The 57377-nt window shown below is 70.9% G+C and carries 50 protein-coding genes and 1 pseudogene (2 of these 51 cut by a window edge); 30 read left to right on the forward strand and 21 right to left on the reverse strand.

Annotation, left to right across the window (positions count from 1 at the left end; genetic code table 11):
• From LJ657_RS22995 to LJ657_RS23020, 6 genes are all read left to right on the forward strand, one after another.
• On the forward strand, positions 1-486 hold the end of the coding sequence (locus tag LJ657_RS22995; RefSeq protein WP_232650616.1) for a thiolase family protein. 717 nt of this gene lie to the left of the window's left edge; only the last 486 of its 1203 coding nucleotides appear in the window; its start codon lies off the left edge, out of view; its stop codon occupies positions 484-486.
• Between the two features lie 77 nt (positions 487-563).
• A complete protein-coding gene (gene pcaH / locus LJ657_RS23000) occupies positions 564-1337 on the forward strand; it encodes a protocatechuate 3,4-dioxygenase subunit beta (RefSeq protein WP_232650617.1) in 774 nt (257 codons plus the stop codon).
• Between the two features lie 6 nt (positions 1338-1343).
• Positions 1344-1949: a protocatechuate 3,4-dioxygenase subunit alpha gene (gene pcaG / locus LJ657_RS23005; RefSeq protein WP_232650618.1), complete on the forward strand. Its 606-nt coding sequence runs from the start codon at positions 1344-1346 to the stop codon at positions 1947-1949.
• Complete coding sequence (gene pcaB, locus LJ657_RS23010; protein ID WP_232650619.1) at positions 1946-3280, forward strand: 3-carboxy-cis,cis-muconate cycloisomerase; 1335 nt, start codon at positions 1946-1948, stop codon at positions 3278-3280. Before pcaG ends, pcaB begins: the two co-directional genes overlap by 4 nt.
• Positions 3277-4398: a bifunctional 3-oxoadipate enol-lactonase/4-carboxymuconolactone decarboxylase PcaDC gene (gene pcaDC, locus LJ657_RS23015; RefSeq protein WP_232650620.1), complete on the forward strand. Its 1122-nt coding sequence runs from the start codon at positions 3277-3279 to the stop codon at positions 4396-4398. Before pcaB ends, pcaDC begins: the two co-directional genes overlap by 4 nt.
• Positions 4399-4468: 70 nt before the next feature.
• Positions 4469-5260: an SDR family NAD(P)-dependent oxidoreductase gene (locus LJ657_RS23020; RefSeq protein ID WP_232650621.1), complete on the forward strand. Its 792-nt coding sequence runs from the start codon at positions 4469-4471 to the stop codon at positions 5258-5260.
• 129 nt (positions 5261-5389) lie between these two features.
• Here the strand turns inward: LJ657_RS23020 and LJ657_RS23025 are convergent, their stop codons facing one another.
• A complete protein-coding gene (locus LJ657_RS23025; RefSeq protein ID WP_232650622.1) occupies positions 5390-8074 on the reverse strand; it encodes an ATP-binding protein in 2685 nt (894 codons plus the stop codon).
• 181 nt (positions 8075-8255) lie between these two features.
• Here LJ657_RS23025 and LJ657_RS23030 point away from each other — a divergent pair.
• The 3 genes and pseudogenes from LJ657_RS23030 (at position 8256) to LJ657_RS23040 (ending at position 11783) form a co-directional block, all read left to right on the forward strand.
• Positions 8256-9550 (forward strand): annotated as a pseudogene (locus LJ657_RS23030) (MFS transporter).
• A complete protein-coding gene (locus tag LJ657_RS23035) occupies positions 9541-10695 on the forward strand; it encodes an anhydro-N-acetylmuramic acid kinase (protein ID WP_232650623.1) in 1155 nt (384 codons plus the stop codon). Before LJ657_RS23030 ends, LJ657_RS23035 begins: the two are co-directional and overlap by 10 nt.
• 50 nt (positions 10696-10745) lie before the next feature.
• Entirely contained in the window at positions 10746-11783 is a 1038-nt protein-coding gene (locus LJ657_RS23040; RefSeq protein ID WP_232650624.1) for a DUF2510 domain-containing protein, read from the forward strand.
• Positions 11784-11928: 145 nt separating this feature from the next.
• Here LJ657_RS23040 and LJ657_RS23045 read toward each other — a convergent pair whose 3' ends face one another.
• Entirely contained in the window at positions 11929-12543 is a 615-nt protein-coding gene (locus LJ657_RS23045; RefSeq protein ID WP_232650625.1) for a TetR/AcrR family transcriptional regulator, read from the reverse strand.
• Positions 12544-12774: 231 nt separating this feature from the next.
• On the opposite strand from LJ657_RS23045, the gene LJ657_RS23050 reads away from it, so the two are divergent.
• Both LJ657_RS23050 and LJ657_RS23055 read left to right on the forward strand, forming a co-directional pair.
• Positions 12775-13587 (forward strand): phosphatase PAP2 family protein, encoded by an 813-nt coding sequence (locus LJ657_RS23050; RefSeq protein ID WP_232650626.1) that lies wholly within the window; start codon positions 12775-12777, stop codon positions 13585-13587.
• Positions 13584-14531 (forward strand): DMT family protein, encoded by a 948-nt coding sequence (locus LJ657_RS23055; RefSeq protein WP_232650627.1) that lies wholly within the window; start codon positions 13584-13586, stop codon positions 14529-14531. Before LJ657_RS23050 ends, LJ657_RS23055 begins: the two co-directional genes overlap by 4 nt.
• Positions 14532-14651: 120 nt before the next feature.
• On the opposite strand, the gene LJ657_RS23060 is transcribed toward LJ657_RS23055, so the two are convergent.
• The 3 genes from LJ657_RS23060 to LJ657_RS23075 all read right to left on the reverse strand — a co-directional run bounded on the left by LJ657_RS23060 (position 14652) and on the right by LJ657_RS23075 (position 18654).
• On the reverse strand, positions 14652-15482 hold the full coding sequence (locus LJ657_RS23060) for an LURP-one-related family protein (RefSeq protein ID WP_232650628.1): 831 nt from the start codon (positions 15480-15482) through the stop codon (positions 14652-14654).
• 77 nt (positions 15483-15559) lie between these two features.
• Positions 15560-17614, reverse strand: coding sequence for a phosphocholine-specific phospholipase C (locus tag LJ657_RS23065; protein WP_232650629.1), 2055 nt, complete (start codon positions 17612-17614; stop codon positions 15560-15562).
• Between the two features lie 443 nt (positions 17615-18057).
• Complete coding sequence (locus LJ657_RS23075; RefSeq protein WP_232650630.1) at positions 18058-18654, reverse strand: P-loop nucleotide/nucleoside kinase family protein; 597 nt, start codon at positions 18652-18654, stop codon at positions 18058-18060.
• 244 nt (positions 18655-18898) lie between these two features.
• Between LJ657_RS23075 and LJ657_RS23080 the strand changes: the two genes are divergently transcribed.
• From LJ657_RS23080 to LJ657_RS23095, 4 genes are all read left to right on the forward strand, one after another.
• Positions 18899-19087: a hypothetical protein gene (locus LJ657_RS23080; protein ID WP_232650631.1), complete on the forward strand. Its 189-nt coding sequence runs from the start codon at positions 18899-18901 to the stop codon at positions 19085-19087.
• Positions 19088-19492: 405 nt separating this feature from the next.
• Positions 19493-20566: a Rieske 2Fe-2S domain-containing protein gene (locus tag LJ657_RS23085; RefSeq protein ID WP_232650632.1), complete on the forward strand. Its 1074-nt coding sequence runs from the start codon at positions 19493-19495 to the stop codon at positions 20564-20566.
• Entirely contained in the window at positions 20563-20736 is a 174-nt protein-coding gene (locus tag LJ657_RS23090) for a hypothetical protein (protein WP_232650633.1), read from the forward strand. The genes LJ657_RS23085 and LJ657_RS23090 overlap by 4 nt, the downstream gene beginning before the upstream one ends.
• Positions 20733-21668: a PDR/VanB family oxidoreductase gene (locus LJ657_RS23095; RefSeq protein ID WP_232650634.1), complete on the forward strand. Its 936-nt coding sequence runs from the start codon at positions 20733-20735 to the stop codon at positions 21666-21668. The genes LJ657_RS23090 and LJ657_RS23095 overlap by 4 nt, the downstream gene beginning before the upstream one ends.
• A gap of 46 nt (positions 21669-21714) precedes the next feature.
• Here LJ657_RS23095 and LJ657_RS23100 read toward each other — a convergent pair whose 3' ends face one another.
• The 7 genes from LJ657_RS23100 to LJ657_RS23130 form a co-directional block, all read right to left on the reverse strand.
• The gene (locus LJ657_RS23100) at positions 21715-22386 is read right to left on the reverse strand and encodes a GntR family transcriptional regulator (protein ID WP_232650635.1); all 672 of its coding nucleotides are present in this window, start codon (positions 22384-22386) and stop codon (positions 21715-21717) included.
• A gap of 41 nt (positions 22387-22427) precedes the next feature.
• Positions 22428-23429, reverse strand: a complete 1002-nt coding sequence (locus LJ657_RS23105) for a proline racemase family protein (RefSeq protein WP_232650636.1) — start codon at positions 23427-23429, stop codon at positions 22428-22430.
• Positions 23430-23447: 18 nt separating this feature from the next.
• The gene (locus tag LJ657_RS23110; protein WP_232650637.1) at positions 23448-24338 is read right to left on the reverse strand and encodes a dihydrodipicolinate synthase family protein; all 891 of its coding nucleotides are present in this window, start codon (positions 24336-24338) and stop codon (positions 23448-23450) included.
• On the reverse strand, positions 24335-25744 hold the full coding sequence (locus LJ657_RS23115; RefSeq protein ID WP_232650638.1) for an NAD(P)/FAD-dependent oxidoreductase: 1410 nt from the start codon (positions 25742-25744) through the stop codon (positions 24335-24337). The genes LJ657_RS23110 and LJ657_RS23115 overlap by 4 nt, the downstream gene beginning before the upstream one ends.
• On the reverse strand, positions 25737-26039 hold the full coding sequence (locus tag LJ657_RS23120; RefSeq protein ID WP_232650639.1) for a (2Fe-2S)-binding protein: 303 nt from the start codon (positions 26037-26039) through the stop codon (positions 25737-25739). The genes LJ657_RS23115 and LJ657_RS23120 overlap by 8 nt, the downstream gene beginning before the upstream one ends.
• A complete protein-coding gene (locus tag LJ657_RS23125) occupies positions 26036-27187 on the reverse strand; it encodes an NAD(P)/FAD-dependent oxidoreductase (RefSeq protein WP_232650640.1) in 1152 nt (383 codons plus the stop codon). The genes LJ657_RS23120 and LJ657_RS23125 overlap by 4 nt, the downstream gene beginning before the upstream one ends.
• A 98-nt stretch (positions 27188-27285) precedes the next feature.
• Positions 27286-27714, reverse strand: a complete 429-nt coding sequence (locus LJ657_RS23130) for a DUF3592 domain-containing protein (protein ID WP_232650641.1) — start codon at positions 27712-27714, stop codon at positions 27286-27288.
• A gap of 227 nt (positions 27715-27941) precedes the next feature.
• Here LJ657_RS23130 and LJ657_RS23135 point away from each other — a divergent pair, with 227 nt between their 5' ends.
• Complete coding sequence (locus LJ657_RS23135; protein WP_232650642.1) at positions 27942-28826, forward strand: alpha/beta hydrolase; 885 nt, start codon at positions 27942-27944, stop codon at positions 28824-28826.
• 448 nt (positions 28827-29274) lie between these two features.
• Here LJ657_RS23135 and LJ657_RS23140 read toward each other — a convergent pair whose 3' ends face one another.
• The gene (locus LJ657_RS23140) at positions 29275-29937 is read right to left on the reverse strand and encodes an MmyB family transcriptional regulator (RefSeq protein WP_232650643.1); all 663 of its coding nucleotides are present in this window, start codon (positions 29935-29937) and stop codon (positions 29275-29277) included.
• A 223-nt stretch (positions 29938-30160) separates the two neighbouring features.
• Here LJ657_RS23140 and LJ657_RS23145 point away from each other — a divergent pair, with 223 nt between their 5' ends.
• The 3 genes from LJ657_RS23145 (at position 30161) to LJ657_RS23155 (ending at position 31925) form a co-directional block, all read left to right on the forward strand.
• Positions 30161-30814 carry a helix-turn-helix domain-containing protein gene (locus LJ657_RS23145; RefSeq protein ID WP_232650644.1) on the forward strand — a complete coding sequence of 218 codons (654 nt, stop codon included), beginning with the start codon at positions 30161-30163 and terminating at the stop codon, positions 30812-30814.
• 32 nt (positions 30815-30846) lie between these two features.
• Positions 30847-31377 (forward strand): toxin-antitoxin system, toxin component, encoded by a 531-nt coding sequence (locus tag LJ657_RS23150; protein WP_232650645.1) that lies wholly within the window; start codon positions 30847-30849, stop codon positions 31375-31377.
• Positions 31378-31697: 320 nt separating this feature from the next.
• Positions 31698-31925, forward strand: coding sequence for a hypothetical protein (locus LJ657_RS23155; RefSeq protein ID WP_232650646.1), 228 nt, complete (start codon positions 31698-31700; stop codon positions 31923-31925).
• A gap of 33 nt (positions 31926-31958) precedes the next feature.
• On the opposite strand, the gene LJ657_RS23160 is transcribed toward LJ657_RS23155, so the two are convergent.
• Together LJ657_RS23160 and LJ657_RS23165 are read right to left on the reverse strand one after the other, a co-directional pair.
• On the reverse strand, positions 31959-32642 hold the full coding sequence (locus LJ657_RS23160) for a 4'-phosphopantetheinyl transferase family protein (protein WP_232650647.1): 684 nt from the start codon (positions 32640-32642) through the stop codon (positions 31959-31961).
• On the reverse strand, positions 32639-33499 hold the full coding sequence (locus LJ657_RS23165) for a metallophosphoesterase family protein (protein ID WP_232650648.1): 861 nt from the start codon (positions 33497-33499) through the stop codon (positions 32639-32641). The genes LJ657_RS23160 and LJ657_RS23165 overlap by 4 nt, the downstream gene beginning before the upstream one ends.
• Positions 33500-33765: 266 nt before the next feature.
• Between LJ657_RS23165 and LJ657_RS23170 the strand changes: the two genes are divergently transcribed.
• Both LJ657_RS23170 and LJ657_RS23175 read left to right on the forward strand, forming a co-directional pair.
• Positions 33766-34881, forward strand: coding sequence for an ATP-grasp domain-containing protein (locus LJ657_RS23170; RefSeq protein WP_232650649.1), 1116 nt, complete (start codon positions 33766-33768; stop codon positions 34879-34881).
• A 193-nt stretch (positions 34882-35074) separates the two neighbouring features.
• Positions 35075-36763: a carbohydrate binding domain-containing protein gene (locus LJ657_RS23175; RefSeq protein WP_232650650.1), complete on the forward strand. Its 1689-nt coding sequence runs from the start codon at positions 35075-35077 to the stop codon at positions 36761-36763.
• 50 nt (positions 36764-36813) lie between these two features.
• Here the strand turns inward: LJ657_RS23175 and LJ657_RS23180 are convergent, their stop codons facing one another.
• The 4 genes from LJ657_RS23180 to LJ657_RS23195 all read right to left on the reverse strand — a co-directional run bounded on the left by LJ657_RS23180 (position 36814) and on the right by LJ657_RS23195 (position 43273).
• On the reverse strand, positions 36814-38064 hold the full coding sequence (locus LJ657_RS23180; RefSeq protein ID WP_232650651.1) for an alpha-L-fucosidase: 1251 nt from the start codon (positions 38062-38064) through the stop codon (positions 36814-36816).
• Positions 38065-38067: 3 nt separating this feature from the next.
• Entirely contained in the window at positions 38068-41109 is a 3042-nt protein-coding gene (locus LJ657_RS23185; RefSeq protein ID WP_232650652.1) for an alpha-mannosidase, read from the reverse strand.
• Positions 41110-41174: 65 nt separating this feature from the next.
• Positions 41175-42512: a 6-phospho-beta-glucosidase gene (locus tag LJ657_RS23190; RefSeq protein ID WP_232650653.1), complete on the reverse strand. Its 1338-nt coding sequence runs from the start codon at positions 42510-42512 to the stop codon at positions 41175-41177.
• Entirely contained in the window at positions 42509-43273 is a 765-nt protein-coding gene (locus LJ657_RS23195; protein ID WP_232650654.1) for a DeoR/GlpR family DNA-binding transcription regulator, read from the reverse strand. The genes LJ657_RS23190 and LJ657_RS23195 overlap by 4 nt, the downstream gene beginning before the upstream one ends.
• A gap of 129 nt (positions 43274-43402) precedes the next feature.
• Here LJ657_RS23195 and LJ657_RS23200 point away from each other — a divergent pair, with 129 nt between their 5' ends.
• From LJ657_RS23200 to LJ657_RS23240, 9 genes are all read left to right on the forward strand, one after another.
• Positions 43403-44437 carry a carbohydrate kinase family protein gene (locus LJ657_RS23200; protein WP_232650655.1) on the forward strand — a complete coding sequence of 345 codons (1035 nt, stop codon included), beginning with the start codon at positions 43403-43405 and terminating at the stop codon, positions 44435-44437.
• Positions 44438-44500: 63 nt separating this feature from the next.
• Positions 44501-45778, forward strand: a complete 1278-nt coding sequence (locus tag LJ657_RS23205; protein ID WP_232650656.1) for an ABC transporter substrate-binding protein — start codon at positions 44501-44503, stop codon at positions 45776-45778.
• Position 45779: 1 nt separating this feature from the next.
• A complete protein-coding gene (locus LJ657_RS23210) occupies positions 45780-46784 on the forward strand; it encodes a carbohydrate ABC transporter permease (RefSeq protein WP_232650657.1) in 1005 nt (334 codons plus the stop codon).
• On the forward strand, positions 46781-47650 hold the full coding sequence (locus tag LJ657_RS23215; protein WP_232650658.1) for a carbohydrate ABC transporter permease: 870 nt from the start codon (positions 46781-46783) through the stop codon (positions 47648-47650). The genes LJ657_RS23210 and LJ657_RS23215 overlap by 4 nt, the downstream gene beginning before the upstream one ends.
• Before the next feature lie 246 nt (positions 47651-47896).
• The gene (locus LJ657_RS23220) at positions 47897-48778 is read left to right on the forward strand and encodes an alkaline phosphatase family protein (protein ID WP_232650737.1); all 882 of its coding nucleotides are present in this window, start codon (positions 47897-47899) and stop codon (positions 48776-48778) included.
• A complete protein-coding gene (locus tag LJ657_RS23225) occupies positions 48775-51714 on the forward strand; it encodes a glycoside hydrolase family 2 TIM barrel-domain containing protein (RefSeq protein ID WP_232650659.1) in 2940 nt (979 codons plus the stop codon). The genes LJ657_RS23220 and LJ657_RS23225 overlap by 4 nt, the downstream gene beginning before the upstream one ends.
• Before the next feature lie 121 nt (positions 51715-51835).
• On the forward strand, positions 51836-53692 hold the full coding sequence (locus LJ657_RS23230; RefSeq protein WP_232650660.1) for a LamG-like jellyroll fold domain-containing protein: 1857 nt from the start codon (positions 51836-51838) through the stop codon (positions 53690-53692).
• Positions 53693-53711: 19 nt separating this feature from the next.
• On the forward strand, positions 53712-55382 hold the full coding sequence (locus LJ657_RS23235; RefSeq protein WP_232650661.1) for a PHP domain-containing protein: 1671 nt from the start codon (positions 53712-53714) through the stop codon (positions 55380-55382).
• A 140-nt stretch (positions 55383-55522) separates the two neighbouring features.
• On the forward strand, positions 55523-56353 hold the full coding sequence (locus tag LJ657_RS23240; RefSeq protein ID WP_232650662.1) for a PaaX family transcriptional regulator: 831 nt from the start codon (positions 55523-55525) through the stop codon (positions 56351-56353).
• Here LJ657_RS23240 and LJ657_RS23245 read toward each other — a convergent pair.
• Both LJ657_RS23245 and LJ657_RS23250 read right to left on the reverse strand, forming a co-directional pair.
• A complete protein-coding gene (locus LJ657_RS23245; protein WP_030936488.1) occupies positions 56344-56799 on the reverse strand; it encodes a MaoC family dehydratase in 456 nt (151 codons plus the stop codon). The genes LJ657_RS23240 and LJ657_RS23245 overlap by 10 nt on opposite strands.
• Positions 56800-56831: 32 nt before the next feature.
• Positions 56832-57377, reverse strand: the 3' portion of a protein-coding gene (locus tag LJ657_RS23250; RefSeq protein WP_232650663.1) for an acyl-CoA synthetase. The gene runs 957 nt beyond the window's last position; 546 of the gene's 1503 nt are visible here — the last part of the coding sequence; its start codon lies off the right edge, out of view; the stop codon is at positions 56832-56834.

A 57377-nucleotide genomic window follows, 5' to 3' on the forward strand; every position in this document is an offset into this window, starting at 1 on the left:
CCGTCCTTCCGCACGGACGACGGCACGGTCACCGCGGGCAACGCCTCGCCGCTCAACGACGGCGCCGCCGCGCTGCTGCTGGTGGACGAGGAGGGCCTCAAAGCGGTCGGCCGCGAACCCCTGGCCCGCATCTCCGCGACCGGCGTGAACGCCCTCGACCCGCACTACTTCGGCCTCGCCCCGGTCGAGGCCGTCAACCGGGCCCTGACCAAGGCGGGCAGGACCTTCGCCGACCTGTCCGTGCTGGAGCTGAACGAGGCCTTCGCCGCCCAGGTGCTGGGCTGCGTCGCCGAGTGGCCCGAGTTCGACCCCGCGATCCTCAACCCGCGGGGCGGCGCCATCGCCCTGGGCCACCCCCTCGGCGCCTCCGGTGCCCGCCTCGCCGGCACCGTCGCCCACCAACTCGCGGCCCGCGGGTCCGGCACGGGCGTCGCCACCCTCTGCATCGGCGTCGGCCAGGGCCTCGCCCTCGTCCTCGAACGCTGAACGCGCAGCCCCGCGCCCCTCACGGGGCGCGGCAAGCGCCCGACTTCGACGAGACCGCCAGAAACCCCGGGAACGCCATGACTCTCACCCAGCAAGACATCGACCAGGAGATCGCTGCCGAGCACGCCGCGTACGAGAAGCGGATCGCCGACGGAGCGCCCGTCGAGCACCAGCCGCGCCGCGACTACGCACCGTACCGCTCCTCCGTCCTGCGTCACCCCAAGCAGCCGCCGATCACCATCGACGTGACGAAGGACCCGGAGCTGGTGGAGCTGCACTCCCCCGCCTTCGGCGAGCGCGACATCACCGAGATCGACAACGACCTCACCAAGCAGCACACCGGCGAGCCGATCGGTGAGCGCATCACCGTCTCCGGCCGGCTGCTGGACCGGGACGGACGCCCGATCCGCGGTCAGCTGGTCGAGGTCTGGCAGGCCAACTCGGCGGGCCGCTACGCCCACCAGCGCGAACAGCACGACGCCCCGCTGGACCCGAACTTCACCGGCGTCGGCCGCACACTGACCGACGACGACGGGCATTACCACTTCACCACCGTGCAGCCGGGCCCGTACCCGTGGCGTCAGCATCTCAACGCCTGGCGGCCGGCGCACATCCACTTCTCGCTCTTCGGCACGGCGTTCACGCAGCGGCTCGTGACGCAGATGTACTTCCCGAGCGACCCGCTGTTCCCGTACGACCCGATCATCCAGTCGGTGACGGACGACGCGGCCCGGCAGCGGCTGGTCGCCACGTACGACCACAACCTGTCCGTGCCGGAGTTCTCGATGGGCTACCACTGGGACATCGTGCTCGACGGGCCGCACGCCACCTGGATCGAAGAAGGGCGCTGAGCTGCCATGACGAAGATCGACACAAGCCGCCCGGAGACCGTGCTCCCGACCCCGTCGCACACGGTCGGCCCCTTCTACGGCCACGCCCTGCCCTTCCCCGGCGGCGGCGACATCGCGCCGGTCGGCCACCCGGACACGATCACCGTCCAGGGATATGTGTACGACGGCGAGGGCAACCCGCTGCCGGACGCCTTCGTGGAGCTGTGGGGCGCCGACCCCGACGGCAACATCCCGCAGGTGGACGGTTCGATCCGGCGCGACCCGTCGAGCGGCGGCTATCTGGGCCGCAACGGTGTGGAGTTCACCGGCTGGGGGCGCATCCAGACGGACGCCAACGGCCACTGGTACGCGCGGACGCTGCGGCCCGGCGCGCGCGGGCGGAGTGCGCCGTACCTCAGCGTGTGCGTGTTCGCGCGCGGGCTGCTGGTGCACCTGTTCACCCGGATCTATCTGCCGGGTGACGAGGCGGCGCTCGCCGCGGATCCGGTGCTGTCCCAGGTGCCGGAGGCGCGACGCGGCACGCTGATCGCGAAGGACGACGGCAAGGGCACATACCGTTTCGACATCCGCCTTCAGGGCGAAGGCGAGACGGTCTTCCTGGAGTTCCAGTGACTTCTGTCGGTGCCGACGACACCGGCCTGCTCGCCCCCGGGTGGGCAGACTCCCCCGCCGCCTCAGCGACCGGCGACGCGGCCTTTCTGCAGGCTCTGCTCGACGCGGAGGCCGCCCTCACCCGGGCCCAGGCCGCCCTCGGCCTCGCTCCGGCCGAAGCGGCGGCCGCGGTGACCGAGGCGGCCGACGCCACCCGTTTCGACGTACGTTCCCTCGCCGGGCGCGCCCGCGGCGGCGGCAACCCGGTCATCCCCCTGGTCGCCGACCTGACGAAGGCGGTCGGCGAGGAGTACGGGCCCTACGTCCACCGGGGCGCGACCAGCCAGGACATCATGGACACGGCGACGATGCTGGTCGCCGTGCGCACCCTGGACCTCGTCCTCGCCGACCTGGGCCGCACCGAACGGGCGCTCGCCAGGCTGGCATCGGACCATCGTGACACCGCGATGCCCGGACGGACGCTCACGCAGCACGCCGTACCGACTACCTTCGGGCTGAAGGCGGCCGGCTGGCGCTCGCTCGTCCTCGACGCACGGGACCGGATCAGCGCCGTACGCGACTCGCTGCCCGCCCAACTCGGCGGCGCGGCAGGGACGTTGGCGGCCTTCACCGTGTACGGCGCCCAGGACACGCAGGCCCTGACGGCGGCCTACGCCCGCGAAATCGCGCTCCGCGAACCGCTCCTGCCCTGGCACACCCTGCGCACGCCGATCGCCGATCTCGCCGGATGCCTGGCCTTCGCGGCCGGGGCGCTGGGCAAGGCGGCCGCGGACGTGCTGGTCCTCGGCCGTACGGAGATCGCCGAGGTCACGGAGGGCAGTGGCGGCGGCTCTTCGGCCATGCCGCACAAGGCGAACCCCATGCGGTCCACGCTGATCGCGGCCGCGGCCCGGCGGGCTCCGCAGCTCGCGGCCACGCTGTACGGATCACTGGCCGCCGAGGACGAGCGCCCGGCCGGGGCCTGGCACGCCGAGTGGGAGCCGCTCCGGGATCTGCTGCGGGTGGTCGGCGGTGCCGCCCGCGACGCCGCCGAACTGGCCGAAGGACTGCGGGTCGACGCGGACACCATGCGGGAACACCTGGGCCTCACCCACGGGTTGATCGTCTCCGAGCGGCTGTCCGCGGAGCTGGCCCCCGTGCTCGGCCGCGCCCGCGCCAAGGCCCTGCTCACGGATCTCGCCCGGCGCACCCACACCGAGGGCCGCCCGCTGGCCGAACTACTCGCCGACGAGCCCGAGTTGAAGGACGTCAACGTCCACGAACTCGCCGATCCCGCCCGTTACACCGGCTCCGCCGGAGTCCTCACCGACCGTTCCCTGGAGCGACGTTGACCGAGAAACTCCTCAACCACCGTACCGAGGGGCCCGCTTCCGCTCCCCCGCTGCTGCTCGGGCCCTCGCTCGGGACGTCGTACGCACTGTGGGACAAGGTGGCACCCGAGCTGTCCATCACCCACCGGGTCGTCCGCTGGGACCTGCCGGGGCACGGCGGGTCCGCGCCCGGCCTGATCGGTCCCGGCGCGACCGTCGGTGACCTCGCCGACCTGGTGCTCGCGCTCGCCGACTCGCTGGGCGTCGAGCGGTTCGCGTACGCGGGCGTGTCGCTCGGCGGGGCTGTCGGTCTGCACCTCGCTCTGCACCACCCGGAACGGGTGTCGTCGCTGGCCGTGATCTGCTCGTCGGCGCACTTCGACGGGGCGAAGCCGTGGGAGGAGCGGGCCGAGCTGGTGCGGCGCGAGGGGCTGGGCTCCCTGGTGGCGAGTGCCGACGCCCGCTGGTTCACGCCCGGCTTCACCGTGCCGGAGCTGGTGCGGGACCAGGCGGAAGCCGACCCCGAGGCGTACGCCGCCTGCTGTGACGCACTGGCCGCCTTCGACCTGCGCGACCGGCTCCCGGAGATCTCCGTGCGCACACTGCTGATCGCCGGGCGCGAGGACAGGGCCACTCCGCCACCGCATCTGCGGGAGATCGCGGACGCCGTGGCGGGTTCCGCGCTCGTCGAGCTTCCGCACGCCGCACATCTGGCGCCCGCACAGTGCCCGGAGGCCGTGCTGACAGCCCTGCGTACGCACCTCGGCGGGGGTGCCAAGCGCGGGATGGAGGTACGGCGGGAGGTGCTCGGCAACTCGCACGTGGACCGGGCGCAGGCCCGGCAGACGCCCTTCACCGCCCGCTTCCAGGACTTCATCTCGCGCTATGCCTGGGGCGAGATCTGGACCGACCCGACGCTCAGCCGCCGCGAACGCAGCATGATCACGCTGACGGCTCTGGTCGCCCACGGGCACTACGACGAGTTGGCCATGCATGTGCGGGCGGCCCGGCGCAACGGGCTCACCCCCGAGGAGATCGGCGCCGTACTGCTGCAGACGGCCGTGTACTGCGGGGTCCCGGCGGCGAACTCGGCGTTCGCGGCGGCCCAGCGGGTACTGGCGGAGGAGGACGCGGTCTGAGGGTGACCCTGCTGGTCGTAGCTTCAGCAGCACCTCGCACATGCCTCCCTCGCGTGCCTACGGTGGAGGCATGTCCACCATTCTGATCACCGGCGCCACCTCCGGCCTCGGCCGCTACGTCGCCTTCGAGCTGGTCCGCTCCGGACACGTCGTCCTCGCTCACGGCCGCGATCCCGGCCGTACGGAGCAGCTGGTCGAGGAGCTGCGCACCGAGGGCGACGCGGAAGGCTTCGTCGCCGACCTCGCCTCACTGGCGCAGGTGCGCGAGCTGGGCGGTCACGTCGCCGACGCCCACCCCGACCTCGATGTCCTGGTCAACAACGCGGGCGTCGGAGCGGGCGCTCCCGGCGCCGGACGCGAACTGAGCGCCGACGGCCACGAACTGCGCCTGGCCGTGAACTACTTGGCACCGGTCGTGCTCACCCGCGCCCTGCTCCCGGTGCTGCGCGCGAACACGCCTTCCCGGATCGTCAACGTCGGCTCGGTCGGCCAGGACGCCCTCGACTTCGACGACATCGAGTTCAGGCGCCGGTACGACGGCTTCGCTGCCTACCGCCGCGCCAAGTTCGCCCTCGCGGCCCACACCTTCACCCTGGCCGAGGAGCTGGCGGACACCGGAGTCGCGGTCAACGTCCTGCACCCGGCCACCTTCATGGACACAGCCATGGTCCACGAGGGCGGAGTCACGCCGTGGAACACGGTCGCGGACGGAGCACCGGGCGTACTGGCTCTGGCCACTCAGGACCTGGGCTCAGGCCGCTACTTCGACGGCACGAACCCGTCAAGGGCACACGCGGAAACGTACGACCGCGAGGTCCAGAAACACCTGTCGACGGTCACCGACCAACTCCTGGCGCTGTAAGCGCCTGTAGGGGCGCGGGGCCGTGTCGATATGCGGCTCGGCCGCGTGGGTGTGATCAACCACAACCAACCCGCAGACGCCGAACCACCTCGCGCCCCGAGCTCTTGAGCACACCCCGCGGCCGATGCTTCAGCGCACCCCGAGGCCCCCCTCCAACACCTCCTGAGCCTGCGCCACCAACCCGTCCGCCCCACAGGAACGAGCCAGCGCCAACCCCCGGTTCAGCTCAGCGACAGACCGCGCGGCGATCCCGTACTCGATACGGGCCGCCGCATGCTCGTACTGACAGGGCGAGGCCTCCAGATACGTCACAGCCTGCGCCAGCAACCGGACAGCCCGCTGCCCGGTCTCCAGCGCGGCAGCACACCGCAGCGCCTCCCCGATGGCGGTGTCCGTACCGAACCGCTCGGCCTGCCGGCGGGTGTCCGCGGCGAGCCGGCCCGCTCGGACCGGGTCCTGAGAGGCGAGGGCCCGGGCGAGGTCGAGGGCCCAGGGGACGAGCACCGGATTGTGGTGGCCGCGTGCGGCCACGGCCTTCCCGGCCTCCTCCAGTTCGTTGATGCCGTCCTGGGTGCTGCCGACGGCGAGCAGCAGCCGGCCGCGCACGGACCGCGGGTCCGGCATCACCATGGCGGATGTGTAGGGCGGTCCGAAGTCGTACTGGTCGGCGATCGCCCAGGCCTCGTCGACATGGCCACGGGCGAGCAGGACCTCTACGAGGTTGCAGGTGACGCACCAGTACAGGGGCAGTCCGCGGCCGACGCGCTCGGCGAGGCGCAGCGACTCGCGCAGGGACGCCTCGGCTTCCCGGAGCCGGCCGCGCCTGCGGTGTCCGACGCCGACGTGCGCGTGGGCCAGGGCGAGGTGGCCGCCGCTCCAGCCGGCCGACTCGTAGATGCGCAGGGCCTCGTTGTAGAGGCTCTCGGCGCGGTCGAGGCGGTCGGTGTAGGTGTAGGAGTTGGCGAGCATCAGCAGGAGTTCGATGCCCCACTCGGTGTCGGTCCAGCCGAGTCCGGGTGCGAGGCGGCCGTTGACGAGGGCGCGGTCGCACAGTTCGACGACCTCCTCTGCGTTCTCGCCGTGGATCAGGGCGTCGAAGCCGCGCAGCATGAGCAGGGCGCGCTCGGAGTTGTCGCGGCCGGTGCAGGTCGAGGCGAGATCGGCGAGGCGCTCGGAACGTCCCGGTGAGTTCGACTCGCCGGCGTAGATGCCCTCCCACATGTACTGCACGGCCTGCAGCCGCATCCTGGCGGGCCCCTGCTCGTGCCGGGCGGCCTCCGCCTCGACCGTGCGGACGGCCTCCTCCATCTGGTCGTTGTGGAGGAGGGCCTGGGAGAGACGGAAGACGGCGTCCACGCGCTCGTCACCGTCGAGGCCGGGCATGCCGAGCGCGGACTGCAGGTGGTCGATGGTGGTGGCGGGCGCGGTGAGAAGGGTGGCGCAGCCGAGTTCGTAGAGCACGCGCGCGTGGACCTCGGGCAGGGGCGGTTCCAGCAGGGCGCGTTCCAGGCAGCGGCGGGCCGCGTCGGGCGCGCCCACGGCGAGGTGTTCGCGGGCTGCCTCGCGCAGCTGCTCGACGAGTTCCTCGTCGTCGTCCGGGTGCACCTGCAGGAGGTGCCGGGAGGCCATGGCCGCGCCGCGTCCGGACTCCGTGACGACCTGGGCGGCGATGCCGTGCATGGCGGTGCGCAGGGCGTCCGGGATGGAGTTGTATACGGCGGTGGCGATCAGCGGGTGCACGAACTCCAGGTCGCCGTCGCCGGCCTGGGCGTTCGCCGGGTCCGGTTCGGTGAGGATGCGGGCGCCCTGGAGCAGTTCGGCGCAGCGCAGCGCGTCGTCGTGTTCCATGGTGGCGAGCTCGGCGACCAGGTCGACGGAGATGCCGGTGCCGAGGATGGCCGCCGCCCAGGCGAACCGGGTGGCGTCGATGCCGAGTTCCTCGAGGCGTGCGACGAGGCCGCCGCCGCGGGCCGAGCGGTTGAGGGCGCGCAGTTCGGCGGCCGCGCTCTCGGTCGGCTCCAGCTCGCTGTCCTGGACCCTGGCGAGGAGTTCCACGGTCTCGTACGGGTTGCCGCCGGTGACGGCCCAGACCTCGCGGCAGAACGGGGCGTCGGCGTGCGCACCGAGGGTGGCGCGGGTGAGGCCCGCGGTGGCGTCCGGGGTGAGGGCGTTCAGGTCGGCGTCGGGGTGGCCCGAGGCGGCGGCGATCGATTCGAGGTGGCGGGCGCTCTCGCCGCTGACCTCACCGGGCCGGCGGGCCACGACGACCAGGACGGAGAGGTCGTCGAGCCGCCCGGCGAACGCGGCGAGCCAGCGCAGCGTCTCCTGGTCTGCCCAGTGGGCGTCGTCGATCAGCAGGACCAGCGGCCAGTCGCGGCGGGCCAGCCGGCGCACCCCGGCGACCAGGCCGTCGCAGACGCCCTGCGGGTCGGCCTGGCGTTCGCCCGGTTCCGTTATGCCGAGGGCGGGGCCGGCGATGTCGTACCAGTCGCCGAGGTACTCGCGGGCCTCCTCCGGCATCAGCGACACCAGCGCGGGCTGCAGCAACTGGCGTACCACGTTGAAGGGGACGGACCTGAGGGTCTCGCCGCCGCGGGCCGACCACACCGTGCAGTTGCGCCGCTCCGCGATGCGGCGGATCTCGGCCAGCAGGGCGGTCTTGCCGAGTCCCGCCTCACCCCGGACCACCAGCAGACTGCCCGAGGACGAGCGGTCGGCGCACAGCGTGTCGATCGCCTGCTCCAAGGCGGCGATCTCCTCGTCGCGCTCCCACAGGGAGGCCGAGGCGGCCTCCGTGGGCCGGACCTCCGTCATCCCGCTACCTCCCCAAGTCGCCCGAACGACGTACAGACATCGAGCGTAGCCGCCCGATTGCAGAAGTGGAGGGGGGTCCGGGTAGGTGTTGCCGTGATGGGTGACAGCGGATGCGGACAGACGACGCAGGAAGCCTGTGATCTGCCCGTGTGAAGGTAACCGACAGTCAAAAGGCGCTGAAATGACGCTGTTTTTCGGACAACGCCGGGATGTGCGGGGGTCGTCTGCGGTACGGGCTCTCGTGGCGGGTTCGGTCGGCAACCTCGTCGAGTGGTACGAGTTCGGTGTCTACGGCTACTTCGCCACCGTGATCGCGGCACGGTTCTTCACGCCGGAGGGGGGCAGCGCGGCCGAGGCGCTGGTGAGGACGTACGCGTCGTTCGCGCTGGCGTTCTTCTTCCGTCCGGTGGGGGCCGCCTTGTTCGGGCGGCTGGGCGACCGGATCGGCCGGCGCCCGGTATTGATCCTGGTGATCGTGGTGATGACGGTGGCGACGACGCTGATCGGCGCACTGCCCACGTATGCGGCCGTCGGGGCCCTGGCTCCGTGGCTGCTGACGTTCCTGAGGGTTCTTCAGGGGCTGTCCGCGGGCGGGGAGTTCGGTGGGGCGGTGTCGGTGATGACGGAGTTCGCGCCGCCGGGCGGCGTGGACTGTACGGGTCGTGGCAGTCGTTCACGGTGGCGCTGGGGCTGTTGGCCGGTGCGGGGGCGGCGGCGCTGCTTGCGGCCCTGCTCACCGAGCGGCAGCTTGGGGACTGGGGCTGGCGGGTGCCGTTCCTGCTGACGCTGCCGCTCGGGCTTGCGGCACTGTGGCTGAGGCTGCGGTTGGAGGAGACGCCCGCGTTCCGGCGGGCGCCCGCGGCGGTGAGCCCGCCCGGCCGCGAGGTCGCCGGAGCGATTGCGCTGGGCGCGGCCAGGATCATGGGCTGGGCGGCGGCCGGGTACACCTTCCTGGTCGTGCTGCCGTCGTATCTGCAGAGCACGCTGGGTGCGAGCCTCCAACAGGCGCTGATCGCCTCCGCGTCGGCCGATCTGGGCTTCGCGGTCACGATCGTCCCCGCGGGCCTGCTCAGCGGCCGGGTGGGGCGGCGGGCGGTGATGGCGACGGGGGCGCTGCTCGTGGTGTTCCTGTCCCTTCCGCTGCTCAACGTCCTTCAGGATCCCGGGACTTCGCACACCGTGAAGGGTTTGGCGGTGTTCGGTGCGGGTGCGGTGGTGGGGCTGATGGCGGGGCCGGGCCCGGCGATGCTCTCGGAGCTCTTCCCCACGAACGTGCGCTACACGGGCCTGGGACTCGCCCACGCCCTCTCGAACGCCGTGTTCTCGGGCTGCGCCGGGCTCGTCATCTCGGAAACCGTCAGCCGGACGGGGAGCGTCGACATCCCCGGGTACTACGCGGCGGCGACGTGCGCGGTGAGCCTCCTCGCGCTGAACACGACACCGAAACGGAAGGCGGGATCGAGCGGATGCGGGTGATCGGTCTGATGTCGGGCACATCCTGTGACGCCATCGACGCGGCGGCGGCCGACCTGAGTCTCGACGGCGACAGCCTCGTACTGGAGCCGCTGGGGATGGTGGGCGAGGCCTACGACGAGAAGCTGCGGGAGGCTCTGGCGGCCGCGCTGCCGCCGGGTGCCACCTCGCTTGCGGAGGTGTGCCGGCTCGACACGGGGATCGGGCGGGCCTTCGCCGCGGCGGCCGTCCGGGCGGACCGTGAACTGTGCCGGGGAAAGGGCGAGCTGGTGGCCTCGCACGGGCAGACCGTCTACCACTGGGCGGACGGCGGCAAGGTGCACGGCACGCTGCAGCTCGGACAGCCCGCCTGGATCGCCGAGGCGACCGGGCTGCCGGTGGTGGCCGACTTCCGGCCGCGGGACATCGCCGCGGGCGGCCAGGGCGCACCCTTGGTCGGCCTGGTCGACCTGCTGTGGCTGCGCGGCCGCCCGGGCACCCCCGTCGCCCTCAACCTCGGCGGCATCGCCAACCTCACCGCCCCCGACGGCACGGCCTTCGACACCGGGCCCGCATGTGCGCTCATCGACGCGGCGGCACGGGGGTTCAGCGGCGGGACCATGGCCTACGACGTCGACGGCGCGCTGGCGGCACGTGGCACCGTCCACGAACCACTGCTGCGGCGGCTGCTGGAGGAGCCGTACTACGCGCTGCCGACGCCCAAGACGACGGGCAAGGAACTGTTCCACCTCGGCTATCTGCGGGACGCTTTGGCCGGGTTCGGGACGCTCCGGGCCGAGGACGTGGTCACCACGCTCACGGCGCTCACGGCGCGGACGGTCGCGGACGCGGTGCTCACCGTGGGCGCCACCGAGGTGATCGCCTCGGGCGGCGGGGTCCGCAACCCGGTGCTCATGGGGAAGCTGGGGCAGCGACTGCCGGGGATCCCCCTGCGGGCCTCCGACGAGCTGGGGCTGGCGTCGGACGCGAAGGAGGCGTACGCGTTCGCCGTGCTCGGGTTCCTGACCGCGCACGGCCTGGCGGGCACCGAGCCCGCGAGCACCGGGGCGCGACATGCGAGCGTGCTCGGTTCGATCACACCCGGCCGTGACGGGCTGCGGCTGCCGCCGCCGGGCGCACGGGCGCCGAAACGGCTGGTGATCGCCTGAGGCCGGAATCCTCTCATCCCGCTTTCACCGAGGCCTCATACGGTGGGGGCATGACGCAGGTGACTCCTCCCGGGTGGTATCCCGACCCCGGGCAGACAAGTGAGGCTCCCGCCACCGAGCGCTGGTGGGACGGCAAGGCATGGACGGACCGGACCCGGCCCGCGGGGTCGGCCGCCGTATGGGGTCCTCCGGCGCAGACGCCGACGGCCGGGGCGGATCCGGCCGGCACTGTCCCGCCGGCCGATCCGGCCTACGCGGCATACCCCGACCATCCGACCTATCCCGCCCAGCCGCCGGCCGCTCCGCGGCGCGGTCTGCACACGGGCATTGCCGTCGGCGCGGCCGTGGTGGTCCTCGCGTGCATCGGTGTGGGTGTGTACGCGCTGGCGGGCAGCGACGGTTCGGGCGGCAACGCCAACTCGCAGCAGGGGCCGGGCGGCACCGGCGGCCAGGGTGGCACCGGCGGTGGTCAGGGCGGTCCGGGCGGCGGAAACGGCGGCTCCGGCGGTTCGGGTGGGAACCAGTCGCCGGCCCCCGGACAGTCCGGGGCTCCGAAGATCGAGAGCGGTTCGGTGACCGACCCGATCAGCGGGATCAGTCTGCCCATCCCGGCCGACTGGTACGGCCAGCAGATCGCGGTGGGCGCGTCGATCACGTCCAACGACTCCTACAAGTGCCCCGGCGACACCTCGAAGAGCTGCACGAAGGGCAGCGCGTACTCGGCGCCGGCCGCGGTCCTCAAGACCGCGGGCTCCACCGCCGAGGAGGTGGCGAAGGCCGACATCAAGGCCAACGCCGAGGAGTCCTACGGCGGCAACACCTACGGCTCGATCACCTCGCACAAGGTGCTGGACTCCGAGGCGGTCACCGTGGCCGGACAGAAGGGCTACCTGGTCCGCTGGCAGGCGGTGACCAGCAAGGGCTCGGACGGTTATGTCGAGTCGCTCGCCTTCCCCTCCCCCGCGAACCCGTCGCAGATCGTCGTGGTCCGCATCGGCGTGGACGTCGCCGAGCAGCAGTCGGCCATCGACGACATCACCAAGGGCATCAAGGTGTCGACCGGTGGTGGCGACGGCCACAACGTGTGAACCGCTCCGGACACCGGTCGGCCGGGTGGGGCCCCCTCCGCTCAAGAGGAGCCCCACCCGGCCGGGGGGTACGCGCCGCCCCCGTCCCCACGGTGCGGCGCGCGCAGGTCACCGTCCAGTCATCCCATGGACGGCGGCCTGATTCTCAGCTGAGACCCAGTGCCGGCAGCACCGCGGCCTCCACGAAGCGGACCAGGTAGTCGGGGTCGGCGTACTCGCCGTCCACGACGGGACGGGCGCGTACGACGCCGAACATCTGCGCCGGGATGTACTCCAGCGCCGGATGGTCGGCGGTGATCTCGCCGCGCTCCACCCCGCGCCTGAGGATCTCCTTCAGCGCGGCGATCTCCGGGTCGACGAGCGCCTCCCGCAGCGCCTTGGCGAGGTCGGCGTCCTGGGTGACGGCGTGCCCGAGGGCCTGCAGCAGCTTGGTGTCGTTCAGCGACCAGCGGCCCACGGCGCGCGCCGCCTCGCGCAGGTCGTCCGCGAGCGATCCGGTGTCGATGCCCTCGAAGCGGGCCTTGCGGCGGGAGCGCAGGGCGGCCACCACGAACTGGGGCTTCGTCTTCCACTGCCGGTACAGCGTGGACTTGCTGCAGCGCGTGCTGGCGGCGACACCCTCCATGGTGACGGCTTCGTATCCGCATTCGCGGATCTGCTCGAGGACGGCGTCGAAGAACTCCTGCTCACGCTCGCGCGTGATCTTGGAGCGGCGCGAGGCGGCGACCGTCTCCGGTCCGTCCGCGGCCTGCGACGTCATCTGCTCTTCTCCCTTGCCCTCTGGTCCCGCTCCACCACCTGGATCTATTCCCCTGATCCAGTGTGTCGTACCTCAATCGATACGCCAGTGTACCGGAACGGCTCCGTATCGGTACACTGCCGTATCGGAACGCTTTCGTTTCGGGACGTAAGCGTTCCGATGAGTTCGGGCTCCGGCCCGGGTCTCACCCACGTACCAGCACACGCACCACGTCAGCGAAGGGGCCGGGGGATGAATGCCCGCACCGAGCCTGCAGAAGAAGAGACCGACGCGATAGCGCGGCCTCCGGTCGTCCGTGAGCTCCTGCTCGTCGCAGGTCTCTTCCTCGTCTACAAGCTCGGCCGCCAACTGGCGACCGGCCACACCGGCGAAGCCCTGCACAACGCGCGGCACGTGTGGGACCTGGAACGGACGCTCCATCTGCCCGGCGAGGGCTCGGTGCAGTCCGTACTGCTGCACAGCGACACGCTGGTGCGCCTCGCGAACACCTACTACGCGACCGTCCACTTCCCGGCCACCGTGGCCTTCCTGATCTGGCTCTACCTGCGGCGCCCCGCGCACTACGTGTGGGCCCGCCGGGTCCTCGCCACGGTCACCTCCGCGGCCCTGGTGCTGCCCTTCGTGTTCCCGCTGGCGCCGCCGCGGATGCTGGCGGCCACGGGCCTGGTCGACACGGCGCACGTGTACGGGCCGTCGGTCTACGGCCCGCCCTCCTCGGACCACCTCTCGAACCAGTTCGCGGCGATGCCGTCACTGCACTTCGGCTGGGCCCTGATGGTCGCGGTGGGTCTGATCGCGGCGACCCGGTCCCGCTGGCGCTGGCTGTGGCTGCTGCATCCGCTGGTGACCCTGCTGGTCATCGTGGGGACCGCGAACCACTACTGGCTCGACGCGATCGTCGCGACCGCCATGCTCGGCGCCGCGCTGGCGCTCGTCCGCCCCCGGACCTCGTCCGGGGGGACCCCCATCCCGCTTCGCTCGCCGCACCGCACGGTCACCGCACCCGTCGCCGACGACCACGTCCTCGTAGGAGCGGGCCGATGACCGCCACACTCGTCGCCGTCGCCCTGTCACTGGTCTCCGCCGTCGCCTACGCGGCCGCGGCGGTGGCCCAGGAGCGGCTCGCCTCCCGCAGCTCCGGCACCGGCACGCTGCGGCTGCTGGGGACGGGGGCCTGGTGGGCGTCGGTCGGGCTCAACGCCGGCGCGGCGCTGCTGCACGTCGTCGCCCTCAAGTACGGCCCGCTCACCGTCGTCCAGCCGCTCGGCGCGCTCACCCTGGTCGCCGCGGTGCCGATGGGGGCGCGGGCCGCCGGGCGGAAGGTCAGCACGACCGAGTGGCGAGGCACCGCGCTGACCCTGGCCGGGCTGGCCGCCGTGCTGGTCACCGCGTCCGGATCGGCACCCCAGCAGGTGCTGAGCCTGACCGAGGCACTGACGGTGGCGGGGACCACGGCCGCCCTGATCGGGCTGCTGTCGCGGCCGGGTGCCCGGCCGGGTCTGCGGCACGCCACGGCGTCCGGGTTCGCCTCGGGCGTCGCGTCGGTACTCACCCAGACCGTGACGGTGGCCGCGACCGACCGGTCGGGCTCCGCACTGAGCCTCCAGGTCGTCCTGGTGGCGGTACTGGTGGCCGCCTTCGCGGTCGGTGGACTGCTGCTCTCCCAGACGGCGTACCGGGGCGGGCTCGGCGCCCAGCTCGCGATGGTGACACTCTCCAACCCGGTGGCGGCCTCGCTGATCGGCCTCACCCTCCTGGGCCAGGGCCTCCGCGGCGGCCCGGAGGGCATCCTCCTCGCCCTGGCGGGCGCGGCCCTGGCGTCCCGGGGCGTCGTACTCCTGACCCGAGCGACACCCGCTCCGATCACATCGACCGACGAGGAACACCCGGTGGCCGCGGTCCTGGCTCTCAAGCCGGAAACGGCCACGCCCGAACCGGCCTTGGTGCCAAGGCAGTCCGCCGAGCCCGGGCACCTGACACCGCTCTAGGCAGATCGGCGGTGCCAGGAGCGCCCCACAGGGGTGCGGGGCTGTATCGATATGCGGCTCCGCCGCGGGGACGCGACCAGCCACAACGCACCCGCAGCCGGCCAACCGCCGACCGCGGCCCTAACCCAGCCCGCGCGAGTCCTGCTTGAGCGCCGTATCCACAGTCAATGCCGTCGCCACGACAAGGCTCAACAGCGGCTCGGGCAACTGATAGTGAATCTGCAGCACATAGTTGTCCGCAGTGGTGAACATGGTCTTGGCGAGCCCTTCCCACGTCTTCGTGATCCGGGCGACCTCGTTGTCCGCATGGTCGACGATCGCGAAGTTCCACGCCCGCCAGTTCTCCGCCTTGATCGCACCGACCTGCCGGCCGTCCACGTTCATCGCGAAGTTGATCTTCCCGATCATGTTCTGCTGGACGATCTCGCCGACGGGCGAACCGTCCGGACGCGACACGAGCACACGGGACTTGAAGACCTTTGCGGGCCGCGTCAGCACCAACTGCGGCTGGCCGTAGGCGTCACGGATCTCCAGCCGGTGCGTCATGAACTGGTCGAGGCTGGAGACGAAGCGCGCCACCTTCTTCAGCGTGCTCTGCCCGACCTCGGTCACCGAGCCGATCTGGTTGCCGTTCTGATCCATGACCTTGTACTCGTTGGTCACCTCGATCAGTTTGGCCTTCTGGTTGACCACGAGGACCGGCTCGGTGAACAGGCTGCCGCCGCCGGGGCCGCCGGCGGCGACCCTGGCCTGCTGCTGCACCTGACGCTGCACACGCGGGTCCGGCCCGGCGGCCTGCTGCGGTACCTGCTGGGCGGCCGGGGCCTGCTGAGCGGCCGGGTCCGGGCTGGTGTGCTCGGTCCACTGGGCGCCGTCCCAGTAGCGGAGAGTCCGGGGCGCTCCGTGCGGATCCGGGAACCAGCCTGCAGGAGTGTTCGAATGCGTGGTCACCGGGGCACACTACCCCGGGCCCACCGGCACCTGGCCAGTCCCCGCGATCCGCTGTTCAGCAGCCTTTACGCGACAGTTCACCCGGTGATGATCGCCGGGTCGCTCACCCCCGGTCGCCCGTTCTCGACATGCCCGGCGAATCGCCGCAGGAACGTGGCGTCGGCCTCGGACGTCACGGTGAGGTCGTACCAGCGTCGGCTCGCCGCGAGGTCGACGGTGTGCTTCGCCGTGGCGCCGGGACGCACCGTGAAGGTCCGCGGCTTGCAGCCGTATCCACCCGTCAGCTTCAGGCGGACGGTGCCGGAGCCCTTGTTGGTGAAGGTCAGCTCGATGTCGTCGCCGGCGTGGCGGGCCGTCACCTCCGGTCCTGCGGTCTTGTTCGGGCCCTTGAAGACGCGCAGGAACCCGTTCGGACCGTGCACGGCCAGGTCGTACGAGCCGTGCGAGTACGCCGAGTTCCAGGCGTCCGAGGCCGTCTTGCCCGCCTCGGTGGTGTAGCTCCAGGGGCCGTCGGTGCGGTTGCCGGACGTCACCAGGAAGGCGGCGCCCGCCTTCGCCCCCGAGGCGAAGGTCAGCGTGAACCTCCCGGAGCCGGTATCCACCGAACCGTCCACGTGCGGGGCGTACTTGAGGGGACGCGCCGGGCGCAGGCCGCGCTCCTGCTTGGGCAGGACCGGGTTGGCGGGCGGGGTCGGCACGTAGTCGGGGTGGCGGTTGTGGTCCGGCGGCCGGTAGCCGTCGGTGCCCGGCAGGACGACCGGCTTGGTGTCGGTTCGGGAGAAGTCGAACGCGGAGGTCAGGTCGCCGCAGATCGCCCGGCGCCAGGGAGAGACGTTCGGCTCGTGCACACCGAAGCGACGCTCCATGAACCGGATGATCGAGGTGTGGTCCATCGTCTCGGAGCAGACGTAACCGCCCTTGCTCCAGGGCGAGACGACGATCATCGGCACACGCTGACCGAGCCCGTAGGGGCCGGCGGGGTGGCTGCCGTCACCCTTGAACAGGTCGAGGCCCGGGTCCACCGTGGACTTGCCCTGCGCGGCGGAGCCCGGTGCGAACGGCGGGACCAGATGGTCGAAGAAGCCGTCGTTCTCGTCGTACGTGATGAACAGGGCCGTCTTCGCCCACACCTCGGGCGAGGAAGTGAGCGCGTCCAGCACCTGGGCGACGTACCAGGCCCCGTAGTTGGCGGGCCAGTTGGGGTGCTCGGTGAATGCCTCGGGGGCGACGATCCAGGAGATCTGCGGCAGCTTGCCGCCCTTGACGTCGGCCTTCAGCCGGTCGAAGAAGCCCTCGCCCTTACGGGCGTCGGTGCCGGTGCGGGCCTTGTCGTAGAGCGGCTCACCGGGCTTGGCGTTCTGGTACTGCTTGAAGTAGAGCAGCGAGTTGTCGCCGTAGTTGCCGCGGTATGCGTCCTGGATCCAGCCCCAGGAACCGTTCGCGTCGAGTCCGTCGCCTACGTCCTGGTAGATCTTCCAGGAGACGCCGGCCTTCTCCAGGCGCTCGGGGTAGGTGGTCCAGCCGTAGCCCGCCTCGTCGTTGCCGAGGACGGGGCCGCCGCCCTGGCCGTCGTTGCCCGTGTACCCGGTCCACATGTAGTAGCGGTTCGGGTCGGTGGAGCCGATGAACGAGCAGTGGTACGCGTCGCAGATGGTGAAGGAGTCGGCGAGCGCGTAGTGGAACGGGATGTCGTCGCGGGTCAGGTACGCCATCGTCGTGGAACTCTTCGAGAGGACCCACTTGTCGTACTTGCCCCCGTTGAAGGCGGCATGTCCGTCGTTCCAGCCGTGCGGGAGGTCCTGGATGAAGGCGAGGCCCAGGTCGTCCGCGTCCGGGTGGAAGGGGAGGATGTCCTTGGTGCCGTCCGACTGGTACCAGACCGGCTTCCCGTCCTGCCGGGTCACGACCGGACGCGGGTCGCCGAAGCCGCGAACGCCTCTGAGCGAGCCGAAGTAGTGGTCGAAGGAACGGTTCTCCTGCATCAGGACGACGATGTGCTCGACGTCCTCGATGGAACCCGTGCGGTGGTTCGCGGGCAGCGCGGCGGCGCGCTGGATGCTGTTCGACAACGCGGTGAAGGCGGTCGTCGCGCCCGCGAGTTGCAGGAATCGGCGCCGATTGACTTCGGGCATGGGTGGGTGCCTCTCATCCTGGTGCGGATGGCCGGAACATGACGGATAGCGCGCGGTGCGAGTGTTCCAAGAGCACCAAACGTCAGGGAAGGGCCCGGTGGCGCCCATGTGAAAGTCGTCGGTACGCGAGGTGCGCCGCAGCGGCCGGGACTTCGGCACACCAAGGCGCCCCACGTGCTGGGGAAGCGGCGCTCGGGGTTGAGGTTGGCGCCGGCTGCCAGGCCCAGGCTGCCGGCCAGGGCGCTGCCGAGGTCGGAGAGGATGTCGGCGTTCAGGAACGACGACGTCGAGAAGGTCACCGGCCGCATGGCGACCACCTTCCACGAGTTCGCGCAGCGCAACGCCCACGCCTGGGCCGCAACGGCGGGGGTGTGACCATGCCCGTCGAGACACTTCGTCTCCGTGATCACCATCAGGAACCGCCGGGTGAGCAACTGCCGCGACTACCTCGACCCCGTCGCGGTGTTCCGAACGTTCGGATGGCCGGCAGAGGCCCGCCGACGCCCCGAGCGAGGGACCTGGCTCCGGACGGCCTCCGCGATCCGCAGGGCGGCCTCGGCGGGCGTGAGGTGGGTGGTGTCGACCACCTCCGCCTCGTCGTGCAGCCAGGTACGGGCCGCCTCGGCGTAGGGCTCGAGGTATTTGAGACGGAAGGGGGAGTTGGGGCCGAGGGTGTCGCCCGCGATGCGTCCGCGGAGGGTGTCCTGGTCGGCGTGGAGGACGAAGTGCCGTACCGGAACGGCGTGTTGGGCGAGGCCCGTGCTGATCTCCCGCCAGTACTGCTCGACCAGGACGGTCATGGGGATCACCAGGGTGCCGCCGGTGTAGTCGAGGACGCGGCGGGCGGTCTCGACGACCAGCGGCCGCCACGGCGGCCAGTGCTGGAAGTTGTCCGTCGCAGGGAGCCCCGGCGTGATGTCCATGAGCGTCTCGCCGACCTTCTCGGCGTCGAACACCCGTGAGTCCGGGATCAGTTGCTGCACGAGTGGACTGGTCGTCGACTTGCCTGCGCCGTGGGTGCCGTTGATCCATACGATCATGGGCCCGATGCTAACGGTGTGCGGTCTCGTCCCCGCTGCCGACGCGGTGAGTTGCCGCACCGCGGGGAGGCCCGGCTCGTGCGGTCGTGGTCGGCGGGACCGTCGCGGTGGACGGGGCCGTCGGTGGTACGCGACGGGCGGCACGGCGGCTCCGTACGGGCCGCGATGACCTCCGCGGCGACGGCAACGACCGCGGTCTCCTCCGGTGTGTTCGCGCCGCTGGGCGTGGGTTCGGCGGGAGCCCATGCCGCCGACGACGCAGAACAGGTCCGACGGCAGCCTCCCGGATCACGAGGAGACCACCGCGGTGCGCCGCCACCGGGCCGGACACACCTACCGCATCGCCTGGACTTTGGCCCCAGTAACCGTTCCGTCCACGCGGATGTGCCTCCCGCCCAGGTTCGGCGGGCGGCACATGCGCGTCCTGGGCTGAGGCGGGCGTCACCGCCTCCACGAATGCGGTGCCGAAGCAGGGTGAAGCCTGCTCGTCCGTGCGTCCGGCGCGCGATCCGTTCCGGTCCCGGTCCAGGCCCCGGGTGAAGGCGTGCAGGTGGGGCAGATCGGCACGCAAGGCCCTCGCGGACGGTGACGAACTCGTTGAGGTACCGAGATCTCCGGTTCGGCGTCGGTGACGGCGAGCCGACCGAAGCTGTGCCGATGTCGGCGCCGAGGAACGACAATGCGAGGGTGAGACAGAACAGCCCTCTGACCAGCCTCTTTACAGAAGTCCTTCCGCCTGGCAGAAGCCGCCTTGCCGAGCCGACACAAGCCTCACGACCCTGATTCCAACCACGGCAAGCGGGGCGACGCCGCCCCGCCGACAGGGACGGGAACCCCCATGCCTCACATGACCGCCTTCGCCAGGAACCAGTGGTACGTCGCCGCCTACAGTCACGAGGTCGGGCGCGAGGAGTTGCTCGGCCGGACCATCCTCGGTGAACCGCTCGTGTTCTACCGGACGGAGGAGGACGGGACGCCGGTCGCGCTCGCCGACCGCTGTGTGCACCGCCGCTTCCCGCTGCACGAGAAGCCCAGCCGGCTGGACGGCGACAAACTCGTGTGCGGCTACCACGGGTTCACCTATGACACGACGGGTACCTGCGTGTACGTGCCCGGTCAGAAGCGCATACCGCGCACCGCCCGCGTCGCCTCCTACCCGGTGGTCGAGCTGGACTCGCTGGTGTGGGTGTGGATCGGCGACCCGGCCCTCGCCGATGCGCAGACCATCCCCCGGGCCCGGCATCTCGACGCGCCCGGCTGGGTCACCGTCCGTGGTATGGAGCCCATCGACGCGGACTACGGGCTGCTGGTCGACAACCTCCTCGATCTCTCTCACGAGACGTATCTGCACGGCGGTTACATCGGCACCCCCGAGGTCGCCGAGACGCCGATCACCACCGAGGTCGACGAGGGCGCGGGCATCGTGCGGGTCAGCCGCCACATGGACGACGCCGAGTGCCCACCGTTCTACGCCAACTCCACCGGTATCCAGGGCCGGATCACCCGCTGGCAGGACATCGAGTACCACGCGCCCTGCCTGTATCTGCTGCACAGCAGGATCGCGCCGGCAGGCGTGCTGCCGGAGGCCGACGGCAGCGACCCGAACGGCTTCCACACCGAGATCACGTACGCGATCACGCCGTCGTCGGACGGCAAGGTGTACGACTTCTGGGCCGTCTCGCGCGACTGGGCGACGGAGAACACCGAGGTCACCGAGTTCATGCGGAGCAACAACCACACCGTGGTCATGCAGGACGTGGTCGCGCTCAACCTGCTGCACAAGACGCTCGGCACGGAGCGGACGGGGTACCAGGAACTCAGCATCAACATCGACACCGGCGGCCTGGCCGCCCGCCGTATCCTCGCCCGGCTGGTCGAGGAGGGCGACAAGCCCGTGGAGAAGGTCCTGTGAGCAGCTCGACCGGCGAGATCTACCGCATCGACTGGCTGCCGGGCACCGACATCCTGCACGGCACCTGTCACTGCGGCGCCGAGCACAGCGCCCAGGACCCGATCGAGATGTGGGAGTGGATGCTCGGCCACCCCGAAGGACACCAGCCGCGGGAGATCAGCCAGTCATGACCGTCTACGAAGCCGAACTCGTCGTCGACCGCCGGGAGTCCGCGGCCGACGGCGTGCTCGCCCTCACGCTGCGCCACCCGCTCGGCGAGGACCTGCCGGCCTGGGAGCCGGGCGCCCATGTCGACGTCGTGCTCGGGCCGGAGCTGGAGCGCCAGTACTCGCTGTGCGGCGATCCCGCGGACCGTTCGGTGTGGCGGATCGCCGTACTGCGGGAGCCGGCCGGGCGCGGTGGTTCCACCCATGTGCACGAGCAGTTGAGGCAGGGCGCCAAGGTGCGCGTGCGCGGGCCGCGCAACCACTTCCGGCTGGAGAGTGCGCCGCGATATCGCTTCGTCGCCGGCGGGATCGGCATCACCCCGATCCTCCCCATGCTGGCCGCCGCGGAGGCCGCGGGTGCCGAGTGGACGCTGCTGTACGGCGGTCGTACCCGCAACTCCATCGCCTTCACTGAGGAGTTGGGGCGCTACGGGGAACGGGTGACCGTCTCTCCGCAGGACGAGAACGGGCTCCTCGATCTCGGTTCCGTGCTGGACGACCTGCCCGAGGGCACGCTCGTGTACTGCTGCGGCCCCGGGCCGCTGCTGGACGCGGTCGAGGAGCGGTGCCCGGCCGAGCGGCTGCGGGTGGAGCGGTTCTCGCCGAGGGCCCGGGAGGCCGGTGAGAACGGCGAGTTCGAGGTCGAACTGGCACAGAGCGGCCGTACCGTGAGGGTGGCGCCGGACGTCTCCGTGCTGGACGCCGTGCGCGCGGCGGGCGTGGAGGTGCTGTTCTCCTGCACCGAGGGCACCTGCGGCACCTGCGAGACCGACGTCCTCGACGGCACCCCGGACCACCGGGACTCGGTGCTCAGCGCCGAGGAACAGCAGAGCGGGGAGACGATGATGATCTGCGTGTCCCGCTGCCGTGGGAAGAAGCTCGTACTGGACCTGTGACCGGCCGATGCACTGCGCCTGAATCCCGGCCATGGAGCGGTAGCCGTCAATGTGCAGCCCACAGACCGCGGACGTGGCCGAGATGCCGGGTGATCACCTCGCGCACGCCCTCCTCGTCCCGTGCGAGCAGCGCATCGAGGAGTTCGAGGTGCTCCTCGGCGGAGGCCTGCAGCCGCTTCGACTCGGATAGAGCGGTCAGTCCGTACAGCCGTGAACGCTGCCGCAGGTCCCGTACGACTTCCACGAGATGGTCGTTGCCCGCCAGGGCGAGAAGGCCGAGGTGGAAGTGCAGGTCGGCCTCGACGTAGTCGGTGAGGTCGCCTCGTGTGGCCGAGGTGACGATCTCCATGGCGAGCGGGCGGAGCGCCTTCAGGTCGTCGAGGTCGGCGGTGGTCGCGAGGCCGACTGTCGTCGGGATCTCGATCAGGGACCGGATGTGGGTGTACTCGTCGAGCTGTTTCTCGGAGACCTCGGTGACCCGGAACCCCTTGTTCGGGACGATCTCGACCATGCCCTCCTTCACCAGTTCGAGCATCGCCTCGCGCACGGGGGTCGCGGAGACGCCGAGGCGGGGGGCGAGGGCCGGCGCCGAGTACACCTGGCCGGGGCGCAGTTCACCGGAGATCAGTGCGGCCCGCAGCACGTCCACGACCTTCTCGCGGAAGTTGGGCTTCCTGCCGCCGAGCGAGGGGATGGCGGGGCGGTGCTGCTGGGCCATGGTGATCGTCCTCCTTGGGTTACCGGACATTATCGGGCCGCCTACAACACGAACCCCGCGGGGAACGGGTCCTCCGGGTCGAGGAGGTACTGGGCGGTTCCGGTGATCCAGGCGCGGCCGGTGAAGCTGGGCAGGACGGCGGGGCGGCCCGCCACCTCGGTGGTGCCGAGGAGACGGCCGGTGAAACGCGTGCCGATGAAGGACTCGTTGACGAACTCGGTGTGCAGGGGGAGTTCGCCGCGCGCATGCAGCTGCGCCATGCGTGCGCTGGTGCCGGTGCCGCAGGGTGAGCGGTCGAACCAGCCGGGGTGGATCGCCATCGCGTGCCGGGAGTGGCGGGCGTCTGAGCCGGGCGCGTAGAGGTGGACGTGGTGGCAGCCGCGGATGGACGGATCTTCGGGGTGGACGGGCTCGTCCTCCGCGTTGATGGCGTCCATCAGGGACAGGCCCGCGGCGAGGATGTCGTCCTTGCGGGCGCGGTCGAAGGGGAGGCCGAACTGGTCCAGGGGGAGGATGGCGTAGAAGTTTCCGCCGTATGCCATGTCATATGTCACTGACCGCCCGTCAGCCAACGTCGCCTTGCGGTCGAGCCCCACCGCGAACGACGGCACGTTCCTCAGCGTCACCGCCTTGGCCGCGCCGCCCTCCACCGCCACCTCCGCGACCACGACTCCGGCCGGGGTGTCGAGGCGGATGGTGGTGACCGGTTCGACGACCTCGACCATGCCGGTCTCGACGAGGACGGTCGCGACGCCGATGGTGCCGTGCCCGCACATCGGCAGATAGCCGGACACCTCGATGTAGACGACACCCCAGTCGCAGTCGGCCCGGGCCGGCGGCTGGAGGATGGCGCCGCTCATCGCGGAGTGCCCGCGCGGCTCGTTCATCAGCAACTGCTTGATGTCGTCGCGGTGTTCGCGGAAGTACAGCCGCCGCTCGTTCATCGCCGCCCCGGGGATGGTGCCGATCCCGCCGGTGATCACGCGGGTGGGCATGCCCTCGGTGTGCGAGTCGACGGCGTGCAGGACGAGTCTGCTGCGCATGGCCTGCCTCCTTGTGGGTTACGCGAGTCCGGCGGCGACGGCCTTCTCAGTGGCGGCGCGGACGGCCGCCTCCTGTTCGGGCAGCAGCGGCATACGGGGTGGCCGGACCGGCCCGCCGTGCCGCCCGACGATGTCCATGGACAACTTGATGGCCTGCACGAACCCCACCTGGGAGTCCCAGCGCAGCAGCGGATGCAGCTGGCGGTAGAGCTGGTTGGCGGTGGTCAGGTCACCGTCGACGGCCGCGTGGTAGAGCTCCACGCTCGCGGCGGGCAGGGCGTTCGGGTAGCCGGCCACCCAGCCCTTGGCGCCCGCGATCGCCAGCTCCAGCAGGACGTCGTCGGCGCCGATCAACAGGTCGAGCTCCGGGGCGAGTTCGGCGATCCGGTAGGCGCGGCGGACGTCCCCGGAGAACTCCTTGACGGCGTGGATGTACCCCTCGCCGTGCAGTTTCGCGAGGAGTTCCGGTACGAGGTCGACCTTGGTGTCGATCGGGTTGTTGTACGCCACCACCGGCACGCCAGCCTTGGCGACCTCCGCGTAGTGGGCGAGCACCGAACGCTCGTCGGCGCGGTAGGCGTTGGGCGGCAGCAGCATCACGGCGCGACAGCCGGCGTCGCGGGCCTGCTCGGCCCAGCGGCGGGACTCCGCGGACCCGTACGCGGCCACCCCGGGCATCACCCGCTGCCCGCCGATCGCGGCGACGGCCGTCTCGACGACCTTGGCGCGCTCCTCGGGGGTGAGCACCTGGTACTCCCCCAGCGAACCGTTGGGGACGACGCCGTCGCAGCCGTTCTCGACGAGCCAGGCGCAGTGCTCGGCGTACTTGTCGTGGTTCACCGTGAGGTCGTCGTTCAGCGGCAGCGCGGTGGCGACGAGGACTCCGCGCCAGGGACGGTGGTCGGTCATGAGGATCCTCTCTCGGTGGGGTGAGTGTGCTCGTGGGCGAGGACGCCGAGCGGTACGGGACGGGCGAACGGCCGCCTGGACGGTGCGAGTCGGCACCCGGCGAGCCCGGCGACCGCGGGCGCGCACATCCGGCCCTGGCACCAGCCCATGCCGGCGCGGGTCAGCAGTTTCACCGTGCGGACGTCGCCGGCGCCGAGCTCCGTGACGGCCTCGCGGATCGCGGAGCCGGTGACCTCCTCGCAACGGCACACGACGGTGTCGTCGGTGATCTGCTCGGTCCAGTGGGCGGGCGGGGCGTACACGGAGTCGAGCGCGGCGGCGAACTCCCGCAGCCGGTTACGGGACTTGGCGGCCGCAGCCCATTCGCGCGGGTCCGGGGCGTGCCCCGCGAGGCGGGCTGCGGCCGAGCGTCCGGCGATGTGCCCCTCGGCCAGCGCGAGGGCCGAGCCGCCGATGCCGGTTGTCTCGCCCGCGGCCCAGACGCCGGGCACGTCGGTGCGCTGCTCGCCGTCGACCTGCACGTTCATGCCGTCGAGGCGGCAGCCCAGGGTCTCGGCGAGGTCGGTGTGCGGGAGCATGCCGTGGCCGACTGCGAGGGTGTCACAGGGGATACGGCGCCCGGTGCCTGGCCGGACCCGCCCCGCACCGTCGAGCGCGGCGACGGTCACCGCCTCCAGCCGCTCGGTTCCGTGCGCCTCGACGACGGTGTGCCGGGTGAAGGTGCGCACCCGGCGCCGGAGCAGCTGGGCCGCGTATCCGGCCCCTTCGGCGAGCTTGCCCGGCTGTGCCGCGAGCGCCCGGGACCGTCGTACGAACGCCTTGGGATCGGCGGATTCGACGAGCGCGGCGATTTCCACCCCGGCCGCGGCGAGCCCGGTCGCGACCGGCAGCAGCAGCGGCCCGGTGCCGGCCACCACGGCGGTACGCCCTGACACCGCGAGGGCTCCCTTGAGCATCGCCTGGGCGCCGCCCGCGGTGAGGACGCCGGGGAGGGTCCAGCCGGGGAAGGGCAGCACCTTCTCGTAGCCGCCGGTGGCGAGGAGCACGGCGTCGGCGTGAACGGCGACCGGGTCCTCCTGCTCGGGGCCGAGCAGGGCGTGCACGGTGAACCGGTCTGCGCGCCGTTCGACGAACCAGACATGATGGTCCGTCAAGTGCCTTACCGAGCCCGCCTTCACGTGTGTGTCGAGGCCGCCCCGCAGCCGCTCCCATGTGCCCCAGTCATGGTGCAGCGCCTGCGGTCGTCGCGCGCGCAGTTCGGCGGCGGGCTGACGGTAGAACTGGCCGCCCGCCGCCGCGGCCGAGTCGAGGAGTGTGACGCGGACGCCGTGCGCCGCGGCGGCCACGGTCGCGGCCAGGCCCGCCGGGCCCGCGCCGATGACGGCGAGGTGGGGTCGGTCAGTCATCGTGGCCGGTGCCCTCCTGGGTGCGGATCGCGTCGCCCGGCTGCAGGGGAACCAGGCAAGCCCGTTGATTGGGGCGGTCGTTGACGGTCACGAGGCAGTCGAAACAGACGCCGATCCCGCAGAAGACGCCGCGCGGTCGGCCCGCGCCCCGGGTGGTGCGCCACGAGGTGACGCCCGCCGCCCAGAGTGCGGCGGCGACCGTCTGCCCGGGCAGCGCCTCGGTCTCCCGGCCGTCCAGTGTCACCGTGAAGGCCGGGCGGGGGTGGGCCTGTGCCAGGTCCAGCGGAGAGGTCACGGGGTCTCCTCGGGAAAGCGGTCGGGGCGGAACGGGGCCAGGTCCAGGCCGGGCGTCTTCGCGGTCAGAACCTGGGCGATCAGATGCCCGGTGCCGGTGGCGAGCCCGATGCCCGCGCCCTCGTGCCCGCAGGCGTGGAAGAGGCCGGGGACACGGGGGTCGGGGCCGATGGCGGGCAGGTGGTCGGGCATGTACGGGCGGAAGCCAGCGTACGAGCGGATGGCGCGGACGTCGGACAGGAAGGGGAACAGCCGGGTCGCGCCCGCGGCGAGGGCCCGCAGGGCCGGCAGCGGGACGGACCGGTCGAAGCCGACCCGTTCGCGGCTCGCGCCGATCAGGATCGGGCCCGCGGCCGTGCCCTCCACGACCGGCGAGGTCTGCAGCGCGGCGGAGTCGCTGGCCACGTCGGCCACGTAGTCGGCGGCGTACACCTTGTGGTGGACCATACGCGGCAGCGTTTCGGTGACCAGGACGAAGCCGCGGCGCGGGAGGACGGGCAGGGAGGTGCCCGCGAGGGTGGCGAGTTCACCGCCCCAGGTGCCGGCCGCGTTGACCACCGCCGGGGTGTGGATGTCACCGCTGTGGGTACGAACTCCCCTCACTGTCCCGTCAGTTGTACGCAGGACCTCCGTCACCGCCCGGCCGGTGAGCAGGCGTGCTCCGGAGGTCCGCACGAGGTGGGCGGCTGCCAGGGCGGGCATGACCTGGGAGTCCTGCGGGTAGTGGACGGCGCCGGGCAGGCCGGGGGCGAGATGGGGTTCGAGGGCGTACAGCGCGTCGCCCGCGACGGTTTCGGCGACGACTCCGGCCGCACGCTGCCCGTCGGCGAAGTGCTCCAGGGCGGTGAGGCTGCCGGGCGAGGTGGCCACCACGACGCCGCCCTTGGCCTCGTACTCGATGGCCTCCCCGAACTCCTGCGCCAGTTCACCCCACAGACGGTTGGAGAGGAGCGCGAGGTCGAGCTCCGGTCCGGGCTCCTTGTCGGAGACGAGGAGGTTGCCCTCCCCCGCACCCGTCGTGCCGCCGGCCACGGGGCCACGGTCCACGACGATGACGTCCAGGCCCGCGCGGGAGGCGTAGAGAGCGCAGGCGGCACCTGTCATGCCGGCTCCGACGATCACGACATCGCAGGTCAGTGGCTGACTCACGACAGTACTATGTCACATATCACTGATTCTGAACATGGTGTGCACACGGCGGGCCGCATCCTCACGCCTGCCGCTGACGTGGACATCACCTGCGATGATCAGGCGACCCTGGAGCGCCTCCGCGTCGCCCACGCGACGGCTGTCCCGATCCCCGCGGCCAACAGCCCGAGCCCACCGAAGACCAGCGGCCCCAGCCACAGCGACACGAACCCGTTGATCCGCGCGTCCTGGGGGGAACCCGCTCGGTAGAGCACCTCGACCTGCTCACCCGTCTCGTACGACGGCGGATTGGCACCGGTGGAGTCCTGGAACGTCCTCCGCGTGCCGTCCGCCGACGTGAACGCCACCACCGGGTATGCCATGCGCTTGTCGCTCGTGCGGTTCTTGTGGAACGAGCTGCTGTGTTCGGTCCGCCACTGCACGGACACCACCGTGCCCCGGGCGCGCTCCGCATCCGCCAGCAGCGAGACCGACTGACCCGCAAGAATCAGCCCGATGGCCAGGAACAGCGCCCCGAACGCGATCACCGCGGATGTGATCCACCGACGGGCACGCCGCCCCCGCACCTGTACCTGCACGATGCCCCTCTCACTTGTCCGGCCTCACTCGCCGGAGCAAAGGGGAAACGTTATCCCGGGCGCCTCGGGCGCGGTGCCCCCACTCCGGACCGGCCTTCCCGATGGCGAAGTCAAGTCGTGAAACCTGGTCGGTAAACCCTTTGAGACAGCTCGTGATCCCTCCTAGGTTGGCGTGCATGACGTTCGAAGTGCCCTACCAGCCGCTTCCGGTCGACCAGTCGGACGTCCGCTACGCCCACGGCCCCGACTCCGCTGTCCAGCCCGGAGTGCCTGGCGGCGAGACGATCGAGTTCGACTGGACAGACAGCGCGATCTACCCGGGCACGTCCCGGAAGTTCTGGGTCCATGTGCCCGCCCAGTACGACGCCGCACAGCCGGCCTCACTGATGGTGTTCCAGGACGGATGGTGGTACCTGGACCCCGAAGGAGAGGTCCGTGGCGCGATCGTCCTGGACAACCTCGTCCGGCGCGGCGACATCCCGGTCACCATCGGGGTGTTCGTCGACCCCGGCGTGTTCCCCGACGCCGAGGACCCGAAGAACCGCAACACCGAGTACGACGCATTCGACGACCGGTACGTCAGTTTTCTCCTCGACGAGATCATCCCCGAGGTCACGCAGCGGTACACGATCGCCGAGGACCCTGACCGGTGGGGCATCTGCGGGGGCAGCAGCGGTGGCAACTGCGCCTTCACCGCAGCGTGGCTGCGCCCGGACAGGTTCCGGCGCGTCATCGGGTACCTGTCCAGCTTCACGCAGATGCCGGGCGGCAACCCATACCCCGACCTGATCCCCGGCCTTCCCCGCAAGCCACTGCGAATCTTCCTGCAGGCGGGCCATCGTGACCTGCGCTGGAACGAGCCCGAAGCGAACTGGCTCGCCAACAACTTGCGTGTCGCAGCCGCACTCGCGGAAGCCGGATACGACTTCCACCTCGTCCTGGGCGAGGGCGGCCACAGCCCCAACCACGGTGGAGTCCTGCTCCCTGATGCCCTGCGCTGGTTGTGGCGGTCGGATCATCGCCCGGCCCGGCCGGTCGGCCGGAGCGGGGCCACTTCCTAGGAGCGCCGGTCTCGGATCAGGGCCCGCAGCACGTGGGCTCTGCGGTGGCCGAGGGCGAACACGGCCTGGGTATGGCCATTCCCCTCGGTCCGCTTTCGGTCGTAGAAGGTTCGAGAGTGCCCGCCTTTCCCGGCCTCCTCCGAGACAACACATCCCCCTCCTGCACGCCCCGCACGCCCACCCCGGCTTCCACGACGAGACCACACGTACGACAGCCGCACCCCCGTGCCCTCATTGCGTCACGATCACCACAACCAGTGGTGAAGGCACGCGGGCGGGTGACGTCCTCCGCCGACCCCGCCCTCTCGCCGGATCCCTCACCAAGGGGCCGGACTTCACCGCCGTACCGGAGCGGGCGCGGACGGGACGGTTTCGCGGACTGCGGCCGGTCCCCTGCCGGGGCGTTCCCCTCGTACTCGTGATCTCCTCGCGCCGATCCCGGCGGCGGTCAGCCCTCCGGGGCCGGCACCACCCTCAGGTGCGCCGCCGTGTGCCGGGACCTGCGGGCCTTGGGGCGGGCGGGGCGGGTCTCCCGCAGCACCAGCGTCAACCTCGTGTACCCCATGTCCTGCAGCGTCCTCGGGGTCTCGTCCACCACACGGCAGTCGGTGGCGCCCCAGCGCGGATCGGGGTGGGTCAGGGGGCGTACGGCGCCGTCGTGCGCCACGGCCTGTTCGCCGACCGCGCGGATCCAGTGCGGCAGGCCCTGCCGGTAGGCGGCCTCCATGATCGGGTCCTGGGCGATGTCACGGCGGATGGCTTGGAGGCCGTGATCGTGGCCGTAGCGCTCGACCGCGGCGGCGAAGTGCGCCAGCATCGGCAGGCACCAGCTGGACTCGTGCTCGCCGAGGACCGTGCCCGCGTCAGGGTGGAACAGCACGAATCTGAGGAAGTTGTCGCCCGGCATCGCCGTCTGATGCGGGCTCACCTCACGGAAAAGTGACGCGAAAGCATTGTTGGAGAGAACGACGTCCCAGCGGTGGTCGAGGACGACGGACGGGAAGCGAACCGCCTCCAGGAGGGCGGTGTAGTCCTGCAGATACGCCTGGGCCTCAAGACTCTCGGGGACGGGCCGCGGTGCCGGACGCTGCCCTCCTGCCTGATACGCCATCGGGAGGTCACCCCTCTTGCCTCTGCGGCCTTCACGCGGCGCCTTGATCCTGCGGCCCCGAATCGAGTCGTGTCAACTATCGTGGCATTTCGTGCTTGTTGACGGCTGAAATTGGCCACAGTTGTGGCGACACCTGGATGTGAGTTCGAACTACCCGGTAATCTCCGTCGAGTTCACGGCAACCGCTTGTGAGAAGCCTGTGCGAAACGTAGGAGATCTGTCGGTGACGGATGGCTTCGAGGGTCCGGGCACCACGGCTACGACCGCTGCGCTGCCGGCCGTCGTCGCTCGCGTCACCGCGCTCGCCGACCGGCTCGGCGTGGAACACACGGAGGTCTTCGACACCGGCCGCCTGTCCGCCGCCTCGGGCGTCCCCGAGCCCGTGGTCAGAACCCTGCTGAGCGGCCGTCCGGCGGGCGAGCCCGATGTCCAGGAGCGGTTTCTGCAGCGGCTGGACCTGCTGCGCCGCACCCGGCTCAAGCCCAACGGACGCAAGTACACCCAGCAGGAGATCGCCGACGGTGCGGGCATGTCGCGCCAGCAGGCGGGGGCGCTGATCAACGGTGACCGGCGCCCCACCATGGAACACTGCGACGCCATCCAGCGCTTCTTCCGGGTGCACGCGGGCTTCCTCACGGCCGAGGACCCCGAGGCCCTCGTCGGCGCCCTGCAGAGCACCGAGCAGGAACTCCTGCACAAGCTCGCCGAGCGGAAGGCGGCAGCGGCCGCCGACGACCCGCTGGAGCGGCTGCTGCAGGACCACGGCGTCCGCGGAATCGCCTGGCGGGCCGCACAGCTGCCCACCGACCAGCACCGCGACAAGGTCGCGGAGTGGCTGGACATGCTCCTGGAGAGCGTCAAGCGGCCCGAGTCGTGAGCCTGGGGAGAGCTGTGGGCATCGCAAGGCAAATGCGCCGCCTGTGCGGCGAGCTGGTCGCGGAACTCACCCTTGCCGCGCCGGCGCCGCCCGACGACCTGTACGGCGCGCTCTGCGACGCGATGAGCAGGCGCCGCGGTCGGCCGGTCCACTTCCGCACGGCCGCCTTCCCGGCCGGCACGGCGAGCGGGCTGTGGCTCGACATGACCGACCAGGACCTCGTGGTGATCGAGGAACGGACGGCGCCGGACCACCAGTTGGTGATCCTCGGACATGAGCTGTGGCACATGAAGGCCGGGCACTGCGGCCATCACGTCGAGGGCGTCCGGGTCGCGGCCCGTCTGCTCGGCGACGACGCGGACCTGCGGGCCACCGTCCGCAAGGTGGCCGCCCGCAGCCGCTTCGACCTCGCCGAGGAGCAGGAGGCCGAGTCCTTCGGTCTGCTGCTGGCCAGCAAGTGCCGTACGTGGCTGGCGGGTTCGGGGGTGCGGGGGCCGGTGCAGCGCGATCATCTGGCGGGACGGATCGAGGCGTCGTTGGGGTATCTGGGGCCGCAGGGCTGAGTACGCCCCGGCCGGCGCTCGGGCACGTGGTACGCCGGTGGAGCCTCACGCCCGCCTGCGGTGAAGCAGAACGGCGGGTTCGGGATGAGGGCCGCTGTCCGCCCGGTCCGGCAAGAACCGGGGCCGCGCGAGCGGCCGAAAGCCCTTGTCCTCCAGGGTGGAACTGCTTTCCCGCAAGGGATTTCGAGGACCTCTCGCCTCGGCTGAGCGGGCGAACCGGTGGGTGCCCGGACCCCATTGTCAGTGGCGGGCGGCAAGCTGGAGTCACGCCCCCTTGTGCGGGGTGCGACCGACGACGCCGACGCGGGGAGAGCCGACCGATGCCCACTGCCGTACTGACCGACCGCGAGCGCACCGCCGTACAGGCCTACCTGCGGCTCCTGCACACCGTACGAGCCGCGTTCGACGGTCCGCCCGGCTCCTCGCGACCACCCGTCGTGCCGCCCTCCGTGATCGCCGAGGCGGAGCAGGCGCTTTCGGCCGCGGGACTTGCGGGGAACGAGGAGGAGTTCTTCCGGCTGCTGCAGAGCTGGTGCCCGGAGCCCTGACGGCCGACGGCCGGCGGCCGCGAGGGATGAGGTTCAAGGCGCGTGCGACACGGTGATCGCCGTGGCCACCAGCCCCCGCTGGACGGTCCACCGACCCTCGAAGTGACCGAGCCGACGGCCACCCACCACCGGGCCGGGGACGAGCAGTTCGGCGCGGAAGCCGCCGTGCAGCCGCTCGTCGAGGTCGACGGAGACCTCGATGTCGGCCTCGGTGAACTCCAGCCACAGTCCGGTGAGGGGGAACCACGCCTTGTAGACGGACTCCTTGGCGCTGAACAGGAGCCGGTCCCAGTGGACCTCGGGGTGCCGCACGGCCAGGCGGCGCAGCCTGGCCGTCTCGTCGGGCAGGGACACGGCGTCCAGGACGCCCTCCGGGAGCGGCCGGTGGGGTTCGGCGTCGATGCCGACGGAGGCCAGGTCGGTGGCGCGGACCAGGGCGGCGGCGCAGTAGCCGTCGCAGTGGGTCATGCTGCCGGCCAGGCCGGGCGGCCAGCCCGGTGCGCCGCGTTCGCCGGGCAGGAGGGGCTGCGGCGGCACGCCGAGCTTCTCCATGGCGCGGCGGGCGCAGGCGCGTACGAGGGCGAACTCGCGGCGGCGCTTGTGGACAGCCCGTGCGACGACGGCCGCCTCCTCGGCGTACAGCGGCGCGGGCTCGCTCCCGTCGTCGCCGAGCACCTCCACGGCCACCACCTCGTCCGGCAGCAGCTCCTCGATCACCCGTCCCCGACCTCCTTCGGCAGTACGCGGCGCAGTCTCCCCGGCGGCTGCGGCCGCTTGCGCCATTCGCGGGGGTAGCCGACGGACACCTCCTCGAAGCGGACACCCTCGTGCCAGGTGGTCCGCGGGATGTGCAGGTGCCCGTACACCATGGTCTCGACGCGGAAGCGGCGGTGCCAGTCGGCGGTCAGTTCGGTGCCGCACCACATGGCGAACTCCGGGTGCCACAGGACGTCGCAGGGGTGCCGGTCCAGCGGGTAGTGGTTGACCAGGACGGTCGGCAGGTCCGCGGGGAGCGCGGCGAGCCTGCGTTCGGTCTCGGCGACCCGCGCCCGGCACCAGGCCTCGCGGCTCGGGTAGGGGTCAGGGTGCAGCAGGAACTCGTCGTTGCACACGATGCCGGTGCCGTGCGCGTACTCCAGCCCCTGTTCCTTGGTGGCGCAGCCGGCCGGCAGGAACGAGTAGTCGTACAGGAGGAAGAGCGGTGCGACGGCCACCCGGCCGTCGGGGCCCTCCCACACCGGGTAGGGATCCTCGGGTGTCGTCACGCCGAGGTCGCGGCACAGGGCGACGAGGTGCTCGTAGCGGGCGACGCCGCGCAGGGTGACGGGGTCCTTCGGATGGGTCCACAGCTCGTGGTTGCCCGGCGCCCAGATCACCCTGCGGAAGCGGCCGGCAAGGGTCTTCAGGGCCCAGCGGATGTCGGACACGCTCTCCGAGACGTCGCCGGCCACGAGCAGCCAGTCCTCGTCCGACTCGGGGCGCATCGCCTCGACCAGGGCACGGTTCTCGGCGTATCCGATGTGCAGGTCGCTGATGGCCAGCAGCTGTGCGGCTCCACCGGCCGTCGACGTCACCTTTCGCCCCCTCCGTACACACCGCGTGCCCGCGCACTACGAACGGGACCACGAGAACACATTTCCCGGCTCACCGACAAGGCGGCAAGATCGTTGAATCCGTAACACGTACGTTGCACGCGAGGCCTCTGGGAAGCCGTATGATCGCCCCAACACCACCGCCATGAACTTCCCTTCATTCAAGGGCGGTTTGGTGACCCTCCAACTCCCCTGCCCGGGCACGGGCTGCTCAGCCGTGCCCGCGAACCGTGAAAGGACGGCCCTGCATGGTCTCTCGCGTACGCGTCTGGCTCAACCGCACGTACGCGGAGAACGTGTTCTTCATGGATCAGCTGCGGCGAAATCCCAGCGATCGGGCCGTGGAGATCCATGCGACGCACGGAGACGCGGACTCCCCCGTACTGGCCGCCGCCGACACCGCCGACCTGGAGCCGGAGGGGCTGTCCCCCGCCGCGTACGTCGAGTACGCCCTCGACCAGTGCCAGCGGCGCGGCATCGACGTGTTCGTGCCGCGGCTGCACCAGTCGGCGATCGTGGCGCACCGCGCGGACTTCAAGGCGGTCGGTACGGCGCTGCTGGCGCCGCCGCCGGAGGCCGTGGCCGTCTTCGAGGACAAGGTCATCGCCTACGAGGCCGTGCAGGCGATCGGGGTGCCGGTGCCGCTGTGGTGGCGGGTCCGGTCCGCCGACGAACTCGTCGCCGCTGTGGAGGAGTTGGAGGCCGGCGGGCACAAGGCGTGCTTCAAGCCGGCGTCCGGTGCGGGCGGGGTGGGCTTCCGGATCGTCACCCGCGCGCCCTTCTCGATGACGCAGCTCACCGGGTTCCCGAGCCCCTATGTGTCGCTCGATCTGGTGGTCGAGGCGCTCAGGCAGTCGGACGAGCCGGTCGACTGGATCGTGATGCCGCGGCTGGAGCAGCCCGAGGTGTCGGTGGACTGCCTCACCGGGCCGGACAACCGGGTGCGGCTGGCGATCGGGCGTACCAAGAACGGCCGGCGGCGCGGGTTCACGCTGAACGAGCAGTGGCTGGAGCCGGCGCGGCGGCTCGCCGAGGGGTTCGGGCTGCACTATCTGTCCAACATCCAGTTCCGGATGTTCGGCGACGAGCCGGTGTTGATGGACGTCAACACGCGGCCTGCGGGCGGGTTGCATCAGCTGTCGCTGTGCGGCGTCAACGCGCCGTGGGCGGCGGTGCAGTTGGCTCTCGGGGAGGACCCGGGGGACGTGGCTCCGCCGTTCCTGGGGCAGGACTACACGGTGGTGTCGGGGCCGCGGCCGCTGCGGGCGGTTTCGCTGCCGCAACAGAGGGTTGAGGCGGAGCCGCAACTGCTGGCGGCGCCGGTTGACTCCGTCGGTTTCGCGGCTCAGGTACTGCCGCTTTAGATACGTCTGCCGGGTGCGGGTTGTCTGTGGCTTGTCGCGCAGTTCCCCGCGCCCCTGAAGGGCGACGGCCCCACCGGTATGGACCAATTCGGCGTCAGCTATTGACAGCTGGATTGGTCCATACCAACTTGTGTTGCGCAGTTCTCTGCATCTCTGTGCACTCCCGAACACCCCCATTCCCCAGGGAGATCGCGTGCGCAACACACTCGGACGTCACAGACGTCGGCTTCTCGCCCTGCTCGGCTCCGCCGCTCTCGCGCTCGCCGGAGCCATCGCCCTTCCGGGCACGGCCCAAGCGGCCAACATCCTGACCGATCCCGGCTTCGAGTCGGGCAGCCTCTCCCCCTGGACCTGCACCGGCAACCTCGGCTCGGTCGTCTCCTCCCCCGTGCACGGCGGCTCCAAGGCCCTTGCGGGGGCGGCGAGTTCGAGCGACGACGCGCAGTGCAGCCAGACCGTCTCCGTCCAGCCGAACACCACGTACTCGCTCCAGGGCTGGGTGCGCGGCTCCTACGTCTACCTCGGCGTCAACGGCGGTGCGTCCACCTGGACGACGTCTCCGTCGGCGTACAGCCAGTTGTCCGTGTCCTTCACCACCGGCGCCTCGCAGACCAGCGCCACGATCTACGTCCACGGCTGGTACGCCCAGGGCACCTACTACGCCGACGACATCAGCCTCGACGGCCCCGGCGGCGGTGGCGGCGGGTCGGACACCCAGGCGCCGACCGCGCCGACCGGGCTCGCCTCCACCGGCAAGACGTCGTCGAGCGTGTCGCTGAAGTGGAACGCCTCGACGGACAACGTGGGTGTCACGGCGTACGACGTCTACAGCGGCTCGAACAACGTGCTCAGCGTCTCCGGTACGACCGCCACGGTCAGCGGGCTCTCGCCCAGCACGTCGTACACCTTCACCGTCAAGGCACGGGACGCGGCCGGGAACACCTCCGGGGCGTCCGACTCCGTGAGCGTGACGACGGACGCGGGCGGCAGTGGCGGCACCGGCTTCAAGCAGGCCGCGCCCTATCTGTACGAGGGCTGGGGCGACCCGCCGAGTCCGTCGACGGTGATGAGCGCGACCGGCATCAAGTGGTTCACGATGGCCTTCGTGCTCGACTCGGGCGGCTGCACCCCCGCCTGGGACGGCAGCCGGCCGCTGACCGGCGGCGCCGACCAGTCCGCGATCAACGCCGTCCGCTCCGCCGGCGGTGACATCGTGCCGTCGTTCGGCGGCTGGCAGGGCAGCAAGCTCGGTGCCAACTGCTCCTCGGCGAGCGCACTCGCGGGCGCCCTTCAGAAGGTGATCGACGCCTACTCACTCAAGGCGATCGACATGGACATCGAGAACTCCGACGAGTTCGAGAACGAGGCCGTCCAGGCGAGGATCCTCACCGCCCTGAAGACGGTCAAGGCCAACAACCCCGGCCTGAAGACCATCGTCACCTTCGGCACGTCGACCACCGGCCCGACCTACTACGGCAACCGGCTCATCGAGCAGGCACAGTCGCTCGGCGCGAACATCGACGTCTTCACGATCATGCCGTTCGACTTCGGCGGCGGCTCCGACATGTACGGCAACACGGTGAACGCGGCGGAGGGCCTGAAGGCCAAGCTGAAGTCGACGTTCGGGTGGGACGACGCCACCGCCTACTCCCACATCGGCATCTCCGGCATGAACGGCCTGTCCGACCAGCAGGAGACCACCACTCCGGCGATCTGGACCCAGATCAAGGACTGGGCGAACTCGCACCACATCGCCCGGCTCGCCTTCTGGTCGGTCAACCGCGACCGGCCGTGCCCGGGTGGCGGCGTGGTGAGCAACTGCTCCGGCATCAGCCAGAACAACTGGCAGTTCACCTCGATCACGGCCGGGTTCACCGGCTGAGTGGCCTCCGGGCGGCGGCCGGTCCCACGAGGGCCGGCCGCCTCGGCCGGTCAGAAGCGGCCCGCTCCCCGGTAAAGCTCCAGCTCGCCCTCCAGCTCGACGGCCAGCACGGTCGCGTACGGATCGAGGTCCGTCTCCGTCGGCGGATCGATCCACAGCACACCCACCGCGTCGTGCAGCCCGCCCACCACCCGGTGGCCGAGCTCAGTGCCGGGGCCGAGGACAGTGACCTTGCGGACCGCCGTCGCCAGGCCGCGGACGCCGATCTCGGCGCGGGGGACGTCGAACAGGGTGAGGTAGAGAGTGCGCCGGTCGGTGGAGAGGGTGCTGGGTCCGTAGTGGTGCCCGGCCGGGAGGCCGCGCACCGTCCCGTACACGGCCTCCGCGTGCTTGCGGATCCACTGCCCCAGCCCTTCCAGCCGTTCGACCTGCGGCTGCGGGATGGTGCCGTCCTCCATGGGGCCGACGTCGAGGAGCAGGTTGCCGCCTGAGCCGATGGTCTCGGTGAAGTAGCGGATCAGCTGGGCGAGCGACTTGTGGTTGTGGTCCTGGTGCTGGTAGCCCCACGAGTCATTGATCGTCAGGCACAGCTCCCAGGGGCCTTCCGGCGGCACGACGGGCGCGCCCTGCTCCGGCGTCGCGTAGTCGCCCTCGCTCAGCATGCGGGCGTTGAAGACGACGTCGGGGACGTACGACCGGATGAGCGCGGCGAGTTCGGGGATGCGCCACTGCTCCTCGCTGCGGTCCCACTCGCCGTCGAACCACATCAGGTCGGGGCGGTAGCGGGAGGCCAGTTCGCGGATCTGGCCGTCGCGGTACGCGATGAACCGCTCCCAGGCGTCCAGGTCCTCGTCCTCGGCCGCGACCTCGGAGTAGCGGTTGTCCTCCTGCTCCGGCGGGCGGCCCGGCTTGCGCGTGGAGGCGTAGTCCGGGTGGTTCCAGTCGGAGTGGGAGTAGTAGAAGCCGACCTTGAGGTCCTTCTCGCGCAGGGCTTCGGCGTAGGGGCCGAGGTAGTCCCTGCCGAGGTTGAGGTCGCCGTACTCCGTGTCCCACAGGGCCACGCCGTCGTGGTGGCGGCTCGTCAGGACCGCGTACCTGGCGCCCGCCCGGGCGAACAGGTCCGCCCAGGCCTTCGGGTCGTACTCGCTACCCGTGAAGCGCTCCAGCTGGGACATGTACCGGTCGTGCGGCACGATGTCGTCGTAGAACGACCAGGACTCCTGGACGCCGTCGACGGCGTAGATGCCCCAGTGGATGAAGATCCCCAACTTGGCATCGGTGAACCATGTCTGCACGGCCATACGTCAGCCCCTCCGCAGCCGGAGTGTCAGGATCTGGAAGGGGCGGAGCGAGACCCTGACCGTGCCGGCTTCGACGTCCGCGTCCTCCAGCGGGCGCTCCAGCAGGTCGGTGACCTGGGCTCCGGCCAGCGGGAAGCCGGTGCGCAGGACACCCTGGGCGCGGCCGCCGCGGGACTCGTAGAGACGCACGACCACGTCGCCGGACTCGTCGTCGGCGAGCTTCACGGCCTCGACCGTCACGCCCGCGCCGTCCACCGAGACGACCGGCTCCGGCGCGCCCGCCGAATCCGCCACGCGGAGGGGGAGGTTGAGGGCGTAGCCCTCCGCGACCGCGTCCTCGATGCTCGCGCCGGGGAGGAGGGAGTAGACGAAGTGGTGGCGGCCCTGGTCGGCCTCCGGGTCCGGGATGCGCGGGGCGCGCACCAGGCTCAGGCTGACCCTGGTCGTCGTACCGCCGTCCTCGCGGACCGTGCGGGAGACGTCGTGGCCGTAGGTGGAGTCGTTGATGACCGCGACGCCGTACCCGGGCTCGGCGATGTGCACCCAGCGGTGGCCGGAGACCTCGAAACGGGCCGCCTCCCAGCTGGTGTTGGTGTGCGTGGGCCGCTGGATGTGGCCGAACTGGATCTCCGCGGAGGAGTGCGGGGCGCGGATGTCGACCGGGAAGCCCGCCTTGAGGATCTTCTCGGCCTCGTGCCAGTCGATGTCGGTCTCGAAGTCGACACGGGGGCTGCCGGCGCGCAGGCTGATCGTCTGGGTGACCTTCGAGCCCTTACCGAAGCTGCGCTCCACGCGGATCGCGCCGAGCAGCGGGTCCTCCTCGACGACCGTGACCGAGTCGGCGTCCAGCAGGTCCGTGTAGCGGTTCTTGTAGTGCTTGTCGATGTCCCAGGCGTCCCAGTAGTTGGGCAGGTCGGTGTGCAGACGCAGCAGGTTGCCGCTGTCCGCGAGGACCTCACGGCCGGCCCGCAGGTCCCGTACGGACGCCAGGGTGCCGTCCTCGGCCACCTCGACACGCACCAGGCCGTTGTCGAGGACGCGCCCGGCCACCGTCACCGGGTGCGGCGGCTCGGCGGCCGCGAGGGGGGCGCTGCCGCTCGCCGGCACCTCGACGTAGGCCGGGACGCCCTCGGCCGTGCGCACGACGTCGGCCCGGTCGAAGGGGCTGGTGTTGAAGACCCGTCGCGAGCCGGCGCCCAGCGCGGCGACCGCCTCCGCCGTCAGCTGCTCCAACTCCCTTGCCACACGGGCGTATTCGGCCTCCGCCTCGCGGTGCACCCAGGCGATCGACGAGCCCGGCAGGATGTCGTGGAACTGGTGGAGGAGGACCGTCTTCCAGAGGCGGTCCAGCTTCTCGTACGGGTAGGCGTAGCCCGGCGCGTGCAGTGCGGCCGTGGTCGCCCACAGCTCGGCCTCGCGGAGCTTGTGTTCGGAGCGCCGGTTGCCCTGCTTGGTGCGGGCCTGGGAGGTGTAGGTGGCGCGGTGCAGCTCCAGGTAGAGCTCGCCGTTCCAGACCGGGGCGTCCTGGTATTCCGCGCGGGCCTGGGCGAAGAAGTCGTCGGGGTGCTCCACGACGACCTTGGGCGAGCCCTCCAGGTCGGCGAGCCTGCGGGCCCGCTCCATGATCTCGCGGGTGGGGCCGCCGCCGCCGTCGCCCCAGCCGAAGGGCGCGAGGGAGCGCGTACCGCCGCCCTTCTCCTGGTAGTTGCGGACCGCGCGGTCCATCTCCTCACCGCTGAAGCGGGCGTTGTAGGTGTCGACCGGCGGGAAGTGGGTGAAGATGCGGGTGCCGTCGATGCCCTCCCACCAGAAGGTGTGGTGGGGGAACTTGTTCGTCTGGTTCCAGGAGATCTTCTGGGTGAGGAACCACTCGTTGCCGGCGAGCTTGGCGAGCTGCGGGTAGGCGGCGTTGTAGCCGAAGGAGTCGGGCAGCCAGACGCCCTTGGTCTCGATGCCGAAGTGCTCGATGAAGAACCGCTTGCCGTGGACGAGCTGGCGGGCGATGGCCTCGCCGCCCGGCAGGTTGCCGTCGGACTCGACCCACATGCCGCCGACCGGCGCCCACTGGCCCTTCTTCACGGACTCCTGGATGCGCGCCCAGACCTTGGGGTAGTTGTCGCGCACCCACTCGTACTGCTGGGCCTGGGAGCAGGCGAAGATGAAGTCGTCGTACTCGTCGGCGAGCGCGGTGACGTTGGAGAAGGTGCGGGACGTCTTGCGCTTGGTCTCGCGGATGGGCCACAGCCAGGCGGAGTCGATGTGCGCGTGGCCGACACCGGAGACGGTGTGGGCGCTGGCGTGCGCGGGCTTGGCGAGGACGGGCGCGAGGACCGCGCGGACGGCGGCGGCGCTGCCCGCGACGTCGTCCAGGTCGAGGGCGTCCATGGCCCGGTCGAGGGCGTGCAGGATCTCGTGGCGGCGCGGCTCGTGCTCGCCGAGGTGGACCATGAGCTCGCGCAGCACCTGGACGTCGAGGTCCAGGTGGAAGACCTCCTCGTCGAGGACGGCGAGGTCGGCGCGCCGGAAGGTGTAGAGCGGCTTGTCGCCGGCCGTCAGGATGTCGCCCAGCTGGGTGGGCGCGGAGAAGTTGTCGGCCAGGATGTCCGGGTTGGACGCGGCCTCGACCAGGTAGTCGATCTCCTCGCCGCCCTTCGCCGGGTTGGCGATCGGTACGTACTGGTTGAGCGGGTTGACCGCCTTCAGGGGTGTCCCGTCGGTGAGGTGGACCAGGGCCTCGGCCTGGTTGCCCGGCCAGTCACCGACGAAGCCGAGGTCGATGACCGTCTCGACGCGCCGGCCGGCCCACTCGGCGGGCACCTGTCCGCGCATCCGGAACCAGGTCGTACCCCAGGGCGGGCCCCACGGGGTGTCCATCGCGAAGGGCTCGTACGGGGCGTCCGCGGCCTCCTCGAAGGGGACCGGCTCGCCCGGCGCCTGCCAGGCCTCGACCGTCAGGGGGACGGTGGCGGCGTAGATCGCGGGCTTGATGCGCTGGTTGTGGAGGCGCTCGGCGCGCTCCTCGATCCGGCGGCGTTCGTCGTGCATGAGAGGTCTCCAGAGAGAGGGCGGCGAGAGCGCGCGAGGGCGGGAAAGCGCTTTCCGCGGGGAGCTTACTTCAGGTAGGAAAGGCCGGGGTGGACGTCCGTGTAGCCCTCGACCAGCCGTCGGGCCACGTTCACGGAGTCGACCAGCGGGTGCAGCGCGAACGCCTTCACCGCCGTCGTACGGGAGCCGGACTCTGCGGCGGCCAGCACCTCGCGCTCGACGGCCTTCACCGCGCAGACGAGGCCGGTGGCGTGTTCGGGCAGCGGGGCGACGGCGACCGGGTGCGCGCCGTTGGCGTCGACCAGGCACGGGACCTCGATGACGGCGTCGGCGTCGAGCACCGAGAGGGTGCCGCGGTTGCGGACGTTGAGGATCAGGGTGGTGCGCTCGTCGCGGGCGATGGCCCGCATCAGGGCGAGGGCGACCTTCTCGTAGCCACCGGAGAGGTCGTCGGCGTCGCGCTCACCGGCGCCGGCGCTCTCCCGGTTCTCGGCCATGTACGTCGCCTCACGCTCGGCGCGGGTGCGGTCCCAGGCGGCGAGGGCCCGGGCGCCGGGGTCGCGCATCTCCTCGTAGAAGTGGGCCTGCTGGTCGCGCAGGAAGGCGCCGCGGGTCTTCTCGGCCTGCTGGTAGGCGCGGACGGCCTCGCGGTTGAAGTAGTAGTAGTGCAGGTATTCGTTGGGGATCGCGCCGAGGGACTGGAGCCAGTCGACGCCGAAGAGCTTGCCCTCCTCGAAGGAGCCGAGCAGATCGGGGTCGGCGAGCAGCCGCGGCAGCTCGTCCCGCCCGGCGATGTGCAGGCCGCGCACCCAGCCGAGGTGGTTGAGGCCGACGTAGTCGATCCACGCCTCCTTCGGGTTCCCGCCGAGGACGCGGGCGATACGGCGGCCGAGGCCGACGGGCGAGTCGCAGATGCCGATGACGCGGTCGCCGAGATGGCGGGACATGGCCTCGGTGACCAGGCCGGCCGGGTTGGTGAAGTTGATGACCCAGGCGTCGGGGGCCAGGCGTGCGACCCGCTGGGCGATGTCGACGGCGACGGGGACCGTGCGCAGGCCGTAGGCGATGCCGCCCGCGCCGACCGTCTCCTGGCCGAGGACGCCCTCCGCGAGGGCGACGCGCTCGTCGTTCGCCCTGCCCTCCAGGCCGCCGACACGGATCGCGGAGAACACGAAGTCGGCGCCGCGCAGGGCCTCGTCCAGGTCGGTCGTGGCGGTCACCTCGGGGGCGTCCGCGACCTGTGCGGCCTGCTCCGCGAGGACACGGGTCACCGCGGAGAGCCGGCCCGCGTCCAGATCGTGCAGGACGACCTCGGTCACCCTGCCCTCGCCGCGGTCGCCCAGCAGGGCCCCGTACACGAGCGGCACACGGAATCCGCCGCCGCCCAGAATCGTCAGCTTCACTCTCGTACCTTTCCTGCCACGACGACCTCGACACCCGCCTCCTCCAGTGAGGAGCGGGTCGCCGGGTCGACCGGGGCGTTCGTCACCACCACGTCAAGGTTCTCCGGACCGCAGACCTTCGCCATACCCGTGCCCGGGAACTTCGCCTGGTCGGCGAGGAGGACGACCTTGTCGCTCGCTCTGATCATGGCGCGTTTGACCGGCACCTCGACCACCGTCGTATCCATCACCTGCCCGCCCGGGCGCACTCCACTGGTGCCGAGGAAGAGCCAGTCGGCATGCAGCTGGCGCAGGTTGTCCTCGGTGAGGAAGCCGACCAGGGAGCGGTACTCGCGCCGGACCATGCCGCCGAGCAGCACCAGCTCGATGCCCTCGTCGTCGGCGAGCTCCTCGTAGACCACCAGGTTGCTGGTGATCACCGTGAGGCGGCGGCCGTGCAGCTGGCGGGCGAGCCGGAAGGCGGTGGTGCCGATGTCGAGCAGCACCGACTGGCCGTCGGCGACCATCGCGGCGGCGTGCGCGGCTATCGCGTCCTTCTCGGACACGCGTACCTCGGCGACCTCGGCGAAGGGCTGGTCGCCCTCGTCCGCGACCGCGCCGCCGTGGACACGGGTGAGCAGACCGTCCTCCTCGAGCTTGACCAGGTCGCGCCTGATCGTGGCGGGGCTCACACCCAGCTCCTCGGAGAGGTCGGTCACAGCTGCGGGGCCGCCGGAGCGCAGGGCCCGCAGGATGAGTTGGTGTCGTCGTTCTGCCAGCACAGCGTGAACACTACTCGTCATCTTCAATCAAATCCATGCTCAGTTCTGCTCAGGTATTGACCAATCTCGTGGATCAGCGCACGATTCCGGTCATCGAAAATGACGAGTTTTGACGAGAGGCTGTTTCGCGTGGACGACGACAGGCCCGACGTGCTCCTGACCGGGCTGCTCTTCTACGACCTCGTCCTCACGGGGCTCGGAAAGCCGCCGACGCCGGGCGAGGAGATCTGGACGGGCGGGATGGGCTGCGGCCCCGGCGGCATCGCGAACCTCGCGGTGGCCGCGGCCCGGTTCGGTCTGCGCACCTCGCTGGCCACGGTCTTCGGGGACGACTTCTACGGCGAGTACTGCCGTGACGTCCTGTGCGACCAGGAGGACATCGACCTCTCGCTCTCCCGCACCGCGGACGGCTGGCCCACCCCCGTCACCGTCTCGCTCGCCACCGGCCACGACCGGGCCCTCGTCACCCACGGCCAGGAACCCCCGTACTCGCAGGACACACTGATGGGCGACCCGCCCGAGGCGCGCACCGCCCTCGTGCACCTGGAGGCCGCACCGCGCGAGTGGCTCGCCAAGGCCGCCGCGAACGGCACGCAGATCTACGCGGACGTCGGCTGGGACCCCACGCAGGAGTGGTCCACCGACCTCCTCGACCAGCTGAAGCTGTGCCACGCCTTCCTCCCGAACGAGACGGAGGCGATGGCCTACACCCGCACCGACAGCGCGGTCGCGGCCCTCGGCACCCTCTCCGAGCTGGTCCCGGTGGCCGTGGTCACGCGGGGTGGCGACGGCGCGGTGGCCGCCGACCAGATCACCGGCGAGTACGCCGAGGTCCCGGCCCTCGACGTCGACGTCCTGGACGCGACGGGCGCCGGCGACGTCTTCGGCGCGAGCTTCGTCGCGGCCTCGCTGGGCGGCTGGCCCCTGGAGGAACGGCTGCGGTTCGCCGTCCTCGCGGCCGGGCTGTCCGTCGGGCACCACGGCGGGGCGCTCGCGGCCCCCGGCTGGTACGGCGTCGACCGCTGGTGGCGGTCGCTGAAGGACCCCGGACTGCGGCGCGCGTACGGCTTCCTGGCCGACCGGATCCCGGCCGACCCCGGGCCACCCGTGCAGCACGCCCCGGTCACCCCGCCCGCCCCCACGGCCGTCGGCCCACACGCCTGAGAACAGCGGCAGTGACCCCTCGAACCCCCTCTCCACGTCGAACAGGAACAACAGGAGTGACCCGTGGACCTTTCTCGTAGAGGCTTCCTCCAGGCCGCCGCGCTCACCGCGGCCGCCTCCGGCCTGACCGTCGCATGCGGCGGCAGTTCGGGCTCGGGCGGCACCAAGAACGGCAAGGACCTCACCTTGTGGTACTGGGGCGGCGCGCTCAGCGACAAGGTGGTCGCGGAGGCGAAGACCCACTTCAGCAGCACGGTCAAGCTGACCTCCGCCTCCATAGGCGGCGACTTCAAGCAGAAGCTCACCACCACCATCGCGGCGGGCACCTCCGTGCCCGACATCACCGGCATCAAGGGCGAGGACATCGCGTCCTTCCTGCCCAACGCCGACCGCTTCCTCGACCTGAACGACCTGGGCTTCAAGAAGATCTCGTCCCAGTACCTGGACTGGAAGACCAAGCTCGCCCAGACCAAGGACGGCAAGCAGATCGGCTTCCCGATCGACATCGGCCCCACCGCGCTGTTCTACCGCGAGGACCTGTTCGCCAAGGCCGGCGTGGACACCGAGCCCGCCAAGGTCGCCGCCCTGGTCAAGACCTGGGAGGACTACTTCCAGCTCGGCACCGAGCTGCAGAAGAAGAACCCCGGGACCTACCTGGTCAACAACATCGGCGCCATGTTCGACATGACCGTCGGCCAGGGCACCGCGCGGTTCATCGACAAGAACAACCACTTCATCGGCGACCAGGACCACATCCGCGCCGCATGGACCACGTCGGTGCGCCCCTACACCCTGGGCCTCGACGCCAAGATCAACGACAACACCTGGAACGCCGCCGTCGGCAAGACCCTCCTCACCGAGCTCGGCGCGGCCTGGCACGCGCTGGACATCGAGCAGGCCGCGCCGGGCACCAAGGGCAAGTGGCGGGTGTGCGCGATGCCGGGCGGCCCGGCCAACCAGGGCGGCTCCTACCTGGCCCTGCCCAGGCAGTGCCGCAACCCCGAAGAGGCCTTCAAGATCATCAGCTGGATCCTCAGCCCGGCCAACGACGCGCGCGGCTTCACCGACGCCGCCATCTTCCCGGCCGCCCCGGCCGCGTACTCCATGCCGGCCATGACGGGCCCCGACGCCTTCTTCGGCGGCCAGAAGATCATCGAGGTCTTCGGACCGGCCGCCAAGACCGTGCCGTCCGCGTACGAGGCCCCGGCCGACGCGGCGGTCATGGCCCCCTACAAGACGGAACTGACCAACATCGAGGCCAAGGGCAAGAAGCCCGACGACGCCTGGAAGGACGCGGTCAGCCAGGCCAAGCAGATCGCCCGGCGGCAGGGGGTGAGCTGAGGTGACCTCCCCACCGGTCACCGGCTCCGCCGAGGTGCAGCGCCTCGGCGGGCCGGGCCCGGCCCGGTTCCGCCCGCGGCGCACACCGCCCGCGGGCACCGCTCGGCCCAGGCGGCGCGGGCCGCTGTCGTACTGGCGGCAGTACCTGGCGATCTCGCCGTTCTACCTGATCTTCGCCGCGTTCTCGTTCTTCCCCGTCTTCTACTCGCTGTACCTGGCCTTCCAGCGCTGGGACGGCATGGGCACCATGCAGTTCGTTGGCCTGCAGCAGTTCAGGTTCCTGTGGGACGACCCGGTCTTCTGGCTGTCGATCCGCAACACCCTGGTGATCTGGGTGCTGTCCACCGTGCCCACCCTCTTCGGCGCCCTGATGCTGGCGACGCTGCTGCACTCGGTGCGCCGCTTCAAGGGTTTCTACCGCATCGCGCTGTACGTCCCGAACGTCACCTCGATCGTCGCGGTGGCGATCTTCTTCGGCGCGGTGTTCAGCAACAACTTCGGTCTGGTCAACGCGATCCTGGGCATGGTCGGCATCTCGCCGGTTCCGTGGCTGAGCAACCCGTGGCTGATCAAACTGGTCATCGCGCTGCTGATGACCTGGCAGTGGACCGGCTACAACATGATCATCTACCTGGCCGGTCTGCAGGCGATCCCGAACTCGATCTACGAGGCGGCGAAGATGGACGGCGCGGGACCCATCCGCACGTTCTTCCAGATCACGATCCCGATCATGCGGCCGATCATCCTGTTCACCGTCATCATCTCGACCATCAACGGTCTGCAGAGCTTCAGCGAACCCCAGGTCCTGTTCGGCAGCAACGCCGCCAACGCCAACCTCGGCGGCCCCGGCCAGGCGGGTCTGACCACGCTGCTGTACTTCTACCAGTCGGCCTTCCTCAACAACGACTACGGCTATGGCGCGGCCATCGTGTGGGCCTTCTTCGTACTGATCATCATCCTCGTCGCCGTCAACTGGCGCATCACCACACGAGGGAGGAAGGCATGACGGCAGTGGACACCGCGCGGCCGGCCACGGGCGGCAGGAGGCTGCGCCGCCCCAGGGGCCTGACGGCGCACATCATCCTCGTCGCGGCCGTCCTGATCTCGGTCTTCCCCTTCGCGTGGACGATCGTCATGGCGACCAACACCACCCAGGACATCTACAAGAGTCCGCCGAAGTTCACGTTCGGCTCCCATCTGCTGGAGAACATCCGGCATGTGCTGAACACCATCGATTTCTTCGGGTCGATGCTCAACACGGTGATGGTCGCGACCGTCACCACCGTCCTGGTGCTGTTCGTCGACTCCCTGGCGGCCTTCACCTTCGCCAAGTTCGACTTCCCCGGGCGCAAGCTGCTCTTCGGCACGCTGCTGCTGTTCATGATGCTGCCGTTGCAGCTGGCGATCCTGCCGCAGTTCATCCTCATGTCGAAGATCGGCTGGGTGGGCATGCTCAAGGCGCTGGCCCTGCCCTCCCTGGCCAACGCCTTCGGCATCTTCTGGCTGCACCAGTACATCCAGAACGGCGTGCCCGACGAACTCCTCGACGCCGCGCGCATCGACGGCGCCGGGTTCTTCCGCCAGTACTGGAACATCGCCCTCCCGATGATCAGGCCCGCGCTGTCGTTCCTCGCCATCTACGCCTTCGTCAACTGCTGGAACGACTACATCTGGCCACTGGTCGTGCTCACCGACCCCGGCCATGTGACGCTGCAGGTGGAGCTCGCCCAGCTCAACGTCGGCCACACCACCGACTACAGCATGGTCATGGCCGGTGTACTGATGGCGGCGCTTCCGCTGGTCATCGTGTTCAGCATCTTCGCCCGCGGGTTCATCGCGGGGGCGACGGAGGGGGCGGTGCAGGGCAGTTGACGCTCGGCGGGTCCGCGCCCGAGAGGGGCGCGGGGCTGTACCGACATGCGGCTGCGCCGCGATGGGGGTCCCCGGCTCGAACGAAGCCGAGAGTGGGGGAGCGACGAGCCGCAGCGGGCCCGCGGCCAAGAACCGGCGGCCCGTCCCGAGCTCTTGGTACAGGGCCGATTCAGCAAGCACGTGCGACGAGAGAGGTGGACAGTGAGCGACGCCGAGGGGCGGCACCGGAAGGTGCTCGTCGTGGGCATGGACGGCCTGCGCTACGACCGCCTGACCCGCTCGCCGGCCAACGCGCCCGTCCTGCACGGCCTGATGGCCGCGGGCGCCGTCGGCACCAGCCTGCTGCCCTACGGCGGAGCCGACGGCCGGGCCGAGCACGGGCCGTCGGCCGGCATGGCCTACACCGACTCCGGGCCCGGCTGGTCGAGCATCCTGACCGGGGTGTGGCCCGACCGTCACGGCGTGAGGGGCAACGACTTCGTCGGAGCCGACTACGCCCGGTACCCCGACTTCCTGACCCGCGCCGCCGCGGCCCGCCCCGGTCTGCGCACCGCGGCCGCCGTGTCCTGGCCGCAGCTGGTCCGGCGCGGCACCCTGGGCCCCGCCATCGGCCGGCGCCGGCGCTACAACGGCGAGTTCCGCGGCTACCGGACCGCGGACCGCCGCGTCGCCCGCGCCGCCCTGCGCTGGCTCACCAGGCACGACCCGGACGTCGTGTTCGTGTACTTCGGCGCCACCGACGAGGCCGGCCACGACAGCGGCCCCCTCTCCCCCGCCTACGACCGGGCCCTCCTCGCCCAGGACGCCCACCTGGGGCAGCTGCTGGAAGCGATCGAGGCCCGCCGCTCGGACCCCGCACGCGCCGACGAGCACTGGACCGTGCTGGTCACCACGGACCACGGCCACCTGGACACCGGCGGCCACGGCGGCGATTCGCCGGCCGAACGGCAGGTCTTCGTCATCCTCGCCGAATCCGGCAGGCCCGCCGGCACCATCCTCGACTCACCCCGCCTCATCGACATCGCCCCCACCGTCCTGGACCGGCTCGGCATCCCCCTCGACCCCGCCTGGGGCCTGCAGGGCCGTGTCCTCCCCCGGCCCACCCCACCGACTTCGGACAGGTCATGACCGACGCACTCCCCGCCGATCCCCTGATCGCCCTCCGCCCCTGGCAGGCCCCCGAGGTGACCTCCTGGGGTCGCCTCCCCATGAACGCCGTCGACCGGCGCTCCGGAGCGCTCTCCCTGGACGGCGACTGGCGTTTCCAGTTGCTTCCTGCTCCGGACGCGCCCGTCGGCGCTGACTGGTCCTCGTCGTACGTCCCCGGCGTCTGGACCATGCAGTCCGCCGGCGCCGACGACCTGCCGCAGTACACGAACGTCCGCATGCCGTTCGCCGACTTCCCGCCCGGCTCACCGGACGCCGATCCGACGGGTGTGTACGAGCGCGAGGTGGACGTCCCCGCCGACTGGGCCGGGCGCCGGATCGTGCTCCAGGTCGGCGCCGCCGAGAGCGTGCTGCTCGTGCACGTGGACGGGCGGGCCGTCGGCATCTCCAAGGACTCGCATCTGGCCGCCGAGTTCGACCTCACGGAAATGGTGCGGGCCGGCGAGCGGGCGGTCGTACGGCTGACCGTCGTGAAGTGGTCGGACGCCTCGCACATCGAGGACCAGGACCAGTGGTGGCACGGCGGGATCACCCGCTCGGTGCTGCTGTACGCGACCGATCCCCTGCATCTGGCCGACGTGACCGTGCGGGCGTCGTACGACGGCGAGCTGCGCGTCGACTGCCGGGTGCGGGATGCCCGCGGGGCACTGCCCGACGGGTGGCACGTCAGCGGCGAGCTGGACGGCCAACTCCTGGCACAGGACCGGGAGTTCGACCGAGTCAACGCCGAGGACGACCGTGTCTCCGACTTCCTCGGCGAGGCCCGCCTCAACGCCACCGTCCCCGAGGTGCGCACCTGGAACGCCGAGACGCCCGAGCTGTACGGCCTCACGGTGCGCCTGCACCGCCCGGACGGAACGGTCGCCGACACCTCGCAGCACCGCGTCGGCTTCCGTGACGTCGAGATCGTCGGACGGGACCTGCTGGTCAACGGCGAGCGGGTGTTCATCCGGGGCGTCAACCGGCACGACTTCCATCCGCTGACCGGTCGCACGGTGTCGTACGAGGACATGCGCGCGGACCTCGTGCTGCTGAAGCGGTTCGGTTTCAACGCGATCCGCACCTCCCACTACCCGAACGACCCCACGCTCTACGACCTCGCCGACGAGCTCGGCTTCTACGTCGTCGACGAGGCGGACATCGAGTCGCACGACCACGCCCACGAGATCGCCGACGACCCGCGGTACCTGGGCGCCTTCGTCGACCGGGTCTCGCGGATGGTGCTGCGGGACAAGAACCACCCGTCGGTCATCATCTGGTCGCTGGGCAACGAGTCCGACTACGGCGCCAACCACGACGCGGCGGCCGGCTGGGTGCGGCGGCACGATCCGACGCGGCCGGTCCAGTACGAGGGGGCGGCCAAGCTGGACTGGGCGGCGACCGACGACGCCTCCGACATCGCGTGCCCGATGTACGCGCCGCTGGAGGACTGCGTGGCCCACGCCCTGTCCGGCAGGCAGACCAGACCCCTGATCCAGTGCGAGTACTCGCATGCGATGGGCAACAGCAACGGCACGCTTGCGGACCATTGGGCGGCCATCGAGTCAACGCCAGGTCTTCAGGGCGGGTTCATCTGGGAGTTCTGGGACCACGGCATTCTCCAGCGTGTGAACGACGGCAGACCTGTCGGGCGTGGGGGCGCCGGGCTCTATGACAACGGTGTCGCCGCGCCCGGCCACCGCTGGGCGTACGGCGGTGACTTCGGCGAGACGATCCATGACGGCGCGTTCATCGCCGACGGAGTCGTCTTCCCGGACCGCACTCCCAAGCCGGTGCTGTACGAGCACCGGGAGATCGCGGCGCCGGTGCGCATCGAGTGCTTCAGGCACGAGGGCATCGTGCTCGGCAACCACCAGCACTTCCGCGGCCTGGAGTGGCTGTCCGGACGGTGGGAGCTGTCCCTCGCCGACGGCCGCACGCTGACCGCGCCCGCCGAACTTCCGGCTCTGCGACCCGGTGAGACGGCCGCCGTCCCGCTGCCCTTGGCCATCCCGGGGGACGGCGGCGAGGCCTGGCTGACGCTGCGGGTGACGACCGCGGAGGACCAGCCGTGGGCGCCGCGCGGCACGGACGTGTGCGCGCCGCAGGTGCGGCTGCGCGGGCCCTCCGTGTCCTGGGAGGTCCCCGTGGACGGCGCCGTGGAGGTCGACGGCGAGGGACTGCTGGTCCATCCGCTGCTGACGGCCGCCCCCACGCTCTCCCTGTGGCGGGCGCCCACCGACAACGACGAACTCGGCGGCATCGCGGTGCGCTGGCGGACCTGGGGGCTCGACGCGCTCGTCCGCAAGGTCGTGTCGGTACGGCAGGACGGCGGCCTGGTGACCGTGGCCGCCGAGTACGCCGGCACGGTCGGCGTCGTACGGCACCGGCAGGTGTTCACTCCGGTCGCGGGCGGCATCCGCATCGACGAGGAGGCCGAGCTGCCGGAGGAGTTCCACGATGTGGCGCGGGTCGGCTCGGTCTTCGAGACGGTGCCGGGGCTGGACCTGCTGGAGTGGTTCGGGCAGGGCCCGTGGGAGTCGTATCCCGACCGGAGTGTCGGCGCGCCCGTCGGCCATCACTCCGTCCCCGTCGACGAGTTGTTCACCCCCTATCTGCGTCCGCAGGAGAGCGGCGGCCGGCACGGTGTACGGCGCTTCACGCTGTCCGCGGCGGACGCGACCGGCCTCGCGGTCGTACTGGACGAGCCGCGCCAGGTCTCCGTCACCCGCCATCGCGCCGAGGACCTGACCGCCGCATCGCACCACGACGAGCTGGTGCCGCGCTCCGGGTGCGTGGTGCACCTCGACGCGGCGCACCGGGGGCTCGGCACGGCGTCATGCGGCCCCGACACCTCCCCCTCGTACCTGATCCCGCCAGGTGTCCACCGCTGGAGCTGGACGCTGCGCGTGCTCTGATCCCCCTGTCTGCCCCCGTCAGCCCCCGTCTGACCCTTCGCCTGCCCCCGCCTGAACCCGCCTCACCTCCCGCCTTTCTGTCCTATGTCACATGTGACATGTCACATCCCACGGAGCACACGTGTGCACTTCGCATGACCACCACCAGGGCGAGGCCGCGCAGGCCGGTGCCGGACGACGCAGTTTCCTCAGGGCCACCGCGCTGCTCGGCGCCGTCGGCGCCGCGGCCGGCGCCGGTGTCGCGCTGCCGGCCGTCGCCGAGGCGGCTCCGGCGAGCGCCGGCAGGTGGCGGCCCGACTCCGACAGCCGTCGCTTCACGCTCGCCGTCATGCCCGACACCCAGTACCTCTTCGACGGCCCCAGCATCGACAGGGCGCCGGTGGAGGCGTCGCTGCGTTATCTGCTGGAGCACGGCAAGGACGAGAACATCGTCTTCCTGTCCCACCTCGGCGACCTGACCCAGAACGGCGCCGAGGCCGAGTTCGCCGCGATCGGCGAGGCGTTCAGGCTGCTGGACCGGCGGGGTGTCGGCTACAGCGTCCTGGCCGGCAACCACGACGTGAAGTCGTCCACGGACGACCAGCGCGGATCGACGCCGTACCTGGACGCGTTCGGGCCGCGGCGCTTCAAGGGCAGGAAGACGTTCGGCGGCGCGTCCGACGACGGCTACAACACGTACCACCTGTTCAAGGCCGCGGGGCGCGAGTGGCTGGTGCTCGCGTTGGACTGGCGGCTGTCGGCGAAGGGGTACGCCTGGGCGAAGGACGTCCTCGCCCGGCACCCGAGGACGCCGGTCATCCTCACCACGCACGAACTCGTCGTCGGGGACGACCAGTTGTCGGCGTACGGGCAGCAGCTGTGGGACCAGCTGGTCGCGGAGCACGACCAGATCTTCCTCACCCTGAACGGCCACTACTGGCCCGCGGGCCGCACGACCCGCAAGAACGCGGCCGGCAATGACGTGCACCTGCATCTCACGAACTACCAGAACCGCTACTTCGGCGGCGCCGCGATGATCCGGCTCTACCGCTTCGACCTGGACCGGGGCGTCATCGACGTGGAGACCGTCTCCCCGTGGATCCTCGGCCGGGCCGGCAAGGGCCTCAACGAGCTGGAGCGGCAGGAGATCGAGCTGAGCGGCGACACGGACCGCTTCTCGGTCGGAATCGATTTCGAGAAACGTTTCGCCGGATTCGCCCCGGTACCGGCCCGCCCGGCCCGTCCCGCCGCCAAGGTCGTCGTCCCCGGCACGGTCGCGTACTGGCGATTCGACGGCCACGACGAGGGTACGGCGGTCAGCGGCACCGTCCGTGACCTGTCCGGGCGCGGCAACGACCTCTCCCTGGTCACGGTGGGCGGCGGCGCCCTGAACTGGTCGTCGGACCACCACCCCGACCAGCCCGGCCACGGCAGCCTGGAGTTCCAGGGCTACAAGTCGCCGCTGAAGGGCGCGTACCTGAGGACGGTCGACGGCGCCCCGCTCAACTCGGCGACGTTCAAGGACGGTTACACCATCGAGGCGTTCTACCGTCTGCCCGCCGACTGGGACCCGGACCACCACGCCTGGTCCGGCATCGTGAGCCGCACCGGCACGGGCGGCGCGGCGGGCAAGACCGGCGACGACCCCGACGAGCCCCTCGCCACCCTGTCGCTGTCCAACGACCGCGAGCCGCAGTGGGCGATGCGCCCGCTCAACCAGCAGGGCATCGCCACCAACTGGGGCCAGGAGACCCCGCTGGAGACCTGGTGGCACCTGGCGGTGGTCAACGACGGCAAGCACACGACCCTGTATGTCGAGGGCTGCCCGGTCGTCCGCAACCCGAAGTCCGCCGCCGTCGGCATCACCTCCGTCGGACTGCCGTGGCTGCTCGGCGGCTACGAGTACGCGGGCAAGATCGACCAGATTCTGCACGGCCGCCTCGGCGACGTGCGGATCGTCTCGCGGGCGCTGCCCGTCACCTCCTTCATGAACCACTGACCCGCGACAGGGACTCACGATGACCGAGCAGCAGCTGCCCGTCTGGGCCGACCCGTCCGTCTCCCCCGCCCGCCTCGACGCCCAGGGCGTCTCCCGCCGCGGGCTCCTGCGCCGCGCCGGCCTGTTCGGTGCCGCCTTCGCCCTCGGCGGCGCCGCCACCCCTGCGGCCGCCGTCACCGGCCCGCGTTTCGGCGGCGACGACCCGCGTCTCGCGTACCTCGTCGGCGACCACCACGTCCACTCCGTCTACAGCCACGACGCCAAGTACACGTTCTCCCAGCAGGCACAGGCGGCCGCCAAGTACGGCCTGGACTGGATGGTGTTCAACGAGCACTCCAACTTCGGGCACGCCTACTACGGCGCCGCGCTGGAGCACAAGGAGATCCTCAGGGCCCGCGCCGAGAACCCGCGCCAGCTGATCTTCCAGGGCCTGGAGTGGTACATCCCGGCCGCAGAGCACTGCACCGTGTTCGCCGCGCCCGGTCCGAACGAGGTCGACCTGCTCACGCGGTTCGAGCTGGCCTACGACGGCAAGCTGCTCGGCTACACCGACGGCTCCGCGACCGGCGCCGACACCGCCCGTAACGAGGCCCATGCCGTCAAGGCCATCAAGTGGCTGGCCGAGCAGCGCGATTCGGGCTACGTCGACGACGTCCTCGTCCTCGCCAACCACCCCCTGCGCCTGGGCATCGACTCCCCGCACGAGATGCGCAACTGGCGGGACGCCGCCCCCGAGATCATGATCGGCATGGAGGGCGCGCCCGGCGCCCAGGGCGCGGCCATCCCCGGCTGGCGCGGCGCCACGTCGGTCCGCGGCGAGTACGAGAACAAGCCCTCGGCGCAGTCCTGGTCCGGCTACCCGGCGGACGCGTATCTGACGTACGGCGGCTTCGACTGGGCGACCGCGACCGTCGGCGGCCTGTGGGACTCGATGCTGGCCGAGGGCCGGCTGTTCTCGATCACCACCAACTCGGACAACCACCGCACGGTCTTCGACACCTGGAAGAACGGCGACTGGCCGGCCGGCCAGAACTTCGACAACACCGGCAAGCTGCCCGACCCGGTCGACACCGACACTCCGCAGCCGGGCAGCGACTTCTGGCCGGGCGAGTTCAGCCGTACCCACGTCGGCGTGACCCGATACGGCTACCGCGCGGTGATGGCGGGCCTGCGCGCGGGCCGCGTCTGGCTCGACCACGGGCACCTGCTCGACGGCCTCGACGTCCGTCTGAAGCGGGACTGCGACGCGGGCCGGGGCGTCACGCTCGGCGGGCGCCTCCGCGTCCGCAAGGGCGAGAAGATCACGCTGTACGTCACCGTCACGACCGCCTCGCGGGCCAACCCGCAGGGCATCCTGCCCCAGTTGGCGCACATGGACGTGATCCAGGGCGCGGTGCGCGGCCCGGTGACCGACCGGGACGGCTGGCAGGCGCCGGACACCAAGGTCGTCCGGACGAAGGACGTGTCCGGCCGGAAGGGGACGTACACCCTGCGCATCCCGCTGACCGCCGGGGACGAGTCCTTCTACGTCCGGCTGCGGGGCAGTGACGGGAACCGCCACGGGGCGGGGTACCTGGGCGCCTCGATCGACCCTCACGGGCCGGTTCCGCATGAGCCGGGTAACGGTGATCCGTGGGCGGACACGTGGTTCTACTCGAACCCTGTTTTCGTCGATGTGGCAGGTGCCTAGCGTTATTGGACGGTCGTTCGTCTGCCGCCCCGTCGTGGTTGGTCGCGCCCCGCGGCGGAGCCGCTGAAGTCACCGCCCCGCGCCCCTTGAGGCGGTACCGCCAGGTCACGAAGTGATCCTTCGCGTCGTACCGTGGCCGCATGACCGGTGAAGAGTCGTTGCGGCCGCAGTCCCTGCTGTTGACGTTTCTGGGGGACCAGGTGCTGGGGCGGGACGTCTGTGTGTACTCCGGCAGCGTGATCGACGTCTTCGCGCGTGCCGGGGTCGGTGAGCAGGCGACCCGCTCGACGCTGACCCGGATGGTCAAGCGGGGGCTGCTGCGCCGCCAGCGCGAGGGCCGGAAGATGTACTTCGGGCTGACGGAGCACTCCGCGGCGGTGCTGCGGGACGGCGAGCACCGTATCTGGCAGACCGGTGCGGTCAACCGGCACTGGGACGGCACCTGGACCCTGCTCGGCTTCTCGCTGCCGGAGTCCTGGCAGCGGCAGCGGCACGATCTGCGCTCCAAGCTCACCTGGAGCGGTTTCGGGCCGCTGTTCAGCGGTCTGTGGATCGCGCCGGGCGAGGTCGACGTGGCGGAGCTGGTGTCCGAGCTCGGGCTCGCCGCCCATGTGAAGGTCTTCCGTGCGCATGCCGACGCCGGCATGGACATCGGCGCGATGATCGAGGAGACCTGGGAGCTGCCCGAACTGGCCGCGCGCTACGAGGAGTTCGTGCGCCGCTGGGAGGCCTGGGAGAGCCGGCTGCCGGACGCCGACGACGCCCTCGCGCTGCGGTTGCGACTGCAGGCCGAGTGGCTGGAGGTGATCCGCCGCGACCCGCGCCTCCCGGTCAAGCACCTGCCGGACGACTGGCCGGCGGAACGGGCCGAGAAGACGTTCCGGGCGGTGTACGACCGGCTGACACCGCTCGCACAGGAGGCCTCGGAGCGCCTTCTCGACCTGATGCCGGTCCGCCCCGATCAGGCGTAGAACCGCGACAGGCTCTGCAGTACGGCCGCGGGCTTCGTGCCGCCCTCGATCTCGATCGTGCCGTCGACGGTGATCTGCACGCCGCCCGGCACCTCCTCGACCTCCGCCAGCTTTCCGACCAGGCGGATGCGGGAGCCGACCTTCACCGGGGAGGGGAACCGGACCTTGTTCAGGCCGTAGTTGACCTTCGTGGTGACGCCCTGGACGTCCAGGAGTTCGGTGAACAGGGGGATGAAGAGGGAGAGGGTGAGGTAGCCGTGGGCGATCGGTGCGCCGAAGGGGCCCTCGGCGGCGCGCTCGGGGTCCACGTGGATCCACTGGTGGTCGCCGGTGGCGTCGGCGAAGGTGTTGATGCGCTCCTGGGTGACCTCGATCCATTCGCTGGTGCCCAGGTCGCTGCCCGCGAGCTTCTTCAGTTCGTCGATGCCGTTGACGGTGACGCTCATGTAGCTGTCCTTACTCGGAAGTCTTCGGGTTCTCAGGAGTTGGTGCCGTAGCGCTTGCGCACGCGGGACTTGAGGAGCTTTCCGGAGGCGGTGCGCGGGAGTTCGTCCGCGAGGACCACCGACTTCGGGATCTTGTACTTGGCGAGCTGTCCGGCGAGGGAGGCGAGGATCTCGTCGGCGTCGATCGTGGCGCCCTCGCGGGGTACGACGACCGCGCGCGGCACCTCGCCCCATTTCTCGTCCGGCACGCCGATGACGGCGCACTCGACGATGTCGGGGTGGGCGAGGAGGCGGTCCTCGATCTCGGCGGGGTAGATGTTCTCGCCCCCGGAGATGATCATGTCCTTGATGCGGTCGACGATGTAGACGTAGCCGTCCTCGTCGACGCGCGCCGCGTCCCCGGTGCGGAACCAGCCGTCCGCGAAGGCCGTCGCCGTCTCCTCCGGCAGCCCCCAGTAGCCGGACATCACTGCGGGGCTGCGGACCACGACCTCGCCGTTCTCCCCCGGCTCGACCGGGGTGAGGTCGGGCCGCACCACCCGGACGTCGGCGAAGAAGTGCGGCACCCCCGCCGAGCC

Origin of the sequence: Streptomyces guryensis (genome assembly GCF_021261325.1) — a bacterium.
GTDB classification, from domain to species: Bacteria; Actinomycetota; Actinomycetes; order Streptomycetales; family Streptomycetaceae; genus Streptomyces; species Streptomyces guryensis.

What these genes read in the sequence shown, in the direction of transcription:
- pcaH (WP_232650617.1), top strand. Translation starts at nt 564, where the DNA reads ATGACTCTCACCCAGCAAGACATCGACCAGGAGATCGCTGCCGAGCAC.
- pcaG (WP_232650618.1), top strand. Translation starts at nt 1,344, where the DNA reads ATGACGAAGATCGACACAAGCCGCCCGGAGACCGTGCTCCCGACCCCG.
- LJ657_RS23020 (WP_232650621.1), top strand. Translation starts at nt 4,469, where the DNA reads ATGTCCACCATTCTGATCACCGGCGCCACCTCCGGCCTCGGCCGCTAC.
- LJ657_RS23025 (WP_232650622.1), bottom strand. Translation starts at nt 8,074, where the DNA reads ATGACGGAGGTCCGGCCCACGGAGGCCGCCTCGGCCTCCCTGTGGGAG.
- LJ657_RS23035 (WP_232650623.1), top strand. Translation starts at nt 9,541, where the DNA reads ATGCGGGTGATCGGTCTGATGTCGGGCACATCCTGTGACGCCATCGAC.
- LJ657_RS23040 (WP_232650624.1), top strand. Translation starts at nt 10,746, where the DNA reads ATGACGCAGGTGACTCCTCCCGGGTGGTATCCCGACCCCGGGCAGACA.
- LJ657_RS23045 (WP_232650625.1), bottom strand. Translation starts at nt 12,543, where the DNA reads ATGACGTCGCAGGCCGCGGACGGACCGGAGACGGTCGCCGCCTCGCGC.
- LJ657_RS23050 (WP_232650626.1), top strand. Translation starts at nt 12,775, where the DNA reads ATGAATGCCCGCACCGAGCCTGCAGAAGAAGAGACCGACGCGATAGCG.
- LJ657_RS23055 (WP_232650627.1), top strand. Translation starts at nt 13,584, where the DNA reads ATGACCGCCACACTCGTCGCCGTCGCCCTGTCACTGGTCTCCGCCGTC.
- LJ657_RS23065 (WP_232650629.1), bottom strand. Translation starts at nt 17,614, where the DNA reads ATGCCCGAAGTCAATCGGCGCCGATTCCTGCAACTCGCGGGCGCGACG.
- LJ657_RS23075 (WP_232650630.1), bottom strand. Translation starts at nt 18,654, where the DNA reads ATGATCGTATGGATCAACGGCACCCACGGCGCAGGCAAGTCGACGACC.
- LJ657_RS23080 (WP_232650631.1), top strand. Translation starts at nt 18,899, where the DNA reads ATGCCGCCGACGACGCAGAACAGGTCCGACGGCAGCCTCCCGGATCAC.
- LJ657_RS23085 (WP_232650632.1), top strand. Translation starts at nt 19,493, where the DNA reads ATGCCTCACATGACCGCCTTCGCCAGGAACCAGTGGTACGTCGCCGCC.
- LJ657_RS23095 (WP_232650634.1), top strand. Translation starts at nt 20,733, where the DNA reads ATGACCGTCTACGAAGCCGAACTCGTCGTCGACCGCCGGGAGTCCGCG.
- LJ657_RS23100 (WP_232650635.1), bottom strand. Translation starts at nt 22,386, where the DNA reads ATGGCCCAGCAGCACCGCCCCGCCATCCCCTCGCTCGGCGGCAGGAAG.
- LJ657_RS23105 (WP_232650636.1), bottom strand. Translation starts at nt 23,429, where the DNA reads ATGCGCAGCAGACTCGTCCTGCACGCCGTCGACTCGCACACCGAGGGC.
- LJ657_RS23110 (WP_232650637.1), bottom strand. Translation starts at nt 24,338, where the DNA reads ATGACCGACCACCGTCCCTGGCGCGGAGTCCTCGTCGCCACCGCGCTG.
- LJ657_RS23115 (WP_232650638.1), bottom strand. Translation starts at nt 25,744, where the DNA reads ATGACTGACCGACCCCACCTCGCCGTCATCGGCGCGGGCCCGGCGGGC.
- LJ657_RS23135 (WP_232650642.1), top strand. Translation starts at nt 27,942, where the DNA reads ATGACGTTCGAAGTGCCCTACCAGCCGCTTCCGGTCGACCAGTCGGAC.
- LJ657_RS23140 (WP_232650643.1), bottom strand. Translation starts at nt 29,937, where the DNA reads ATGGCGTATCAGGCAGGAGGGCAGCGTCCGGCACCGCGGCCCGTCCCC.
- LJ657_RS23150 (WP_232650645.1), top strand. Translation starts at nt 30,847, where the DNA reads ATGCGCCGCCTGTGCGGCGAGCTGGTCGCGGAACTCACCCTTGCCGCG.
- LJ657_RS23155 (WP_232650646.1), top strand. Translation starts at nt 31,698, where the DNA reads ATGCCCACTGCCGTACTGACCGACCGCGAGCGCACCGCCGTACAGGCC.
- LJ657_RS23170 (WP_232650649.1), top strand. Translation starts at nt 33,766, where the DNA reads ATGGTCTCTCGCGTACGCGTCTGGCTCAACCGCACGTACGCGGAGAAC.
- LJ657_RS23180 (WP_232650651.1), bottom strand. Translation starts at nt 38,064, where the DNA reads ATGGCCGTGCAGACATGGTTCACCGATGCCAAGTTGGGGATCTTCATC.
- LJ657_RS23185 (WP_232650652.1), bottom strand. Translation starts at nt 41,109, where the DNA reads ATGCACGACGAACGCCGCCGGATCGAGGAGCGCGCCGAGCGCCTCCAC.
- LJ657_RS23215 (WP_232650658.1), top strand. Translation starts at nt 46,781, where the DNA reads ATGACGGCAGTGGACACCGCGCGGCCGGCCACGGGCGGCAGGAGGCTG.
- LJ657_RS23220 (WP_232650737.1), top strand. Translation starts at nt 47,897, where the DNA reads ATGGACGGCCTGCGCTACGACCGCCTGACCCGCTCGCCGGCCAACGCG.
- LJ657_RS23225 (WP_232650659.1), top strand. Translation starts at nt 48,775, where the DNA reads ATGACCGACGCACTCCCCGCCGATCCCCTGATCGCCCTCCGCCCCTGG.
- LJ657_RS23235 (WP_232650661.1), top strand. Translation starts at nt 53,712, where the DNA reads ATGACCGAGCAGCAGCTGCCCGTCTGGGCCGACCCGTCCGTCTCCCCC.
- LJ657_RS23240 (WP_232650662.1), top strand. Translation starts at nt 55,523, where the DNA reads ATGACCGGTGAAGAGTCGTTGCGGCCGCAGTCCCTGCTGTTGACGTTT.
- LJ657_RS23245 (WP_030936488.1), bottom strand. Translation starts at nt 56,799, where the DNA reads ATGAGCGTCACCGTCAACGGCATCGACGAACTGAAGAAGCTCGCGGGC.